Here is a 57,671-nt window from a genome sequence, read left to right as displayed (position 1 = left end):
AACATGGGTTGTTAATATATTGAAAAATATAAGGTTATTATAAAAACATTGAATGTTTGAAGGTTTATACTATTAACATAAGTAATATTCAAATACAGGCTAGCAGTGAAAACCGCCTCAGTGTAAGAGCAATAATATCACTATTATGACATAAGTCACCCTCTATTAACCACTTTTTTCTACTTTAGAGGGGATACGGGATTTTCTGACTAAACACAATTTTATAGTGTATTTAAATCACCCGTGTATTTTAAATACAATCAGAGATGAAAGTTGACATAAGACATCTTATAAAAAGTATTACTCCATTCAGAGTATTTAAATAGTTTTATTCAACCTATTAGATGAGGTATTTAAAAACCTTCACAAAATGAAGTAAAGGTTTTTAAATTAGGTTGCAACTTAGAGATAGAGATTTAATGTAACGCCAGGTTTCAGGTCTGCCATTTTGACTCCAGAGTTCCAAGTCATTAAATCATTCAGCTTGATCCCGTGGCGTTTTGCAATACTGTAATAAGAATCACCCTTGCGAACTTTGTACACTGTGCTTTTACGACTATTAGCGACTGGTGCGGCACCTGAAACTTTGAGCATTTGGCCTGGTTTAATCACGCTAGCTGTTTTAAGGCCATTTAGCTTCTGAATGTTTTTCGCTGTCGTATTGAATTTTTGAGCAATACTGGCGATAGATTCACCTTTGCGGACTTTATACGTGGTGACCTTGGCACGATTTTGGCGAGCCGTTGAAATCGCTGTTGGTTGTGTTATTGCTTTAATTTGTTGATTTTGCACAGTGGCAAGGCGAATTGTTTCTAAAACCTCTTGGTCTGTTAGTGAGGTTTTAAATTGCTCTGCTTTTGCAGTAGGCAACATAATATAGTGTGGCCCTGTGGGAGATGTAATCCCTCGGGTATAACCAGAGTTGTAGGTTTTGACGGATTCAACTGTTAACCCTGCCAGCTCAGCCGCTTGGGATAAGGTAATTTGTTGACCGACATCCACTTGTGTTAGTGCTCTATTTTTATTGCTTGTCGGTAAATTAACTTGATACTGCTCTGGATTTTTTAATACTTTACTTAGTGCTAAAATTTTAGGGACATACTGTTTAGTTTCTTTCGGTAATGATAGTGACCAAAAGTCAGTTGGAAGGCCAGCTGCTTCGTTCTTTTTAATCGCGTTTTGTACACAACCTTCACCGCAGTTATAAGCCGCTAAAGTGAGTGCCCAATCATGGCCGAACATCACATTTAGGTTCTCGAGTAAATCAAATGCAGCATTGGTAGATGAAAGAACATCTCTGCGCTCATCAACCCATTGAGTTTGTTTTAACCCATAAGAGCGGGCTGTGATTGGCACTATTTGCCACAAGCCAGCGGCTTGTGCTGGGGAGGTCGCTTTGGGATTAAATGAACTTTCAATAATTGGGATTAAAGCGAGTTCCATCGGGAGGTTACGTTCATTAATTTCGTCTACGATGAGGTACATATAAGGCTCAGCCCTTAATGCCACATCGTAGACAAAACTTTGTTTATTCATATAACTGTTGGCCATTTCCCTAATTTGTGGGTTATCAGGGATGTCCATTTTTAATTCATCACTAATATAGCCCCATAAGTCATAATCAACTTTAGATTGTTGTCGACTAGCCGCTTGGTTATGTGAAGCAATGGTTTCAATTGTATGATTTACTGTGGGTTTATTCTGCTTAACTTTTTTCGGGGTAGTTTGGCATCCAGCCAGCAGAACAATGGCGATAAGCGTCGCGATTATCTTCATTTTTTTCTATTGTTCTTCATTTTAATGTTTAAAAGTCGAACAATAATACTTACCCCACCCCGATATGACAATCAATAAACTTCAATATTGGTCTTTTAATTGACGTAACAGGGTAAAAACGGCCCTCAAAGGTGGATTTTGCATATTAATTTGCAATTTTTTCTGTAATTGCTGATTATCACACTGAAGAAAAATATTTATCTTTTTCTCTGTTTTCAATGTGGTAGGTACTGTAGGTTGATGTTTGTCACGCATTTGCGTTATCTTTTGTAAATATTGTGTAATTGCTTCATTTTCAGGCCAAATATGATGCGCAAACTTTAGATTTGATAAAGTATATTCGTGGGCGCAACAAATGAGAGTATCATCGGGCAGGGCAGCAATTTTCTGAATAGATTGATACATTTGTTCTGGCGTACCTTCAAAAATACGGCCGCAGCCTGCGGAAAATAAAGTATCACCGCAGAATAAATAAGGTGCTTGATAGAAACCAATATGGTCAGTGGTATGCCCAGATAAAGAGATAACCTGGAAGTTGAAGTGATTGACGACGACGTTATCGCCATCTGCAACTAATTCAGTAGCGCCTTTATCTGCGGTTTCTTTTGAACCAAATACAGGTAACGTTGTAAATTTGTTTAAAATATCTTCCACACCACCTGTATGATCATTATGGTGATGGGTTAATAAGATGGCGACAGGGGTTAAGTGCCTCTGGGTGATTATTTCGAGCACAGCCTCTGCCTCCGCAGGGTCAACGATGATACACTGTTTTTGGTTATCTGCTAAAACCCAAATATAGTTATCATTTAAAGCGGGGACTCGAATTAACTCCATAATGACCTCGAAAACTGTTTAATAGGGGAATGTCATGAAGCCTGCGCGTATTGATAAAAAAATTCAAATGCCCGTTAGTTGGTCTGATATTCCTTTTGGCGAACAATACCAGCAAGCCCTGGAAAACCAGCTTCGTCCTTGGTGGCCGAAAATGTTTGGTTTTCATCTCCTTAAGTTAGGGCATTTAAGCACTGAAATCCATACCGAAGAATGTCTAATCTCCCATCAATTCAATGTGGGGGAGAACGACCCTCGCTTTAACCTTATTGCGCAGCCCGATGCCTTACCTTTTACAGCAAAGTCGATTGATGCTTGTTTAATCTCACATTGTTTAGCATATAGCCATGATCCACATTGGCTATTGAGAGAGGTTGACCGCGTATTAATCGATGATGGTTGGCTGATTATTACAGGGTTTAATCCATTTAGCCTCGCAGGGTTAGCAAAGTTAGTTCCTGTTTTACGTAAAAGACAGCCTTATTGTAGCCGTTTCTTTCCATCGGTTAGGGTATTTGATTGGCTGAGTCTATTAAATTATGAAGTGTTATATCATCGGAATTGCCACGTAATTCCATGGATGAGCCCGCAGCGGTGGATCAATAAAAGCGGTGGTGGAATTGGTGTGCTTAGTGTCATCGTGGCGAGAAAACGAACATACCCGCTCACGCCAACACCGTTAAAATTCAAACAACCGAAAATGAAAATTGGCACCGCATTAGGGGCAGCAAAAGAGTTAAGTAAACGCACGAAAAAGCCAAGTGCTTAGTCTTTTGCGGGTTGATATCCAGTGTCTTCTTTTGTTGGAGATGATGCAGCTTCGCGTGCTAACTCATCACATTTTTCATTTTCAGGGTGGCCTGCATGGCCTTTCACCCAGCGCCAATCAATCGTGTGGGGTTGGATTGCTTCATCAAGACGTTTCCATAAGTCCACATTAACGACTGGGGATTTATCGGCTTTTCGCCATTGCTTACGTTTCCAGCCATGGATCCATTGAGTAATACCTTGGCGAACATATTGGCTATCTGTGGTTAGGATGATATCACATGGTCTTTTGAGGGACTCAAGGGCAACAATGGCAGCAAGCAGCTCCATGCGATTGTTAGTCGTCATAAAATAGCCGTCACTGAGCGTTTTTTCATGTTGTTGATAACGAAGGACAACACCGTATCCACCTGGTCCTGGATTACCCAAACAGGAACCATCCGTGAAAATTTCTACCTGCTTTGTCATTTCTGGTACACTCTATAATATTCATTCACCTCTAGTTTGACACAAAATACCATTATGAGCACGGCGATAACCCGACAAATTGTCCTCGATACTGAAACAACAGGTATGAATAAGCTTGGTGTTCATTATGAAGGCCATAACATTATTGAAATTGGCGCGGTTGAAGTCATTAACCGACGCTTAACTGGTCGTAATTTCCATGTTTATATCAAACCGAATCGTTTAGTGGATCCTGAAGCTTTTGAGGTTCATGGGATCAGTGATGAATTTTTACAAGATAAACCCGTCTTTGCTGACATTGCTGATGAGTTTCTTGAATTTATTCGAGGGGCAGAATTAGTTATTCACAATGCGCCCTTCGATATCGGTTTTATGGATTATGAGTTCCGTAAACTCAATAGAGGGATCCCACCCACAGCCGATTTTTGTACTATCACGGATAGTTTGGTGTTGGCACGAAAGTTGTTTCCAGGTAAGCGCAATAACTTAGATGCCTTATGTGACCGTTATTTAATTGATAACTCTAAACGTACGTTGCACGGCGCTTTACTCGATGCTGAAATTTTATCGGACGTGTATCTTGCGATGACGGGGGGGCAAACGTCGTTATCATTCTCGATGGATGCCGAATCAGCAAATAATGAGCAAGCATATGAAATTCAACGTATTGAACGACCTTCAAGTGGTTTAACTGTGTTATATGCTTCTGATGAAGAACTTATTGCTCATGAAGCTCGCCTTGATATTGTTGATAAGAAAGGTGGAAAACCTTGCCTTTGGCGGCAGTCTGATGAAGAAGAAACTTTGCATTAGTTTTGAGTGGTTTTTGCTAAGCGTAATAAAGGTGCGGTGATTTATCCTATTATTTGGGCTAAAAACTGTTCAACTGCGCGATTTTTCAAGAAAAAGTATTGACTGCTTAATGAAGTGTTCGTAATATGCATGGCGTTCCCAACAGGGAACATTCGGAGCGGTAGTTCAGTTGGTTAGAATACCTGCCTGTCACGCAGGGGGTCGCGGGTTCGAGTCCCGTCCGTTCCGCCAAACATTGAAGCCCTGAGCATTTGCTCGGGGCTTTTTTTTATCTTTTTTATGCGAATTCTACTTTGCATTTTATCGTAATTTGCCCTTCACATAAATTTTGTTTCATTAATTCATATCGTAACAAATTGGTGTTATACGCATAGAATGCGTTTATTGTTTTTGTATATGACGATTTTGCAACGCATACTGCTAGTAAGGCTCATATTTTTGATTTCGAACAGTAACACATTTTATTTCATTATTAATATAATGACGGTAATTAGGTGCTTTTTTATGCGTTATTGTGACGATTAAAAAATGTTTTTTTTTATATCATTGATGAACTATTTCAGTTTGAAATGTTATTCTAACAATCATTCTCATTTTTATAATGCTTAGAAAAGTTGAAAAGTAAAGAGTACATTTTCCTTTCCCAAAGATAAACTTGGCGTACTCGATCTTAACACTAGATATTGAATTTTTTTTAGGTGAAAAACCTTAATACTCGTATTTGGTGTTAAATCTCCATTCAAATAATACATTCCATGCCAATTTGTAACAAAATGAAAATGCCTATTAAATTAGGTGTCTCTAATATATATTTAAAAAAATAAGTAATTATATCTATAACTTAATTCGCGCATATTAAAAACAAAATAGCAACATTTAAAATTAATCTATTAATCACATAGTTACTTATTAATTTAATACTCTGATTACGTGTTTTTTGTTGTTTTTAGATAGGGAAATGTTGCAGAAAAAATATTTTGATAGTTGTGGGCTATTGGTTTTTTATTTTTTAATAGTTTTAAACATTTTTACACGATTTTGTATCCATTTATATTATTAAGAACAAATTAGTTACGAATAATTAATTTTTGAATTATTTAATCAAGAATATAAATATATTAATAATTAGCTTTTATAGAGTTATACGAATTATTTCACCGTTGGGAAAGTTTTGGAAATGCTTATGGAATCAAATAAGTTAAGTTATTATGCTGGTTTTTTCTTACGAAAATCTAGACGAGAAAAAAATCTAACTGGTAAGCAATTAGCAAAGTTAATGCGTGTAAGTCAGCAACAAATTTCTCGTTATGAAACAGGTAAAACACCGTTAACCTTAGATCAATTACATCAGCTATTATCTCTACTCGATAAAAGTTGGGTTGACCTTATTCTCTTTGTTCAAAATGAAAAAGAGAATGAGAATAATTTAAAAAACGAAATAGAAGAAAAGGAAAGCTATTCATTAGGTCGGTATTTAATGGATTTTGTATCTAGTAAAGAATAATAATTATATTACGTTAATTAAAGAACAGTGGTCAGATTATATTTTATAAAAAACACAAGAAAGTGTTTTTTATACTATGTAATTTTCTATTTGTTATATTTTGAATATTAATTAGAGAGAACAATATGTTTAATAAAAAAATGGCATCTGTATTATTATCTGGGATTATTGCTGCTTCTTTTGCTACTGTTGCAAATGCAGATACGCGTACTGCTCAAGCGACAGCAACATGGCAAGCAACTGCAATTAAAGACACAACAAGTATGTTAGTTGTTACCCCACTTAAAAGTTTGACTTTCAATTACGCTGAAGGACAAAAAAGCTTTAACCAGCAAAACGGTGCATTTGATATTGCTATCCAAGGCCAAGCAGGTGCAACTGATTTTAAATTAACATCAAAAATTATTGCAAATACCTTAGCAAGAACAACTGATGATTCTACATTAGAAGTTGGTGTTAAATGGAATGGTGCAGATTTAGACTCGACTACTGATACAACTTTAATTGATGTCGCACAAGGTATCACTTCAGGTTTAGACAACTTAGCTGCAAATGGCTCTTGGGATGTTTCAGACCGTTCAACAGACCGCGGTGAGTTTACTTTCGTTATTGCTAACGCGAAAGCAGCTGGTGTAGACGCAGAATTTAAAGATTTAGCTGATGGTGTTTGGGATGGTGATGTAAAAATTCAGTTTACAGCAAACTGGGAAGGTAGCTTCACTACTCCATAAGTTAGATCGTTAATTAAATAATAAATTTTATATTACGATAAAGAGAATATAAGGATGTTGATCTTTATCGTTTTCTATTTGAGTTTTTATAATGAATAAAATCACATTTACAGTTATTTTATTATCCATGTTACCGTTAAAAAATAGTTTTGCCGTTAACGTTGGTAATATTACGGAAATTATTTCTTCAGGTGAAGAAACCTTAGCAAAAGAAATTGAAAATACTGTTGATGCGGCAAGATTGGTTAACTTAAGTATTGAAAAGATAGACTCTCCACTTGAGGGTGGAAAGGTTATCCCTATTAACGATCCTAACGAAATACTGTCAACACCAGCGAACATTATACTTCCAGGCAAATCACGAGATATTTTTAAAATTATCTATCAAGGCCCGAAAGACGAACAGGAACGTTACTACCGGTTAAACTGGACAGATGACCCAATTAGTGAAAGCGGAATGACTAAAAGTACCAAGTCAGCGTCTGCAACGACATCCGCAACAATAAGTACAATTTTAGTCGTAGCACCAAGGATTGAAAGTTTTAAATATAATTATGATAAAAATAAAATAGCTAATTTAGGGAATAGCTCTTTTCGGGTTGTTGCATCAGGCCCTTGCTTAACCGAAAAGTTAAAATATGGCGCAGAAGGTATTTGTCGTGAACGTTATTATCTCTTACCTAATTTAGCCGTTAACCTTCAGTTGGTTGATATAAATAATAAAAAAACAAGTATTGGTATTTGGCACAAAGGGGAGTTTATTGTTGTCAAATAATTAGGGTTAGGTCTTAATTATGCGTAAAAGTGTTATCGCGTTATCAATAATGAGCTTTATTTTTTCAAGTACTCTTTCTGCTAAAGATATTAAGCGAATTAAAATTGGTGGGTATGTTATTCCTCCTGCTTTTGTTTTGGCTTTAGAGGAAGGAATGTCGGTGCCTGTGTTTCTACGTTTAAAATCAGATGATGGGAAAAATCAAAGTGAAGATAAAATTGCAGATGCCATCATCATTATAGCTGAAGGGAAGATTAAACTTGCCAATATTCATTTTATCGACACAAATAAAGGCCCCAAAATACAACCTTTGCTGATTGAAAGTTTAGAACAAAAAAAAGATGTTTTCTTTAATGAGCTTAATAATATTGTCGTTGATAAAAATGCAGTGCTGCAATTGAATATTGCTTCGTTTAATTTATCTCTCGATGTTAATAAAGAAGCGATTGCCGCTAATGAAAAAGTCAGACAGTTTGCATTAGGTGATTCTTCCGTTGACACTTTTTCGACGGTTGCGAACTATGATCTCGGTATTTTTGAAAGTCAGGTAAAAAAAGGAAAAAATTCATCAAGCAGCTATTTTAACTTAGACACGTTATTTGCGATTGCAGAGCACCATATAAACGTGAATGCATCAGCATACAGTATTGGTAAATCGAACTCTGATATTGAGCTTTATCGGGCAATGTATGAGCGTGACTTTAATGGTCTACGTTTTGCCATCGGGTTAATGAGTACGTGGAACTTGCAGTCTATTGCGAGTTTAACAACCTTAAATCGCAGTAAAATATATGCGGCATCTATTGGAAATAATGCTTCAAGTGTCGTAGTCAATAAAAAATACTCCCTGACACCAATTTATGTCTTTTTAAATAGTCCAGGCGAAGTGCGAATTTATCGTGATGAAAAATTATTAAATATCCAGAACTTTCCAATGGGAAGTTATGAAGTGGATACCAGTATTTTGCCCTTTGGTATTTATGACGTAATGATTGAAACTGTTGTTGATGGCAAAATTGTGACATCACAGCGTCAAACAATTAATAAGTCATTTAGTTCAAGTGGTGCTGATTTTGACAAGCTTAGCTGGGAAGTTTATGGCGGATATATCGATTTTGATAAAAAACGTTATGTCAGAGGGAAACAAGCAGAACGCCAACCATTAGAAAAAAGTTATTTGTTCGGGGCGTCTGTTGCAAAAAATTTCCCAGTGTTGTCTGGGATAAATTTTCAAATGTCGAACTACGGTTATGACAATTATTTAATTAATGAAAGCAGTATTAACCTTTCATTGAACCAATATGTCTCAATTTCTTGGCAAGGTATGGTGGAGAATCATGGCAGCTTTAGGAATATTGCGACAGTATCAACCAGTGTGCCAGACGGCTATGGCTCTGTTTGGGCTTCGAAAGAAAAAGCGGTTATTAAAGGTGACCTGCCTATTTATGATTCAAATAGCGAATCTTATGGTGCGACGTTGAACCTTGATAAGCTTGTTGACCGAGCAGGGTCATTTACCATTAGCAGTACAACAGATAAACGTATTGGTAGTGATTCAATTAACTATGAATATTCAAATACATTATTTTCAGGCCGCTATGGCACGATTGGATTAAGAACAGGCGTCCAGCGTTACCATTATGATGACCAAAAAAGCCTGAATGAAAAATTTATCAGTCTTGATTTTTCATTACCGTTATCAACATGGTTAAGTACAGGTCTATCTTCAAGTAATGGCAATATGAAAGCCAATATTTACGCGAATAAACGTTTCGAAGATTCTGTTATTACCGATATCGGGGGATCTGTTTCTAAATTAGTGCGCGATAAAAATAATGGAGAGTCTGATTTCTCAACGATGGGTTATGCCTCCTACGAAACGAAATATAACTCAGGGATGCTAACTGTTAATCGACCTGATAATCAAAGATTGAATGGTAACTTTACATCTCGTGGTTCGTTAGCCTATAGCGATGGCACCATTATGCCCAGCGGGCAACAAGGGAAGTCGGGCGTCATCATTAATTCGGATATTTATGGGGCAGGGAGTATGACCGCTCGAGTTAATGGGCAAAGTTACCCAATTAGTGGAAAAAATACGTTTATCCCTTTATCACCTTATTCAGACTATGACATTCAATTAATGAATGATAAGAAGTCTAAAGACAGTTTTGACATTGTGTCTGGGCGAAATAAGTCTGTCACTTTATACCCTGGGAATATTGCTATCTATAAACCAGAAGTTAGGCAGTTAGTAACGGTATTTGGCCGTTTGAAATCCCCTAATGGTGAATTTATTAAATATGCGTCTATTCGTAATCATATTGGTCGTACGAAAACGGATCACAATGGTGAGTTTTCAATGGATGTTGATGTGCGATATCCCGTTATTTCTCTTTTACAAGAGGATGAGCAAACTATATGCGAAGCTGATTTAAATTTAGAAGGTGCTCGAGGCGCGTTGTGGCTAGGCGATGTGACTTGCGACCCGCAGCGTACAGTCGCATTAAGGCAATGAGAATTTTATGATGATTAAACCGATTTCTTTTCTGTCTCTTAGTAGCATGATATTCAGTGCTTTATTCAGTTCAACGGTGGGTGCCGTTGCACTGAGTAATTCCATTGTTTTTGTTGAGAATGGTGTGGATGATGAATATTTTGTCACACCGAGGTCGTTAGACCCCCGCTTTACTGGCGCAAATAAATTTTCTCGTTATTCAGCAAAAAACCAAGAAAGTTTAGGGTATATGGGCTACACCAATACTTCGATTCGAGCAAATCAGAATGTGGATATTTGGTTTGAAAATTCCCCTATTGATGGCCCATTTATCGGCAACCGTTGTATGCGTAATTATTGCAACCGAGATACAGGTTATTGGCCTGCACAATACGTTGGTCGAAATGGTGCATATAAAATTGTGCAGGACAATACATTGGGAGAAGGGGCATACGCGCGAGGTATTTTTAGCGAATCAACCTATCAATATTTTAGACAGATGGCTGTTGGGGCGGTTGAAACCTACAGTTATCGTGCATGCATGACCGACTTGGATTATGACCCAGCGAAAGGGGAAAGTTGCCAAAGTGTTGGCGGGCGAATTATTGCATCCCATGAATTTACGATTACTAAATCTGCCCATATTAAGCTCAGCTCTACTGGGGCAATGCAAGAGGTTTACATTGACAGCAATGGGAACCCAAGCTTAGGCCCTGGCGAACAATTTTGCCGAATTGGCGTTGTCGCTAATGTCAATGGCTTGATTTGCCAAGTTGTAAAACACGAGACATCAGGGGATGTTTTTGCCAATGTTATATTGAGTTTAAAAGTTAACTCAACGCTGATCCCATTTACTGTTGCGGGCGCATCAATAAAAATTGGGCCTGATGATGGCTCGAATATTTGGCGTAATTATAATTCAACATATGCTGCCAATACGTATTTTAAAAGTTCGAATCAGTATGTTTCTATCTTTTTTTCCAATACGTTCTTTAATCAGTTAATAACGAATAATGTGGATTTTACCAATAGCCAAGACTTTTTTACCTTTTCGTTTACTAACCCTGCAGCGGCGCCGCAGTCAGGGTATTATGAATTTACGCCATCAAACCAGCTAGTGATAAAACCACGCGATTATAGTATCAGTATTGTGCCTGCGGATTATATTCCAAACCCGTCAAAGACAGGAAAGATTGGCCCAGAAGAACCGCCGATTGAGTTTAACTATATTGTGACGACCAGTGGGCCTCGGCAGGCTGACTCTATTACCGCAAGAGTAGAAGGCCCAACGGTAAATGTGAATGGTCAAAACTTTTGTCTGTTCAGTTCAGACGATGATAAATTCCGCGTGCCATTCTCGGCTTATTTATCATTTAAAAATGCTTCAGGTACAGAGGAATCTTATCGTTCAAGTTGTGATGGCACAGAAATATCGATGAATGACGCCTTATGGGCAGAAACGCCGTGGGATATCCCTAACCAAGATTTAGGCTCCTTCTATCGAACCTATCTAGATTTACGTTTTCCGATGAATGACTCTAATTCGTTGTTTACTTTGGATGGCATTGATTGGTTAGGAACGGTATCGGCCAGTGGAACCGTTGTTGTGAAAGCGATTTGGACGGGGCCTGATGTGCATCTATAAGCATGAATTGATGGTGTTATTGAAAAATAGTATGAGAAGAATAAACACAAAAAAAATTTTCGGCTTTGTATTATTTGGGGCGATATTTTCATTCTTTGGTCAGGCGCATGCACTGTATTTGAGCTCAGATATTTCAGCACTTGAGCCGAATAAAAGTTTTTTTTCGAAGGCCTACATCAATGATACAAAAAAGGTGAATTTATATACATTTAGTGCCTATCAAATAGATAAACCAGATATTCAAGAGCAGGGAAAGCCAATAGAAGATGGCGAAATTATTTTTACGCCCTTAAAGAAAATCTTATTACCTGGCGAGCAAGAGTATTTTAAAATTTTTTATCGAGGTAAAGAAGATAATCAAGAACGGTATTATAAAATTGTAATTAGTGAAACATCACTTGATGTCGAAAACGATCTCGCACAAAAACAACAATCGTTATTTTATCCAACAGTGAGTTTAGAAACTTACTTTGTCGTTAGACCGAAAAATATTAATTTCCAATATGCTATGGATGCTAATGAGGGAGTGTTAAAAAATACAGGGAATACTTATTTCAGGGTATTGGTTCACGAAAGCTGTGAGGTAAAAGATGATGAGCAGCCATTGGTTCTCAATCTGTTACCACAACAAGAGTTTCGCCATAATATTCTAAAGAAAAAAAGCCGTAAGTATATTGTTATATTTGATAAATACCATTCTATAGGCAACTGCGATTAGCCTGTTTAAAGTTTCATATTATATGATTAGCCAGTAATGCTTATTGTTACTGGTTTTTTTTTAATTCAGGTTACACATTGTTTTTTGATAATAGCTAACATATTTCATTTTAATGCTCAGCATGAAAATTATGTGAGAATTAATTTTTATCTAATCATTAGGTTCTCATTTGAATTTAATATCGTGTGCTTTTCTTTATCTGATAATTCAGGAGGAAAATAATTATGGCATTAAATAGTGAATTAAAAAATTATTTAGAATCTACGATTAATACCGTAAATTTACCTGAAACCCCTTATTTTAAAGCATTATGTGCAGGTGAATTATCTCAAGAGCAATTTGTAGAAACGCAAAATGAGTTCGCGACAATGGTTTTTTTCTTTAGTCGCCCAATGGCACAAATTATCGCAAACGTTCCTGATGCAATACCGCGTATTGCCATTGTCGAAAATCTTTGGGAAGAACATGGGCAAGGAATTAAAGAAAATGTTCATGGTAATACGATCTTAACATTAATCTCTCGTCTTGGTGGTGATACTGCCAAAATCAATATTCACCAGCCGCCATTGAATGCGCGTATTTTTAACGAAACAATCCGTAGTGTTTCTTCGTTCTCAGATTACCGCTTTGCATCAGCGGTATATGCAGGTATTGAGCGTACATTTGTTGATGCATCAACTCTCATTTATGAAGCAATCAAGAACCATGGTTGGCTTGAGGAGAGCCAAATTACTCACTATGGATTACATAAAGAAATTGATATTGAACATGCTGAAGATTTTTTGAAAGTGGTCAATGAAAATTGGCTTGAACCAGAGGCTCAAGATTTAATTAAAGAGGGGATTAAATTTGGGAGTCATTTACTGACAAACGCTTATACAAGCTTCTATTACAGTTTATCGTAATCCGATAGCTATTTTCTGAAATTTTATTTTCAAATAAGGTGCGAATTATCGCACCTTATTTGCTATTTTTGTTATTGGAAGGCGTGTTTTTACGTAAACTCAAACAAAAATATTCGGGCATATTGAGGCACTTTTTTGCTTAAAACTTTGTCAATTATCACTAATGTGGCAGCTAAATGTGCTAGATGCATAAATCACCTTGATCCCAGACAGTGAACTCAGGTTTAATAAGGTTAGTCACTTGCGCAAAAATGTAAGCCTTAAGGGATATTTTGCGCAATGGAATGGATTCAGCTTTGCGGCAGTTCAATTTATTAGCGATCTGCTGCCATGAACATAGCAAATATTGCGGTATGGGTAGAATTGGGTTACTTTCAATCGCTCTATTCGTGAAATGCTCAATTTCTTGTTGATACGCTATGGCCCTTAGAAAAAGGAACATGGGGTGATGTATCGGTAAATTGGTGTTTTTCGTTATAGCGAAATCAAAGTAGCACTATCCGTATTGCGTTGTAAAAATTGGTTTAAGTACGTTTTTATCCTACCTGGAGTATACTGATGACGACTCGTAAAACCCTTGCTAATGCTATCCGCTTTCTAAGTATGGATGCGGTTCAAAAAGCAAAATCAGGGCATCCTGGCGCGCCAATGGGCATGGCTGATATTGCTGAAGTACTGTGGCGTGACCATATGAATCATAACCCAGCAAACCCACACTGGGCGGATCGTGACCGTTTTGTGCTGTCAAACGGCCATGGTTCAATGCTGATTTATAGCTTGCTGCACCTCACTGGTTATGACTTATCTATCGAAGAGTTAAAAAACTTCCGCCAATTACATTCTAAAACACCGGGCCACCCAGAATATGGCTATACTCCAGGTGTTGAAACAACAACGGGTCCTTTAGGTCAAGGTATCGCAAACGCAGTCGGCTTTGCGATTGCAGAGCGCACATTAGCGGCGCAATTCAACCGTCCTGGCCATGATGTTGTTGATCACCACACTTATGTCTTCATGGGTGATGGTTGTATGATGGAAGGTATCTCGCACGAAGCATGTTCTTTAGCGGGTACACTGAAATTAAATAAACTGATCGCATTCTATGATGACAACGGCATCTCTATTGATGGTGAAGTTGAAGGTTGGTTTACTGATGATACCGCTGCGCGCTTTGAATCTTATGGCTGGCATGTTATTCGTGACATCGATGGTCACGATGCATCGCAAATCAATGCTGCCGTCAATGAAGCGAAAAAAGCAGATAAACCAACGCTGATTATGTGCAAAACCATCATTGGTTTTGGCTCACCAAATAAAGCGGGTTCTGAATCTGTTCACGGTGCGCCATTAGGTGATGCTGAAATTGCAGCAACACGTGAAGCACTGGGCTGGAAATTCGGTCCTTTCGAAATTCCACAAGATATCTATGACGCTTGGGATGCGCGTAAAGCAGGCGAAGCGAAACAAAAAGCGTGGGATGAGAAATTTGCAGCTTATGCGGCGAACTTCCCTGAACTAGCGGCTGAATTTACCCGTCGTATGAACGGTGAATTACCTGCAAACTTTGATGCAGAAGCGAAAAAATTCGTTGAAACACTGCAACAAAACCCTGCTAATATTGCTAGCCGTAAAGCATCACAAAATGCATTGGAAGCTTTCGGTAAAGTATTACCTGAGTTTATGGGCGGTTCTGCTGACTTAGCACCAAGTAACTTAACCATGTGGTCAGGCTCTAAAGCACTGAACGTAGACCCTGCGGGTAACTACATCCATTACGGTGTACGTGAATTTGGTATGTCTGCTATCATGAATGGTATCGCATTACATGGCGGTTTCATTCCTTACGGTGCAACCTTCCTGATGTTCGTTGAATACGCGCGTAATGCTGTGCGTATGGCTGCGCTGATGAAAATTCGTAGCATTTTTGTTTACACTCACGACTCTATCGGTCTGGGTGAAGATGGCCCAACTCACCAACCTGTTGAGCAACTGGCAAGCCTGCGTGTGACGCCAAACGTCAGCACATGGCGTCCGTGCGACCAAGTTGAGTCTGCGGTTGCATGGAAATATGCAGTTGAGCGTAAAGATGGCCCAAGTGCACTGATTTTCTCTCGTCAGAACTTAGAGCAGCAACCTCGCACCGCTGAGCAATTAGCGAATATCGAGAAAGGGGCTTACATTCTGAAAGATAGCGCAGGCACCCCTGAGCTTATCTTTATCGCAACAGGTTCTGAAGTTGAGTTGGCAGTGAAAGCCGCAGACCAACTAACTGCCGAAGGCCGCAAAGTTCGCGTTGTTTCAATGCCATCTACGGATGCATTTGATAAACAAGATGCTGCGTACCGTGAAGCTGTTTTACCTGCAAATGTTAGCGCTCGTGTGGCTATCGAAGCGGGTATCGCGGACTACTGGTTCAAATACACTGGCTTAAACGGGGCTATCATCGGTATGCATACCTTCGGTGAATCCGCGCCAGCGGAAGAACTGTACAAAGAGTTCGGCATCACCGTAGAAAAAGCAGTTGAAGCAGCGAAATCTCTTCTGAAATAAGTAAGTTAATGATGGGGTATTCATGCGTTGAATGCCCTGTATGTGCTTATTTTGCTGAACAACGCCTAGCTAATCGTTAGGCGTTGTTTTTTTGTGCACTAATCAATGATTTTCTATTGCGTTCTGTTACTTTATCCCTTAATCTAACCTTAGATTAGCTGAACCGTTTCAGTGAAATGAAATTCAATGAAAAAATTTTTAAAAAGTGTAGGTTACAGCACACTTTTAACCTTTAACTGCTAAAATGAGCAGTAGAGTTGGTGTGAGTCAGTTATCCTTAGCAACCGTGTGATTTTGCTCATATACAAGGTGTGGAATGGCAATCAGGGTGGCAATAAATGGCTTTGGTCGAATAGGTCGAAGCGTTTTAAGAGCGTTATATGAATCGAGCCGTCGGGCAGAGATCGTCGTTGTTGCAATTAACGAACTTGCTGAACCAGAAGGTATCGCGCATTTGCTGAAGTATGATTCCAGCCATGGGCGTTTTGCGTGGGATGTGAGACTTAATGGCTCACTCTTGCAAGTCGGCGATGATAATATCCGCTTATTTCACCAAACCGATATCCGTGATTTGCCGTGGAAAGAACTCGGTATTGATATTGTCCTTGATTGCAGTGGGGCATATGGCTCCCGTGATGATGGCTTAATGCACATCGCGGCAGGCGCCAAAAAAGTGCTGTTCTCTCACCCAGGTACTGATGACCTTGATGCCACTGTTGTCTATGGCGTTAACCACGAAAGCTTAACGGCTTCAGACAATATCGTGTCAAACGCATCTTGCACCACTAACTGCATTATCCCGATTATTAAATTGCTTGATGAGGCATTTACGATTGAGTCAGGAACCGTTACGACGATCCACGCATCAATGAATGACCAACCCGTTATCGATGCCTATCATAAAGATTTACGAAGAACGCGCGCTGCCAGCCAATCTATTATTCCAGTTGATACGAAATTAGCGGCGGGAATTACGCGAATTTTTCCGAAGTTCAAAGATCATTTTGAAGCCATCTCTGTCCGTGTACCGACAACCAATGTGACAGCGATTGATTTGAGTGTTACCGTACATGACGATGTCTGTGTTGAAAAAGTGAACCAACTACTGCGAAGCGCCGCACAGGGGCATTTTCGTGGTATAGTGGACTACACAGAACTGCCGTTAGTCTCGATGGATTTTAATCATGATCCACACAGTGCTATTATTGATGGTACGCAAACGCGAGTTAGCGGAAAACATTTAATAAAAACCCTAGTTTGGTGTGATAACGAATGGGGGTTTGCTAACCGGATGCTAGATACAACGCTAGCGATGGCAGCAACAGGTTTAAACTAATTGGCTACTGACAGACAGCAGGGCATGATAACCTTTTCGCCTCTGCCCAGTAGTTGATGGAAACTTTATAGAGAATCAACAAGAGGATTCACCATGTCTGTAATTAAGATGACCGATTTAGACTTAGCGGGTAAACGCGTTTTTATTCGTTCTGACTTAAACGTTCCTGTCAAAGATGGCAAAGTTACTTCTGATGCACGTATCCGTGCTTCATTACCAACAATCGAAGCTGCTCTGAAGCAAGGCGCTAAAGTCATGGTCACTTCTCACCTCGGTCGCCCGACTGAAGGCGAGTACAACGAAGAGTTTTCACTGCAACCTGTTGTTGACTATCTGGCAGATAAAATCGATTACCCTGTTCGTTTAGTCAAAGACTATTTAAATGGCATTGATATTGCCGCTGGTGAGTTAGTCGTTCTGGAAAACGTTCGCTTTAATAAAGGCGAGAAAAAAGACGACGAAACACTGTCAAAACAATACGCTGCATTATGTGATGTGTATGTGATGGATGCATTTGGTACGGCTCACCGTGCTCAAGCGTCAACTCATGGCGTGGCAAAATTCTCACCCGTTGCATGTGCAGGTCCATTATTAAGCAATGAGTTAGAAGCATTAGGTAAAGCACTGGGTAACCCAGCGCGCCCAATGGTGGCGATTGTTGGAGGTTCTAAAGTCTCCACAAAACTGACCGTGTTAGATTCACTGTCTAAAATCGCTGACCAACTAATTGTGGGTGGGGGTATTGCAAATACCTTTATCGCAGCAGAAGGCAACAATGTTGGTCGTTCATTATATGAAGATGACTTAATTCCTGAAGCGAAAAAATTACTGGCTAACTGCCAAATTCCAGTACCGACAGATGTTCGCGTTGCTACTGAGTTCTCTGAAACCGCAGAAGCGACACTGAAATCAAGTACTGAAATCAAAGACGACGAGCAAATTCTGGACTTAGGCGATGAATCAGCGCAGCGTCTGGCTGAAATTCTAAAAAATGCCAAAACCATTCTGTGGAATGGCCCAGTTGGTGTATTTGAATTCCCTAACTTCCGTAAAGGAACTGAGATCGTTGCAAAAGCCATCGCAGACAGTGATGCATTCTCCATCGCGGGTGGTGGTGATACATTAGCGGCTATCGATTTATTCGGTATCGCAGACAAAATTTCATATATCTCTACGGGTGGCGGTGCTTTCCTTGAGTTCGTTGAAGGTAAAAAGCTCCCTGCCGTTGTGATGCTAGAAGAACGTGCTAAAGCGTAATTAATTGTTCATACACAACAGGCAGCGTAGGCTGCCTGTTTACCACAGGACCTTTTCACATGTCTAAAATTTTTGATTTTGTTAAACCGGGTGTTATCACGGGTGATGATGTACAGAAAGTTTTCGCAGTTGCCAAAGAAAATAACTTTGCATTGCCAGCGGTGAACTGTGTTGGTACGGATTCAATTAACGCCGTACTCGAAGCGGCCGCGAAGGTGCGTGCGCCTGTTATTGTTCAGTTTTCAAACGGCGGTGCAGCATTTATCGCAGGTAAAGGTTTGAAGGCAGAAGGTCAACAAGCAGCGGTTTTAGGCGCGATCTCTGGTGCTTATCATGTGCATCAAATGGCTGAGCACTATGGTGTGCCAGTTATTCTGCATACTGACCACTGTGCGAAAAAATTACTGCCATGGATCGACGGCTTGTTAGATGCAGGTGAAAAACACTATGCGAAAACAGGTAAACCACTGTTCTCTTCTCACATGATTGACCTGTCAGAAGAAACGCTGGAAGAAAATATCGAAATCTGTGCTAAATACTTAGCGCGTATGGCTAAAATCGATATGACGTTGGAAATCGAATTAGGCTGTACAGGTGGTGAAGAAGATGGTGTTGATAACACAGGTATGGACAGCTCTGAACTGTATACTCAACCAGAAGATGTTGCATACGCATACGAGAAACTCAATGCAGTAAGCCCACGTTTCACTATCGCAGCATCTTTCGGTAACGTTCACGGTGTTTATAAGCCAGGTAACGTTCAATTAACGCCAAAAATTCTGCGCAACTCACAAGACTACGTTTCAGAAAAATATAACCTGCCACACAACAGCTTAGACTTCGTATTCCACGGTGGTTCTGGCTCAAGTGCTGCTGAAATCAAAGAAGCAGTTAGCTACGGTGTTATCAAAATGAACATCGATACTGATACTCAGTGGGCAACTTGGGATGGTATTTTACAGTACTACAAAAAGAACGAAGGCTATCTGCAAGGTCAGTTAGGTAACCCAGAAGGTGCAGATAAACCTAACAAAAAATACTACGACCCGCGTGTATGGCTGCGTAAAGCACAAGATTCAATGGTTGTTCGTTTAGAACAAGCTTTCAAAGAACTGAACTGTGTTGATGTTCTGTAATTAATACAGACTCAGTTTTGAATTGAAAATCCCCCAGTAAGGTGACTTGCTGGGGGATTTTTTATGGTTTTTCACTGGCCTGTGAAAGTAATTTTAAAAATAATGCTTCACTTTGTGCCAGTGGTTTGCTTGATTCGGTTATCGCACAAATACGGTTTTGGAAAACAGGGGAATTAGCTACTTCAACGAGGGCATGACGTGCATTAATATGAGAGGCATAGTTTTCTGGCAAAATTCCAACATAGTGTCCAGAAGCGATAAATGCTGCAACAGCTTCTAAACCTGCTGCATCAGGGCCCTTATTAAACTCTCCAGAAGCTAGAACACTTTCAGTGAACGGATGTGGGCGATAAACCAATGCCAAATTATGCTTATTTTTAGCACTACTTTCTGAAGTATACAGTTTATGCTTTTCAATAAATAAAAATTGATAGTTGAAGCGGCTATTTTCATGAAATTGACCACGTATACCAATTTGAATTGTCCGATCACTCAAAGCTCGATTTAATTGATTATGATTGAGCACAATGAGTTCTAGCTTTACATGTGGTGCCGCTTCAGTGAATTTAGCAATAGCAGAAGAAAGGTGACATTGTGGGTTAGTCAGTATATGTTCAACAACACCAATAACCAGCACGCCTGATAAGATCCCTTGTAGTTCATCGACTTCTGTTTTTATATTATCGAGTGCCTTAAGTGCAGTGTTGGCTTTTTTAATCACTAATAGCCCTGATTCTGTCAGCTTAAAGCCGGATGGTCCTCGTTCACAAAGTTGAACACTTAGTTTTTCTTCGATTTCACGTATATGCCGACTGATAGATGCTTTGGACATGTTGAGTTTTTTTTCAGCAATCGAAAAACCGCCAGCTTCGGCAACAGAAATAAAAACACGTAATGATTTTAAATCTTTTTCTGTTAGTTTTTTATTATGCATATTTTTACCTATTGCGTGAATTCAATCACTTATTGCTAATCTATCTCAATTTTTAACTAGATACAAATAGCCTAAATTTACTGTTTTATTTTAATGATTAAAATTATTTTTATTAATTTTAAAAGGTTTCATTTTATGAAACCAAGGGGTCAAAAATATCACTTTTATTATTAAAAAACATGTATATCTTAAAGTTGTAGTTGTTAATAAATTATTACTAAGGTGGCGCCAAAATAATAATTAATCCAAATATATATAAATACAAAAGGATTCTAATTTATGGTCACAGATGAAATGTTAACAATAAAATTAGATATGATTACATTTACAGCATTAGGTGCTTTGTTGTTAATTGCTAGTAATATAATCATAAAGAAGTTTCCATTTTTTATGAAGTATTCAATACCTAGTCCTGTTATTGGTGGGTTTTTATTTTCTATCATGATGTGGTTAGCGTATCAATTTAATATTGTAGAATTAGGATTTGATAATACATTATATGATTTAGCTATGTATGTATTTTTTGTCACTATCGGACTCATGACAGGAGTCAAATTATTAATCAGTGGTGGGAAAATATTACTTATTTATATGGTTATTTGCTGGGGGCTAGCATTTGCCCAAAACGGTGTCAGCATTGGGTTATCCTACATATTAGATATAGAGCCTTTGGTTGCAATGATGGCAGGACAAGCCTCAATGCAGGGAGGGCACGGGATGGCGGCTTCATTAGCACCACTCGTTGAGTCATTTGGTTATGACCAAGCGCTTAATGTTGGGTTGGCTGCATCAACATTTGGCTTAATTGCAGGTTCGATATTAGGCGGGCCAGTCGGTAATTGGCTAATCCAAAGAAATAAATTGAAAATTGAAACAGACCATGTTGATTTAAATAATTTAGCTGCAGTTGATGCCCAGGAAGATAAAATTAGCGCACAGAAATGTATTGTCGCTGGTGCAGCCATTTTAACTATTCTTGCAATAGGAATGCCAACTGCTAAATGGATAAGTGAAATTACAGGGTTTACAATACCAGGGCATATTTTTAGTTTATTTGTAGGTGTTGTTTTTCATTCAATTAATGAAAGAAAACCGATTATAAAAATATCAAAAAATACGGTAGCTCTAACTTCAACTATTTCATTAGAAATGTTTTTAGTGATGGCAATGATGAAATTAAAATTATGGGAGCTTTATGAGCTAGCTCTGCCATTAACGATCATATTAATATCTCAGGTTATTGCTACCATTCTTGTTGCTGTATTTATCGTATATCGTGCATTGGGTAAAAATTATGATGCGGCAGTGATGTCTGCTGGTTTTATTGGTCATGGATTAGGTGCAACACCAAATGGCTTAGTTGTTATGGATGCTATCTGTAATAAATATGGCCTATTTTCAAGGAAAGCATTCATTATTATTCCTATTGCAGGAACAGTATTAACTGACATTGTCGGTGTCCCTCTATTTGTATTTTTAGCCAATACATTTGGCGGCTAATAAAAATAAAGAATAAATTTAAAGTTTAATAAGGAAAAAGTAGATGAAAAAATTAACGACAGCGCCACATGTTGGCCATAAAACATTTTTATATTCTGAACTTGCGACCGATTTAAATAATATCGAAGCCGATATTGCGATACTTGGAATGCCATTTAGCTCTGCCTATAGCGCTCATGCTTTTACAAATGATCAATCAAGAGCACCACAATATTTACGTGATATGAGTGACCGAATTGTTCGGCATCCAGATCATTATGACTTTGATATTGATGGCCCACTCTTGCAGGGACGTAAAGATATTAAATTCGTTGATTGCGGTGACGTTATCCCTGATTTATCTCAACCACTGGGTGAACATCATGAAAGAGCCGCAGAAGCAATCAGGCAATTATTAAGGGTGAATGCGTTGCCGATTATTTTAGGTGGTGACCACGGTATAACTACGCCGATTTTACAGGGATTTGATGAAGTTGGCCCAGTCACTTTAGTTCATATTGATGCTCATTTAGATTGGCGTGAAGAAGTTAATGGTGTGAATACAGGTTTGTCTAGTCCAATTCGTCGTGCATCGGAAATGAAACATATCGGTGAAATTTTTCAGATAGGTTTACGTGCTCAAGGGAGTGGACGTCCCGCAGATTATCAAGCAGCTAAAGATCATGGTGCTCATGTTATTCCTGCCTATGAACTGCATGAAGTAGGAATGCAGGCAATTTTAGACCGTATCCCAGATAACTCAAATTACTATATCAGTATTGATGCAGATGGTATCGACCCAAGCATTATGCCAGGTGTAGATGGCCCTGCACCAGGTGGAGTAACTTACTTACAAGCGCGTAGCTTAATTCACGGTTTAGTGAAAAAAGGTCGGGTTGTGGGTATGGATATCGTTGAAATCACGCCTGCAAAAGATATCCCCTCTAAACTAACAGGCGTTACTGCTGGGCGCTTTGTGGTGAATTTAATAGGGGCATCTATTCGAGCAGGGTATTTTGATAAAAAATAACGGAGTTAATTAATGCTGAACTAACAATAAAGTGGGAGATATTTCCCACTTTATTGATTATCTGTTGGCGTCCCCTGATGAAACCTCAGTTGCCATTTATTTGCTGAATTCTTTAACCATATCGATGAACGATTGGTTTGCCTTATTTTTTCCCCTTGTTGTAATTCATAACTCATATAAGCCATCAATACCGTGTGCTCACTCAATAATGTGCAGTGATAGCCTTCTGAATAAATCGTTTTTGGGGCCTCATCAATCAAAGAGGCTAAGGTATCGGGTTTATCTGTTGTGCCACCAGAACGGCCAAATTCAAAAAAATCAGGGTGTAGGATATCTTGAAGAAAATCGATATTTTGTCGATTAGCGGAAAAATGCAGTTTTTTTTCTAACTCAATCAGGATATTAAATAACGTTTCCACGATTAGCGTTGCTCCAGTTGTTGTGCTAATTTTTCAGCAAGTTCCGTGAGGGTATCTGAGGCATTGCGATGAAAGTGCATCGCAATTTCCATTTCTTGAGCAGCAGGGAAACCTTCCTCTTCCGTTAAAATGCGGTGCTGTGGCAACTTAGCACGCTGGGGCAGTAAACTGATCCCTAAGCCATCCGTAATGGCGCTTTGAATGCCTGCCAGGCTTGAACAAGTATAAGTGATGTGCCAAGGGCGTTGCTCGTTATCTAATAACTTAAACATATCATTGCGATACAAGCCATTTTCAGGGAAAACGATAAGCGGGACAGAATCACTATTGAGTGATTGACGTTGATTGCTTGTTAGCCAGCATAACGGTTCAGGCCAGCTGTAATCACTCTTAAATTCCCCTTTTTTCTGTTTAACGATGATTAAGTCTAATTCCCCATGTTGATAGCGCTGATGTAGCTGGCGGCTTAAACCGCTTGTGACTTCTAAGCGCACATTGGGGTTTGCTTGCATAAAGGCGGCAAGGGTAGGGGTAACTTGCCCTGATGCCAGATCTTCAGGAAAACCAAGACGAAGCGTGTGGATCACCGCACTGCCCGTGATCTTCATAAAAAATGTGTCGTTTAATGCTAAGATTTTTTTCGCATAGCTCAGTAGGATTTCACCTGTTTCGGTCAACGTTAAGATGCGGTGGCCTCGAACAAACAATGGCTGCCCCACTAGAGTTTCTAAGCGTTGAATTTGCTGACTCAATGTAGATTGCGTTGAATTTAAATGCTGTGAAGCCACAGTGAAATTCCCTGTTTCGGCAACGGCGACAAAGGTGTTCAATAGGACTAAATTGAGCAATGGATTCATTTATTTAATACCTATCATTTGGTTATTTAATTTCTAAATAGCATACTTTTTGAGTAGATTAAATAGATGAGAAGGAGATAAATCATGAAAACAACATTGTTACGTGTTAAGTGGTTGGTTTATTTACTGGGTATTCTTTCAATTTCATTGATCTTTATGGTGAAAGGAATGGCAACATCACAATCTAATATACTGGTTAGCGCGGCTGAGCAAGGCAATTTATACCAAGTTCAAACGCTAATTGAGCAAGGAGCTAACATCGAGCAACGGGATTTGCGCCAACGTACTCCATTAATGGCAGCTACTCATGAAAACCGTGTGGATGTGGCGCGCTACTTAATTGAGCATGGCGCAGATGTGAATGCGAAGGATAATATGCAAGATTCACCGTACCTTTATGCAGGAGCGCGTGGGCTGCAAGATATTTTATTATTAACCCTGAAAAATGGGGCTGATTTAAACAGTACCAACCGTTATGGCGGTACGGCGTTGATCCCTGCGTCAGAACGTGGCCATATCGACACGGTTAAAACCTTGATTGATGCGGGTGTGGACGTAAACCATATTAATCGCCTCGGGTGGACGGCATTGATTGAAGCGATTATTTTGGGGGATGGTAGCGATAAGTACGTGCAAATTGTCACGCTGTTGATTGAAGGCGGGGCGGATGTCAACTTAGCGGATGGCTCAGGGATATCGCCTTTAACGTTAGCAAAAAGTAAAGGCTACCGTAACTTGATTGAAATCCTTGAAAAAGCAGGAGCGAAATAATGTCGGATAGGCAATTTTTACAGCAGGCGGTTTCGCTTGCTGAAGAAAATGTGCAGGCGGGTGGTCGCCCATTTGGTGCTGTTGTTGTTAGAGAAGGTAAAGTAGTGGCAACAGGGGTAAATCAAATGCTTGAATTACACGACCCCACCGCGCACGCGGAATTAATGGCATTACGTCAAGCGGGGAAGGCATTGAACCGCGTTAAACTGGATGATTGTATTGTTTATGCCAGTGGGCAACCCTGCCCAATGTGCCTTGCTGCAATGCGCATGGCGGGGGTTTCTCGCGTGGTATATGGTTATTCAAACCAAGATGCAGAGCCCTTTGGCTTATCAACCGCGGAAATTGCCAAGGCGTTACGTGTGGCACCTGAGCAACAATTGGGTTTTAAATTTGAGCAATTGAGGCCAAATGATGCACCGCGCTCAGCGCTGTACCAAATGTGGTGGGAACAGCAAAAATAATGGGTAAAACAGCGTCGTACTCCCTCGCGTTAGTGGTCACTATTGTGTTAGTTGGGCTGAATTTACGGCCCTTTATGACAGGTCCTGGCCCTGTCATCGACAATATTATTCACACGACAGGAATGAGCTACCAAAGCATTTCGCTTCTGACGTTATTGCCCATGTTATTGATGGGGATTGGTGCATTGGTTGTCCCCGCATTAAACCAACGAATAGGCGAGCGAAGTGGAATTGCTTTGGCGATGTTATTGCTATTTTTCGGTTCTTTTTTCCGTTATTTTGCCGAAAATGGTCACATATTATTGTTTACAGCGTTTTTGTGTGGTGCCGGTGCCGCTTATATTCAAGCGGTTTTTCCTGGTTTTATTAAAGCGCATTTTCCACAAAAAATGGCCATGATGACGGGGCTCTATTCTGCAACGTTAATGGCGGGCGGTGCGATAGGCGCACAGTTAACCCCTATTTTAGAAAGTGTAACAGGCCATTGGCAAAGTGCGTTGGCATGGCTAGCACTCCCTGCGCTGATCGCGTTAATTGCTATCCTATTAAATATTCGCACGATGAATAAAACTAGCGTTGGTCACGTTTCCGTATTCGCTTTCTTTAAAAAGCCACGGGCCTGGTTATTAATGGCGGGGTTTGGGTTAATCAATGCGGGTTATGGAACAGTTGTCACGTGGTTAGCGCCTTTTTTCCAAGAACAGGGAATGAGTGCTGCACAAAGTGGCTCTTTTGTTGCCATGCTGACGGTGTTTCAGGCCTTATCAGCTCTGATGATCCCTGTACTCGCTTCTCACAATATCGATCGTCGTTTCTGGCTTATTGCGACGCTAAGTTGCCAAGCCATCGGGTTTATTGGGTTAATGTTGTTTGCCCGTGATGTGCCTTTCTTATGGATAGCACTATTAGGCGTTGGGTTAGGGGGCTGTTTTGCGCTTAGCATAATTACAGCACTGGATCATATTCCCCATCCAGTTAGCGCGGGGGCATTAACGGCATTAATGCAAGCGGGCGGGTTTATTATCGCTGCATTTGGCCCACTACTCGCGGCATGGTTACACCAGTTAAGCCAAAGTTTCACTTGGGTGTGGGGAATGCATGTTATTTTTGTGCTAGTGACATTGCTGCTTTATTTACGTTTAAACCCGAAAGGATATAGCCAACTATTTGCTTTAAAATAAAAAATTCCCGTTATTTTATTACGAACGATGGTTATCGTTGTTTTGGTGTTTTTTGCCCAGATAGCGACATAGTTGTTTATTCAATATGAACGACTATGCCGCAACGTATTGGAAAAACATTCACTCAAACCCACTCAACATAGGAAGAACACTGTGTTGGGGCGTTTCTTCGTGTTCGCCGAGGGGGTTCTGATTAACCGCGATTTTGGCATTTCATGGATGCTTCGTTATCTCACCAAATCAACTCAAAAAATAATAGCCTATGGATATAGTGAAATTAACCTAAAGTTATCTTACTCTATTTTTATATAATGAGTTAGCTATTGAAATAATAAAATTAATTTTAATTATTAATAATCATATTATTTTTAATTAACGTTATATTTTTTATATTATTTTTATTTTATTTTTTATTTTTTAATATGTATTCAAAAGGTATCTGGTTTTTCATGGCCTTATTTGTTTTTATTAGTTTTATCGAATCATGTTTATGGTAAGGTGATGAATTATGGAAAATTTTGATTCAATAGATATCTCTCATCAGGTTTTAAAAGAATTATTAAAATATCGCCGTTGCTTTTCTCAATCAAATGAGTGTGATGAATATGAGGAAAGAAAGGTATCTGAAATTCAAATTCCAAGGATCCGTGCATTTATTGAAAAAAGGCAGCCTATTGAATTTATTTTACCTGCTTTTCCGACTAAATCACCCAACCCTAAGAAGGTATTAGGAAAGATACCAGATATGGCAGAAAAGTTATCGCTTGTTTTTTTGAATTCGCTTTGCCAGAAAATAAAAGATATTTACTCATTAGGTGCTAAGATTATTATCTGTTCTGATGGGCATGTGTTTAGTGATCTTATTTGTGTTGATGATAATGACATTACGCTTTATCAAAAAGAACTTAATAAATTATTATCTAAACTAGATGGGGAGAGTCTATATTTATATTCCCTTAGTAGTGTTAAAGAATTAACTCAATATTCTCAAGATTATACCCAATTAAGGTCGTTATTAATTGAAAATTACGCAACCTCTATTGATGAGATAAAAGGAGAACTCAAGCAGACGAATTGTGGTATTCAATTATATCAAGCTATTACGCGTTTTTTATATGAAGATAGCTTTCTTCCCGATTACACGGGGTCGAAAGCAGCTCTGCAAAGGAATGCTAAACAGCGTGCTGTAGGCGTTATTCAACGTAGTCGAGCATGGGGGAATTTGTTATCAACAAAGTTCCCATCTGCGATCCGTCTTTCCATTCATCCGCAACCCGCGGATAGTATTAAAATGGGTATTCATTTAATGCCAACCAGAGATAATTGGTTAACACCATGGCACGGTGTTGCCGTTAATATAAATGGCCGATTTATATTAATGAAAAATGAAACAGCAAAGAAAATGAACGGAAAACTTGTTGAGGTTAACGGTTCACCCAGCCATTACGTAATTGAATCTATTTAATCGAATTTTATTTGTATTAATAAAAATAAATATATAGGTAAATAATAACGTGAGGTTTTATGAATATAAGCTCAATAAATTGTCATGTTAAATTAATTAATCCTTTTGGGGTGTTATTAACACCATGTTTTTTACATCAAAACATTACAGCATTGCCAATAAGCCTATTACGTCACTTAGCTCGTCAATATTCACTGGTTATACTGCGGGGGTTTCAGTCAGGTTTTACAGATGAAAATAAACTGATTGAATATTCAGAATGTTGGGGGGATATCATGAAATGGTCTTTTGGAAGTGTATTAGATATTCAGGAGCGCTCGAACCCTTCAGACCATGTTTTAGATAATGGCTACATACCGTTGCATTGGGATGGGATGTATCGAGAAACTATTCCAGAATTCCAAATTTTTCATTGCATACATGCCCCAGTGATATCTCAAGGGGGGCGAACAACATTTGTTAATACAGAAAAGCTCCTTAATGAATCCAGTTTTGAAGAGGTTCAATTATGGAAAGACACCATTATTAGCTATAAAACAAAACAGGTTACCCACTATGGGGGCGAGGTTGTGTCACCCCTTGTTTGCTTACACCCAAATAACAATAAGTGGGTGATGCGCTACAACGAACCTATGAAAATTGATGATGATAAATATGCAGATCATCACTCTTTAACAATTAAAGGAATGTCTAGAGAAAACCAAACCCTGTTTGAAAAAGAACTAAATAGCAGGTTATATGATCCCCGGTATTATTATGCGCATAGCTGGAAAGAAGGGGATGTGGCTATTTGTGATAACTTCACGTTATTACATGGTCGAGAGGCTTTTATTTCTAAAGCACCTCGCCAACTTCAGCGGGTTCATATTCATGGTGTACCTGTTTGTAAAAATGCTCATTTTTATTCTTTTACAGATTAAAAAATTATTCGGTAATCACTTATGCCACAGATAATATTAGCGGCGATTGCGACGCCAGGACACGTATACCCGCTTTTAACTTTAGCGAAAGGGCTTATTGGCCAAGGAAATGAAATTACTATTTTTACGGGGTCTTTTTTTCGGCAACAAGTGGAGGCGAGCGGGGCAAACTTTGTTTGTTTTGACAGTATGGTCGATATAGACCATCGTGATTTAGAACATCATTTTCCTGAACGGGGCTTATATCCCGCAGGTAATACCCAAATGGCACAAGGCTTAATACAATTTTTTGCACAACCTATTCCAGTCTTATCAAAGCAATTAATGCAATTAATTCAAGAAAAACAAGCTAACTTATTAGTTATCGATAATACCTTTTATGCTGCTTTACCATTGTTGCAACAAGCGCTTGTTAAGCGCATACCTGTTGTGGCTATTGGGGTAACGCCATTAGCTTGGCCCTCTGTCGATAGTGTGTTTTGGGGCGCTAGAATACCCCCTGAAATATTACCGGCAGAAATTACACGAGAGCAGCTAATTAATGAAGAAATACATTTATTAATTGAAAGTGTTAGAGAGAAATTTTCTCAGATGGTGACAGCAGCAGGCGGGTTACCATTGAAAACAGATCAAAATGAAGCATTGATATGCGGTGTAGATTGTTATTTGCAGCTTGCAACATCAGTATTTGAATTTTTTGATACAAGTTTACCGAGTCACGTTAAATTTATTGGGTCATTAGCGATAAAAGCGAGAGAAGATCATATACAAATTAATTGGAAAAACGAAAACCAGCCTTTAATTATCGTGACACAAGGCACATTAGCGAATGTTGATTTTAACCAATTACTCAGGCCAACGCTGAGGGCATTAGCAAACTTACCTGTACGTGTATTAGCTATTACAGGGGGGCGTAAGGTTGATTTGTCAGAGGTTCCACTTCCCGATAACGCTTATCTTGTTGATTGTATTAATTTTGAAGACTGGCTACCCAAAGCATCAATCTTAATTACTAATGGAGGGTATGGTTCTGTGACATCTGCCATACGCCATGGTGTTCCAATGATAATGGCTGGGATAGGCGATGGTAAATTAGAAGCGATAGCCCGAGTCCTTAGGTCTCGTTGTGGAATTAGTTTGCAAACAGATATGCCGAGTGATGAACAAATATTAAATGTGGTCACTGAGATGTTATCAACGCCATTATGGCATCAACAAGCAAAAATTATGCAAGAGGCGAATCAGCAGTATAATACTTTAGAATTAGCACTACATTATATCAATAAGCTTTTATATTAATAATTAAGTGACTATAAAAACTCATTCATAATGTTAGAGAGATAACTTAATTTTATAAAACGACAAACTAAGTTATCTCTATTAGTTATTAGCTAATAAAATTTATCTATATTTGCTATAGTTTCATTATTCTCTTGTTCAAGAAAATAGTTTAAATCACATTGCAGGATATTGGCGAATATACAAAGTCGACGAATGGTAAAATTTTGTACGCCGCGCTCGTAACGGGATATTTGCTGTTGACTTAAACCCGATTTTTGACCTAAATTGTCGCCGGTTAAACCCATTTGTAAACGACGTCTGCGCATTTTTTGCCCAATATAAGAATTTGAAATATCTGTATGGTATTTTGTCATAATGTAGCTCTAATCAAATAATAATGAATCAAATTAGTGTGAAACTATTGGTGTAAACTAAATAATTATTTAAGGTTTGTTAATTCGATATTGTTATTGGAGTGAATGTAATCATCGCCATTAAATAAAACCATTCCCGCAATAAAAACACTAAGCCCAATAATTGATATCATAATACTGAATAAGGCGGATAAATTTTTGTTAATATAAAAAAGTGATTGTTCTTTTAGTGAAAATGCTGAGTCAGAAAAAGATAAAAATAATATTATAATACCCCAATGTAATACCGATAAAAGAAAAGGGTATTCAACATTGTTGTGGATCACAATAGGGAATATAGCAATGATCATCGCTAATGAATAACCATTGCCATTTTTTTTGTATTTAATAAAAGATTGGAAAATAACGTAAATACTCCCTGTTATCAGTAGAGACATAAAAACCAAGTTAATATGGCTACCTTTCATAATCCAAAGAAAAATTTCATTATGTGAATGTGGAACGATGTATTGTTCTGGACTTAAAAAGGGTAATGGTGTTCTGCCATAACTATCCTTAGGGATTAACGAAGGATCCCATATATCATCGGGTTGCTCCAAAAAGAGAGTAATCGAAAATCGTAGCATTTGTTTTAAATGAAACTGATTAATCACCTCAGTATTGATAAACTGAGGGCATAATTTAATGAGGTAAATACCAATAAACATAGCTACAGCCATGATAAAGTAGCTAGCAATCACTCTAAGCTGATTTTTTTTATAGAAAAAACAAATGAATATGAAAATTGCCACAATAAAACTTAACCATGTCGTGACGGACTGAAGTGTTACGAGAGTTAAAGTAAATAAAAAAATTGAGCAGCCTAAGGCAATCGCCCTCATTTTCTCATATTTAGGATTTGCTAAGGCAAATTGCGGCAAGATAAGTGTCATCATCGCGAGTAAGCATGATGCAGTTACACTCACTGACAATATATTAATTTGTTGCGATAAGCCATTTGACCGCATATCGCTTGCAAAATAGAAAATATCCGGTTGAGTAAAAAATTGGTAGCCCGTCAAAAATGCTTGAATGGCTGAAAATACAATATTGCAATAAATACAAAATGATTGTACCCGCCACCTATCTTTTATTTGTAGCCCAGTGATATAAAATAATACACCAATGGTAATACCGGACCAGTACCAAAAAATTAAATCACTATCTATTTCTGTTGAATAAGCTAAACCCAGTGCTAAAAAAATTAATGCAATAAAAAAACAAATCGCAGGTACGGTAATAACAATTCTATTTTTGCGATAAAAAACAGTAAATGAAACAGTTGAAATCAACATGGCAATAGCAAGCCAACTAATGATGTTTTGCGGGAGTGATTGGCGTAAACTCCCTAAACTATCAATATAAATTAGGCTGGCTAAATGCCAAATAATAAATATACCAATAAATAATGAGCGAGATATCATAATCATAGTGCATTACCACGGTATTAAATAAAGGTAGCGATTAACCAAGCATTGCCTTTGTAGTCTCCAGGTTCAGCGTCTGAACCTGAAAGCTGACTTTCAATGCGAATATTTTTGACCTTATCAATAGTGGTTTCAATTTCTTTCCCACTTTGGTTGGTTTGCTCATCATAAAGCGTGACTTCAGAGTAAATTGTATTATTGCCTGATTTTAGTGGAACGCGTTTTTCTGGGTCGGTGTCAGTTGCGTAATCTAATTTTAATTTCACTTTTACAGGCTGAACTCGTTCACAGGTATAGGTGACTGTGCGTGTTTCCTTACTATTAAACTCAAAGGCATCCAGTGTTTTATGGTCAATATTTAAATTATCAATATTAGAACGGCAATTTGATGGGTAATTAACCACCGATGTTGCGAGGTCTAATTTTACACTGGCTTTATCTGCTGGTACGTAAAGAGTTGGCGTGCCATAGTCTTGGAATAAACGGGTATAGCCTGCAATCATCGCATCAGGAATCACAATTTTGCCATCGACGGGGATTTCTTTAACGTAAACCCTCACTTCAAACGGAAAATGCACAGTAAAGAAAGAGGTCGCTAATGGTCCCATTTCTTCATTTGAGCACCCACGCCCAGGAATATTTCGCCACCCGCTAGTAATGCCGTTATCAGAATAAAGCGTAAAAAAAGTATTTGAGTTGATTTTATAGGCCGTTAGTCCTTTAAGTGAAAACCCCGCTTCTGGCATATATGCAAATACGCGGTGATAAGCATAACTCCAAGCAAGTCCTGAACTGTAGTTTCCTTCGAGGAAATTAACTGTGCATTTAACTTGGCCAAAAGGTTGTGACGTTGTTTCATTAATAACAATCCCTGTACTATTTGGTGGCGCAATTAAATAATATTTATTGTTATCTGTGCCAATAGTTGGGGTTGTTGCCACAACCGAATTGTTCGAAATTAAACTCATTTTATAGCCACCACCAGTGCCTGCATAGCGGGTTGCTTGTGCTTGTAGGCTGCTTAAACACAGTGGTAGCAATAACAGTAATTGTGAATAAATTTTTAACTTTTTCATAAGTTTTCTCAATATTACAGGTAATCAACCATTACAGATAAAGCCGCGGTAAATGGCCCTGCGGTAAGGTTTTCTAGGGCTTGATTAGTCACAAGTTGCGACTGAATAACGATTTTCCCTGTATCACCACTGATGGTAGGGGCGATCCTTTCCCATTTATTCAAGTTCAGCGCCGTGCTTTTATTTTCTTCTGAAAAACGAATACCCAGCCCATTAATTGAGGTGGCCAGCACCGTTTCGTTATTGACAGTTAGGGTATTGCCTTCTCTCGGAGAAAGATAAACCTGTAAATTTTTACGAAGCTCACATTGCTTAATCAAAATGCCAAACGATTGTTTTTCTTCGGTTAACCTATCGAGTGCAACTTCTCTAAAATTGATAAATAGTTCTTTCTCGCTATTTTCCGCGGTTAACACACAAGGCGGTCGCACTAACTTGGCAGACAGTGACAGCAAGATATCGGCTTGGGTACCAAAGGAAATAAATAGCCCGACTAAAGGAAATATAAAACGTGTCAGTTTCATTCTAATTCTCCCTATTGATAATCAAGGTTGAACGTCACGGTTGAAGAAAAGCCGCCTGTTGTTAAACGCGCATTAAAGGGTTTTTGTGCATACACACCAAATGAAAGAGTATTAATTGACCCTTTTCCTGATTCAGTGACAGTACTGACGTCTATTTTTGTATTTAGGTCGAGCTCTTTGCCATTGCTATCCGTAAGCGCTAATAACACATTGGATTCACCCGTTGTTTTTAGGTAGTTAATACCATTATGGGCTTCTGTATTTTGGGTATTTAAGGTGATTTTGATGGTTTTATTTAATGCCATCGCTGAACAATCCACGATATCCAATTTAAAGGGCTGCATTTCAGAGCGCCCTAGTGTTTCGAGGGATGAAAAGCGTAACCCAGACAGGTAGACTTTTTTCTGCGCATCATCATCACTGAGGCGACAACCTAAAGGCACTAATACACCTTCAAAATAAACCGTTAGGCTGTTGGCAAAACTGCTATTCGCCGTTAGGAATAAAAGGCTAAATAATAATATTGAGTACTTAGTCATAATTTATTTCCAGACGTTGTGCTGTGTTATTGGCAGGGATAGATAACAAAAATGTGTTATTGTGCAAGGGTTGCGCTAACACATGCTTTTCTGCACCCAACTTCAAAGTAAAAGGGACCCAAGCGTGTCGTTTTGCTAATTGATTACAATGGGAAAAATTCATTTCTAATTGATAAGTTTGTGCTAGTAACGTGGTTTCATTTAATTTTAATGAAATCTTAGGTAGACAAGGAGCAGTGACAATACGTGCGTTGACATAGACTGTGCCCGTAGTGACTGGTGCAGTGGACTGCGCAAAAATAGGTGCCGCAAAAGCCCATAGCGCTAAGTAACGTAATTTCATCGTTATGCTCCTTTCTATTTTGACGCATTATTCAGTCACACTGCACTGTGATACTTGGCACTTGAATGCCAGTGATGGCTTTCCGCCGTAATCATTAATGTATGTCAGGTAAGGTGTTGAAAATTTGGCTGATTTAATAATTTGATTCGATTTTGGTGGCACCATGATAGCCTCAAAATCACTCTCTTCAGATTGCTTTTGGCTGTTTCCAATGCCTATAACGGTTAAATAAAAAGGTGTTGGATTATTTAATGTATAGCCCGTTGCTGCAGGCGTTAGCGTGACGTGTTTTGCCCAATCTGTTTTACTTTGCGCCACAATACTTTCTGGGCGATAAAACAGTTTTACGCGGCTTTGTAACGCAATTTGCAACACACCAGCCTCTGATGATTTAGGTGGAATTTCGCGCAAGTTGTAATAAAACAGGGATTCTCTGTCTTGCGGCAATTTCACAATATCAGGTGCAGTACTTAAACGAACTAAACTGGTGGATTTTGGCTCCATACGCTGAATGGGCGGCGTGGCAATAATTGGGCCTGTTTCGAGCTTTTGCTCAGACGCATTTTCTAACCATGACTGCGCCAAGTAAGGCAGTTCAGGGTTGTCATTGCGGATGGTTATGTTGATAGAGGGTTGATTACCATCGAAAATAATACGAGTACGATCAAGCGTGACGGCGGCTTGAGCGGTACTCAAGACGCTTACCGTGAGCGTAAAGGCTGTGGTTAAAAGTAAAAAGTGGCGGTTCAATTTCATTTCAATTCTCTTATTAACGACAAATGATAGTAGGGTAAACGTCCTGAGGGCTAATCACGTCAGGAACCTGTGCACTGCACTGAAGTTTGTTTCCCCAATAGATATTTAATAATTCCTTGGCGCGGATACCGACAATCCACGTAATGCCCTGTTCACCGACAATGCCTAGCTCAATATTGCTGCTATTGCGCACGCTGGCACCAAATGGTGGATAGCTGTTATCGGTAAGTTTTAAACGTGCAAAAGTTTTTTCACCTTGAATAACATTCAGGCTGCGATAGCCAATGGCTCCACGGGTTAACGTGGCATCAGTGACGGTCTCTAACGCTTCGACGTCTTTTGGTAACTTACTGGTATTAATTGATGCGCTAGTTTTCCGATAACTGCTTACATTCGGTAATACAGCAAGGCCGAAGTGGTTGGTTTTGTATACCCCACCACTGAGTGGTACGTTAGCGGCGCCTGGAGTTTCTACTACGAGGCGTGTGCCCCCATAGGCTGCTTGGTGCATAGCAATCCCTTCTTTAATTAAGGTAATGCCGCCATTAATTGAGCCACCCACGCTGTGGTATTCATTCGGCACATAGCTGGCATTCCCTGAAATCGAGGCATAAGGGAGGTTTTGGCTTAAATACCCGCTAAAGCTAGTTTGATCATCTTGATTATTTCCAGTTTGGTAACCCACATTCAGGTTATAGCTGCGTTGTTCGCTATATCCGCTGTAGCCCACATTGTGGGTTGAGCTGTGCTTGCCATTTTGATCCCGTGTGTAGCCTTCAGAAAAGCTAAAGCTACTGCCTTGGGATAATGGGATCGTAAAATATAAGCTGATCGCATCATCTTGATAGCCTGCTCTTTTTGAACGGGTTGCAGATGCGGTGAGGTTAACGTTTTTCAGCCCTAGCGCCGCCCAATTTAATAGGGTACTCAGGTATAAGCTGTACTGTTCCTCAGTTTCACTATTCCAATATGTGTTGTATTGGTAGTTGCCACCCAAAGAGAAATCGTCAAAATATTTGTTGATATTCACTTGGTAGCTTTCTTTTTGCGCTTGGGATTCATTGCCAGTACGGCGTTCGTCCAAGGTTTGTTGCAATGAACGGTAAGTTTCATCAGAGAAACGGTACCCTGCGAACGTAATGTCGGTTCTGGCTTCGTCAAACGATTTTGAATAACTGAGACGGTAGCTTCGTCCTGTTAAGGTTTTATCAATCAACTGCGCATGCGACTGGGTGGCATCAAATGAAAGGCTACCGAATGTAAATAAGTCACGGCCAAAACCTGCTGAAAAAGCTTGGTAATTTTTTGATAAAACTGAACCACCATAGATAGACCACAGGTTATTTAACCCATAGGATAATTCGCCTGATGCGGTTAAATCACCTTCGAGTTCTCGGCCATTAAAGCGCGGTTTCCCCGCAGCAAATTTATAACGAATTTGCCCTGGCCGAGTTAGGTAAGGTAACGCTGCAGTGGTGATACTAAATTGTTGTTCTTCACCGTTTTCTTCACGCACGGTGACATCGAGCGTTCCACGAATGGAGCTATCCAGAGTTTGAATACGAAATGGTCCCGCAGGCACCGTTGTTTCTAACACAATGCGGTTATGGCTTTTGACAATAACGGTGGCATTAGTCTGGGCAATACCAATAATTTCAGGGGCATAACCTGTTAACTTTGGCGGCATCATGTTTTCATCGGTTTCAAGAGAAATACCGGTGTACTGCCAGGAGTCAAAAATAGCAGAGTAAAAGTAGTTTTCACCTAGAGTTAAAATAGATGCTATTGATTTAATTGAACGATATGCGAATAAGCGGCTAAACGAAGCATCGCTATATTGGTTCTCAAAGCTCCCCGTGGATTTACGGTAATTGGCTTGGTAATCACCCCGTAAGCGCCATGCACCAAAATTAAGGCCTGTTGTTCCATTGGCTGAAATATATGACTCTCGAGAGCCTGAGTTTCTACGCGTTAAAGAACCTGTGAGGTTGTAATCTAATAAAAAGCCATTAACACCTTCCTCCCAACGGGAAGGAGGAACCCAACTTGGATCAGTGTATTCTAAATAGCTTTGTGGAATTAAAATTGAGAGCGTTAATGTGGATAAATCAACATTCAGCGTTGCCCCCTCAAGTGCGGACAAATCCAAGCATTTTCCATTATCACGATATTGAACTAATTTGATTGCATCAGGCGTTAATCCTAAGCGATCCAAAATATTGAAAGGAATACAAACCGTATCGAATAAATTATTTTCTTGAGATTGCGGTGCGATTACTGTGATATCTTGTGCACTTCCCATACTCTCATTATTGACTTTGAGTGTTAAATGGTAAGTGCCAGGCATAATAAATCCGGCCTGAGAAAACTGGCTAAAATCGATATTCTGTGTGTCTTCGGTATCTAACATATCCGTATTAAACTCGACAGCATAGGCTATTGAAGAAATAGAAGATAAAAAAGACGTCACAATAATGTAGGAATAAATATTAAGTCTAACCATGATTTTTTCATCGAATTAATTATGTGTTTATTTATTAATCGTAAGTAACGTTGAATTTAATAGTGGTAAAATAATCCCCAGGCGTAATTTCATTATTACTTGTGCCTAATTCTGTTTCATATTTCAAATAGCTTTCTTTACTTTTATGATCAAAATAAATGTAGTTATTAGATATAGAATAAAGTTTATTTGGCATTAATAAGTTGTCATTACTATCGTAAATATATAGAACAACACCAGGCTTAGGTCCTGAAAGCTTTATTGCATTGCTATATATATCTTGCGGGGCAAAGAAGCGAATTTTAATGCCTTTGTGGTTATTATTGTCATATTCGCTAATACAGTTATTCAATTTTATATAAAATGGCTTACGCGTTATTTTTCTATCTTCTATTTCATTAATACTAAAGTTAGATATATAGTCGTAATTGATATACTGATACTGGCTATCTGTTTCAATAGAGCAGGGGGCAGCAACAATATAGCCTTGCATTACCGCCTCACCACGAAGCCCATCTTGTACATGTCCTAAATTAGAATCTATTGCATAAGAATTAATAGAGCTCAATAATAAGGTGGTTAATATATAAATATTTTTTTTCATAATGAACCTTTTTATAGGGAGGAATAAAATCCTCCCTTAAAAAATTACTCGTATGTGATTTTAAAATCAGCAATAGAGCTAAATTCACCTTCAGTGACTGCAACAGCACCATCAACACGTTTAGCTAATGCAGTAAATTCTAAAACGTTTTCACCTTGTTTATTACGAATTTGGTTCATCACAGATTTAGCTTCATCAAATTTAAAGTCTTTAATCTGAACACCGATGTTTGTTGCAGAACCTGTAGTACCTAAGAATTCTTTGTTAGTACCCACATAGTTTTTACCACCAAAGGTAATTTTGATATCTTTAACTGCAACCCAGTTATCATCTTTATCTTTACTGAATTCATCGAAATTACAGTCTTTGATTTTAATCGCGATATCTTTTTCAGCTGCATTACCTGCTTCTAAAGATGCGCGAGAAAGTTGACCAAAAGGAACTTCTTGTTTAGTGCTTTCAGATTCAATATTACATGGCGCATTAACAACTTGGCCGCTGAAATGTAATTCGCCTGAGTTGCCACTTGCTAATACAGAGGTAGACAGTGTTGACGCAGCAAATAAAACAGCAACAGATAATTTATTTAATTTCATACTAAAATCCTTAAGAGAAAAATTAACAATTTCCATAATGAAGCCTCTTTACTAGCGGGCATTATAGGAATTGATTTACTTACCCATCATTGGGATGTAACTGGTTATATATAAAAGAAAAATTGGGCCTTTTATAAACCTGTATCCATTCGTACTTTCATATCAGGAAATGATATTTGAATATCAGTCTATTCGACGAGAGCTATATTACCCTTACCGAGTGTATAGCGAAATAAAATTCTTAATTTTTAATCTAATATGAACGTTTATTCTCTGTTGTTATTGTGTTTTAATGAGTTTTAATATTTTTATGCTTCATTAATATTGAAGTAAATAATTAATTTTTGTGATTTTAAGGTGTTTTAATATGTTTCAATGTATGAATTTTTTAAAATACAAAAAAAATGCATCAGATATTAGAATATCTGATGCATTTTGTTGTTTTTTTGAGGGTTACTAACAGTGATTAGATTGTACAAATAAACATTGGCGAGTAATTTTCTTCAAAAATATAATTTTTATCGTTTAACCGTTTTACTCTAGTGAAGTAAATTTGGTTAAGCTGCGGGAGGCCTCGTATATAAACGTCATCGCCAGCCTGGTCGCTCGGGTCAATGTAAATATTTTTTACCTGAGAAAAAAAATGACTGCCTTGCCGTTTATACTCAATAAGCAGTTTTCGGGAGATAATGTATTTTTTATTATTAAATTTAACTTCTCCCGTCATGATAAAAGAATGCAGGTGATCATTATCCGCACTTGGAATGACACTCAGTAGGTAATAGCCGCTTAAGCTAGGGCGATCGTCTGAAATGTCAATTTTCAAAGTTGCGCGACAATCAGGTATAATAGGTGTGCTAATTTTAATGTAAGTATATAAACTAATTAAAACCAAAATGATGGCCGTGAAGAGTAAAAAAATAAAGCGCGCAGGTTTGTTATTTGACATAAAAATTCTCACAACTTATTGTTGCATCACCTTTTGCAGTATTTGGGCAGTAAGATAAAAATAAATAGTCATCATTGAAATTTTTATTTTTAGTGACAATACCCACATTATAGTAAAAAATAGTAGCGGGTTTCTTGCAATCAATATTTAAACTTTTTAGCCTATCTTTTAGTACAGCAAAACTCATTGAGCGAGTATCTGCCTTATGGTAACTGTTTATATAACGAATTGAGCACTGATCAATTTGACCGACTTCTGGGTATTCAGTACGGCTAGCAAAAAAGTAGCTTTTAAACAAATAAAGCAAACAAAAGATAATAACGGCAATCAGTGTTATTTCTAGGTAGCGATTATTTAAAATATAAGCTTTTTTAACGGGGGTTTTGGCATTTATTTCGTTTTCTTCATCTATTTCTAAAGAAGACTCAGTCGATGGAGATAAGAGGGAGGGGATTTCTGAAATAGTTTCTTCAGGCTGTTCGTCGCTTATTTCAAAGGTTAAATTAGCTGAAAATTTTATTCCTACTTTTGGAATAGTTGAAATAATTTCTTCATCAAAAAAAGATGATAAATGGCGGCGCAAAACAGAAATACTGCTATTTAAATTATTGTCAGAAACAACTTGGTTATGTTCTTCCCATACACGACGTAATAAAGTTTCCCTATCTAAAACTTCTCCGTTATTTTGTGCTAATACTAAAAGTAAACGATTTAACGTTGTCGTCAGCTTAATTGCGTCGTCAACGTGACTCGTATACAACAGCCCCTGATTGCTGTCATAGGTAACATGCTGATTAATTAAATATTTCATTTTAGGATGGGTTTTATTTATAGTGGAATACAACTGTATGGTGTCAGTTTATACCCGTAATTCGGGATATGTCAATTAAACTGAATTAGAGTAATTTATTATATTATTTAAAGTGGAAAAAATAGAGTAAATTACCGGTTAAAATAAGTTAAATTTAATGGGGTTAAATGGCAACGTTAATATTTAATTAAATAAAAAAGCCCCGGTTAGGGGGCTTTGATGTATTAGATTATCCGTTAAGCTGTTGGCTCAAGGATTTGATGCATAACAGGGTGGAATTTACGTTTAAAGTAAACTAACCCATGCCCTGTGTCATTTACAATGATTTGTTTCATTTCAACCATGTAGACAGAGTGCGTACCAATGTCCTGAACTTGCGTGATTTCGCCTTCAAGATTAGCGAGGGCATTTTTCAGTAATGGTTGCTGTAAAATACCGTTATCCCACACATTCCAGTTAAAACGCTCTTCCATTGTGGAACCTTTCATTCCCGCAAAATGGCACGCTAATTCTTCTTGGTCATGGCTTAGCACATTCACACACAGGCGGCCATTCTTTTGAAATACCGCATTCATTGCACTGTTGCGGTTGACACATACCATCAAAGTTGGTGGCGTATCCGTAACTGAACAGACTGCAGTTGCTGTAATTCCACAGCGACCTTCAGTACCATCCGTGGTGACTATGTTCACTGCTGCACCGAGACTAGCCATCGCATCTCTGAAACGCAGGCGATGTTCATTTTCTAAAGACATATTGACCTCCTGCTACTGATTACTTCAGCAGCGAATCTAACTGATTAATATCATTATTGTTATACAGGTGTGGACGTTTCCATCCGTGTTGATCGTAATCTGATAAGCAGCGATCAACCATATCTGTCATGGCTTTCATGTTGCCAGAACCTTGTGCATGACGCAGACATTGCAGACGAATTTCGTCTTGGCTTCCTGCGTAGTTAATTTCATACAGTTCATGGCGACCACCAAACTCACTACCAATTGCATCCCACATGAGTTTGAGGATCTTAATACGTTCGACGTGATCCATTCCGTTTGAACCGCGTACATATTTAGCTAAGTACCTATCAATTTCTGGATTATTCATATCACGAACGCTGGATGGCAAGTAGATCAGCCCACTCGTTACGTTACTTTCAATGATATTTTTAATTTTGGTGTAGGCCATAGGTGCCATAACACGGTATGTCTGGATAGCTTGGGTATCTGGTAGGAATGCCCCGCCTTCCCAAGCTTTCGCTTCTGATGTCATTGCATCAGTCAATGACCAGAACAGGTTACGCCACGCGACCACTTCACCTAAATCAGCCTGTACACCACGGAAATCAATAACACCTGTACATTCTAAACTTTTTTGTAACAATCCGGTAATGAAGTCTAATTTAACGGCCAAGCGGACACAAGCTTGTAATGGGAATAAACGTGCGAACCCACCTTGTACAGCCCAATTACGAGCACGGTCAAAGTCACGGTAAATCAAGACGTTTTCCCATGGAATTAACACATGATCCATCACTAAGATGGCATCATTTTCATCGAAACGGCTGGAAAGTGGGTAATCAAATGGTGCGCCAGTTGCGCCAGCCACTAATTCATAAGAGGCGCGAGAGATTAATTTCACACCGTCGGCATCCATTGGTGCAACAAACATCAGTGCAAAGTCAGGGTTATCGCCCATCACTTGCGCAGAACCAAAACCGATAAAGTTATAGTGTGTTAAGGCTGAGTTGGTCGCAACCACTTTTGCACCGCTGACGATAATCCCTGCATCAGTTTCTTTTTCGAGTTTAATATAAACATCTTTCACTTCATCTGCGGGCTTATGGCGATCAATTGGTGGGTTAACAATCGCATGGTTAAAGTATAAGCCGCTTTCTTGAATGCGTTTGTACCAGTTGCGCGCGTTATCCGCAAATTGGCCGTAATATTCAGGGTTTGCGCCTAAACAGCTGGCGAATGCCGCCTTATAGTCTGGAGTGCGTCCCATCCATCCGTAGCTCTGGCGTGACCAATCTGCGATTGCATCACGTTGTTGGCGTAATTCGTCTGCACTTTTCGCGAAACGGAAGAACTTGTGCGTGTATCCACCATTACCTGTGTCGGTGTTCCAGCAAAGCTGGTCATGAGTCGTTTTATCATGGAGCGCATCATATAACTGTCCTATAGAAGCCGCTGAATTACGAAAAGCAGGGTGAGTGGTGACATCTTTTACGCGTTCGCCATAAATATAAATTTCACGGCCATCTTGTAGGCTTTTTAGGTATTCTTGGCTATTAAAAGGGCGTTTAGCATCTGAGCGAAAATCTTCTGGTTTCATGTCTACCTCGTTATCTCACAATGAGGGCTTGCATTGATAGGGGACAAAGGTGCAAGCGAATATGTTAATTTTATGTTTGTTTTGTGTTTATTAATTGAATCGCTTTCTGAGACAATTTTAAAGAGACTTTAGAAAGGTTTACTGGTACTTTTCGTTGGTATGGGAAGTTTATAAAAGAAATGTGATCCTATCGATATTTTAATGTTAATGTAATCATTATTTTTAATTAAAATAATCTAAACATCATAATATTGAGGTTTATTTATATATTAACAATAAGTTATTTTACTTTATTCACATGTCTAATTTTTGTCCTTTAATTTCACTTTTTGTTATTCTGGACAACCTTGTTTAAGTAAGTTAAAACAAAATTGATAAGAGATAAAAATGTTTTTAAAATGTAAAATAAAATTTATTGCCGCTGAATTGTTCAACGGCAATGAAACTTTTCAAGTGAAAGGGAAATATTTGATCGCTTAATGGATATTTTGTTCACGCCAAGTGCTCGGCGAGCTGCCGACGAGTCGGTTAAAAAAGCGAGCGAAGTAGGCTGGGTCTTTAAACCCGAGTTGGTAGGCAATTTCAGAAACAGGGCTGTCCGAAAAAATAAGCAAACGCTTGGCCTCACGTAGAATACGGTCAAAAATGAGTCTTTTTGGCGGCCGATTAGCAAATCGGCGGCACATATCTTTGAGGCGCGATTCTGTTACGCCAAGTTTTTGTGCATATTCAGGTACGGCAAGGTGCTCATGATAATGTAAGTCAATTAATTGGTTAAACCGTTGGAATAGGCGATGCTCCCCTCGAACACCGCTAGTCGGGTGCCCATCTAATGGGATTGACCGTAGTAGAAAAGTAAAAAGTGCTTGCGCCAAAGAGGATAAAGCCTGATGTTTCCCTACATTGTTATTTGCTGATTCACGCGCCATCAATGCCCAGTAATGATTGAAAGTATCAATATCATCGAGCTTATCGGCAACAGATAAGCAAATAGCAGGAATATCCACTAAATCAGGATGAGCAGGATAAAGAGACTCAAGCAGTGGCATGATAAGATCTTGTCGCACAGTCAGTACATGCCCGTCCGTGTCTTCTTGAGTAAAAAAGGCATGGGCGACAGAAGGGGGAGTTAAAATAAACAACGGTGCCTGGACAGAATAGCGTAATTCGTCAAGCTGCAAGGTAATGTGGCCAGTGACCAAATAATGCAACTGGAAGAAACCATCATGGCGATGCGCCTGCATATCACGACCAAAAAAGGCAGCCATGTTGCCGAAGGTTTGGTAGTGGACGTCGTTGGTGCCTTGGGTTTCGTCGTAATCAGTACTAATATCTATATTTGTAATCATGCCCTTCATATTTCGACCTGTAGCGTTGTTGGCTACACTCCGCTACTCGGGTCACATACTTATGTATGCTCCCCGAGATATCGTCGTTTGCCGCCTAGCTACAAGCCGAACTATTTTGGGCATTCCAAAATTTTCGGCTTGTAGCAGTTTGGATACAAATATATTACTGACACCCTTTAATAATTATTATGCAGCATAAATTATTAAAACATTCAAAACATTCAAAACATTCGAATCATTAAAATTTTAAGGTGTTGCCCTTGGCCTTGAGTTTTTCATTGGGATAGCAATGACTAACAGCGCGCCGACCACCAGCAGGCCAGCCACAAAATACAAACCTGAGTTAAAACTACCCGTTTGGTCTTTTAACCAACCAATCAATAGTGGGCTGACGGCAGAACCTATATTACCCGTTGCGTTGATAACCGCAATACCGATGGCGCGAGCACGTAAACTGATCGATTGGTCTGGCGTTGTCCAGAATACCGCCATCGCGGTGAATGAACCCGTTGATGCCATAATGATACCAATCAGCTGAATAATTGGGTGGCTAGTCATTGCAGCGAGAACCCAACCCGCGGCAGCAAATAAATACGGTAGGGCGGTGTGCATCTTCCGTTCTTGCAATCTATCTGAACGGCGGCTCCAGTAAATCATCCCCAAAATCGTACAGAATTGTGGGATAGCGGTAAGTAGCCCAATCATGGCATTACTACTGCCTTGGTTGAAGCTCTGCATGATTTGTGGCGTCCAGATATTAATCGCGCTTAACGTGTTGGTTAAACAGAAATAAGCGACGGTATACATCAAGATAACAGGGGTGAAAATCTCTTTCCACAAACTGGTATTTTGCAGGGCACTGTGGCTTTTTGACCCTTGTGGCTGCACGAGTTCCAGCTGGTCTTTATCCATCATTTCTTGCAGTGTGTCTTTATCTTCTTGCGTCAGCCATTTGGCTTTCTTCGGTGAATCATCAAGGTAGAACCAAACTAACACACCTAAAATCACGGAAGGGAAGCCTTCAAGCAGGAACAACCATTGCCAGCCTTTTAGGTCTAAAATGCCATCCATCCCTAAAATATAACCAGAAGCTAGGGATCCGAACGCCATGGTGACTGGCATCGCAATCATAAATAAGGCATTAGCACGAGCACGGAAATAGGCTGGAAACCAATAAGTTAGATACACCAGAATCCCTGGCAAGAAGCCCGCTTCAGCGATACCCACTAACATTCGCAGAACGTACAAACTTGTTGGCCCTGTGGCAAACATGGTTGCCGTTGAAGCAATCCCCCAAAGTACCATGATGGTGGCTATCCAGCGACGCGCACCAACAATCCCCAACATAATATTACTTGGAATACCAAAAATAACGTAGGTGGCATAGAACAAGGTGGCAGCTAAACCAAACATGGTTGAGGTCAGGCCGATGTCTTTCCCCATGGTGAGACCCGCAAAGCCAATGTTAATACGGTCTAGGAAAGAGAAAACAAACAGCACGAATAAAAAGACGATCAGCCGTTTGAATAATTTATTAATGACCCGCTGCTGCGGCTCAGTTAAATTTTTATGTTGTTCAGCAGGGTTAGTGCTTGCAAGTTGTTGATTACTCATTGTAGGGCCCTCAATTCTTTCTTCTGAAAATTATTATAGGTACAAGGGACGATGAGGCAGTCATGGTGGTGTCTGCCCTTTATTGCGATTTTAATATTTCACTCGTTTAGATAAGCCGTTTGTCTGTAGGGTAAAAAGTTATCTAAATAAGCAGGTTTAGTTAGTAAACACTAGGTGTGCTGGATGTCACTTCCGAGACCGTTTTGCCAAATTTTGCGGCAAGGGCTTCGGCGGTACGTGCTAGCAGCGTAGTATCAACGCCGACAGCGACAAACAGTGCGCCGAGTTTCAGATAATGTTCAGCAACCTCAGGGGCTGCCATTAAGATGCCAGGGGCGAGACCCGCAGCACGAATTTGTACAATCGCTTTTTCTATCACGGCTTTGACTTCAGGGTGGTTAGGATTTCCCGAAAAGCCCATGTCTGCACTGAGATCAGCTGGACCGATAAATACACCATCGACGCCTTCTACTTTTAAGATCTCTGGCAGGTTATTCATTGCTTCGCGGGTTTCGACCTGCACGATCACGCACATTTCATCGTTGGCACGAGTGAGGTAATCAGGGACTCGATTCCAGCGAGATGCACGTGCTAGTGCACTGCCAACACCGCGGATCCCTGCGGGTGGGTAGCGTGTTGCGCGTACTGCTTGCTTCGCTTGTTCGGCATTTTGTACCATTGGCAGCAACAAAGTTTGTGCGCCAATATCTAACAGTTGTTTAATGATCACAGGATCATTCCATGGTGGACGCACAACGGGTTGCGATGAATAAGGGGCGATCGCTTGCAATTGCGATAATGTTGTCTGTACATTATTTGGTGCATGCTCTCCGTCGATCAGTAGCCAGTCAAAGCCAGCACCCGCTAACAACTCGGCACTATACGGGCTGCATAAACCCAGCCATAAACCAATTTGAGGTTGGCCACTTTTTAGCGCTTTTTTGAATTTATTTTCTAAGATGTCCATTATAATTTCCTTATACAAAACGGCAGCTTATAGAACCCATGTTGCCGTAATCGACGTGGAACACATCGCCTTTACGTGCGGGAACTGGGCGGGTAAAGGACCCGCCAAGAATGATCTGGCCGGGTTCAAGTTGAACATTATGTGGCGCCAATTTATTGGCTAACCATGCAACGCCATTGGCAGGGTGATTCAGCACTGCTGCCGCAACGCCAGATTCTTCAATGACACCATTGCGATAAAGCAGGGCGCTGATCCAACGCATATCTAAATCGCGTGGTTTAATTGGGCGTCCGCCTAAAATGACCGCGGCGTTTGCGGCGTTATCTGAGATAGTATCGAACACTTTACGTGGGCGATTAGTTTCAGGATCATTGTTATGGCAACGGGCATCGATCAGCTCAAGCGCGGGGATCACGTAGTCTGTGGCGTTATAAACATCAAAAATAGTGCAGTTTGGCCCACGCAGTGGTTTTGCTAAAACGAACGCGAGTTCAACTTCAATGCGCGGTACAATAAAGCGGTCGGTTGGGATGTCACAGCCGTCATCAAAAAACATATCATCAAGTAGCGCACCGTAATCTGGCTCATCAATTTGTGAGCTGGCCTGCATCGCTTTTGATGTCAGCCCAATTTTATGGCCTTTGAGCACGCGCCCTTCAGCGATTTTTAACCCAACCCATTCTTTTTGAACGGCATAAGCATCGTCGATCGTCATTTCAGGGTGATCTAAAGAAATCTGGCGGATCTGCTCACCGCTTTTTTCCGCTTGATTTAGACGCTGCGCTATTTGCAAGATTATGTCTTTCTGTAACATCTTATTTTCCTTTTGTACCTCAGCTCGTCATGCTTCGAGTGAGAACTGCATTAACTGCCTTGTTCTCACTCGAATTATTTAGAGCTAACAATTTGGATTTAAAATCATCCGTTCAAGTTATACTTCGAGCTTAGGTTTTATCTGCAATTTATTGAAAAATAGTCTGCTAATTAACTAGTTAGAAAGACCGCCAAAGCAGAGGTATTTCACTTCCAGATAATCTTCAATGCCGTAGCGCGAACCTTCACGCCCCAGTCCAGACTGTTTAATGCCACCAAATGGGGCGACTTCATTCGAAATAATGCCTTCGTTGATACCCACCATGCCGCTTTCTAATGCTTCAGCAACGCGATAGATACGGCCGATATCCCGTGAATAGAAATAAGATGCCAAGCCAAATTCAGTATCATTGGCAAGAGCGATAGCGTCTTCTTCATCACGGAATTTAAATAGTGGTGCTAGCGGGCCAAAGGTTTCTTCTTTGGCGACTTTCATGGATTTTGTTACGCCAGTGATAACAGTAGGTTCAAAGAACAAGCCACCTAAACTTGCTGCTTTACCGCCAGCAACCACTTTTGCCCCATGAGAAACAGCATCTGCAATGTGCTCAGTTACCTTATCAACCGCAGCTTGGTTAATGAGAGGGCCTTGTTGGGAGTCGGCTTGTGTTGCAGGGCCAATTTTGAGTGCATTAACCGCTTTGGCTAAGCGAGCTGCAAACTCATCATAGACACCCTCTTGCACTAAAATGCGGTTTGCACATACGCAAGTTTGGCCGCTATTACGGAATTTCGCGGCTAAAGCACCTTGAACTGCGGCGTCTAGATCAGCGTCATCAAATACGATAAACGGTGCGTTACCACCAAGTTCTAATGACATTTTTTTCACGGTGTTGGCACACTGTTCCATCAATAATTTACCAACACGGGTTGAGCCAGTGAATGTCAGCTTACGCACAATTGGGCTTGATGTCATAACGCCACCAATAGCCTGCGCGTCAGTCCCTGGAACAATATTAAATACCCCAGCAGGAATACCAGCCTCTTCACCAAGAACCGCTAGAGCGAGGGCTGACAGTGGCGTTTCAGCCGCAGGTTTCAGCACCATCGTACAGCCTGCCGCAAGGGCTGGGCCCACTTTGCGCGTGATCATCGCATTCGGGAAGTTCCATGGTGTGATGGCTGCGACAACGCCCACAGGTTGTTTGATGGTTACAAGGCGGCGACCTGGTAATGGGGACGGAATGCTTTCACCGTAAACACGCTTACCTTCTTCAGCAAACCACTCAATAAAGCTAGCACCGTAAGCAATTTCACCCATCGATTCTGTCATCGATTTGCCTTGCTCTGCGCTTAGCAGTTGCGCTAACTCTTTTTGGTTATCCATCATTAAACGGAACCATTTATTTAAGATTTGGCTACGCTCTTTGGCAGTTTTTGCCCGCCAAGCTGGCAAGGCTTTTTCGGCCGCTTCGATAGCGCGTTGGGTTTCTACTGCGCCCACATTGCTGACTTTGGCAATCACCGTGTTATCCGCAGGGTTGGTCACATCAAATACGCTTTTATCTTGGGCATCAACCCATTGACCGTTGATATAAGCCTGTTGGCGGAATAATGTAGAATTGGTGTTTATGCTCATTTTTCGTTTTTCTCCGAAGACACGGATTGAATTTGTGGTCGGATGTTTTTAGCCGATAAACGTTGGCTCGTAAAACTTAATCCAGCACAAATCGCCATCACAAGTGCCATAGCAAAAGGGGATTCATCCTGTAAGACAGAAACTGCAACGCTCGCCAGTGCCGCCAACGCAAATTGAATTGAAATCGCAAGTGCGCTTGCACTGCCAGCAATTTTGCCGCGATGTTGCAGTAACAGTGACAAACTGTTGGTGCCGATAGCGTTGACCATCGATAGGAACAGCACCACAAGAATAACAATTATGGGGAGATTTTGTTGGTAAAAAAGTAGCAAAAGCAGACCAAATGCTAATTGAAAGCCACTTTGCATGGTGAGTATGCGTGTTAAACTGTAAATTTTTAGCAGTTTCACATTTAGCAATAACATCACAATCATCCCCAAAATATTGCAGCCGAACAACAAACCATAATGCTGTTCAGATACCCCAAAATAGTTGATGTACACAAACGGTGAACCACTGATAAAGGCAAACATTCCTGCAAAAGAGAAGGCCATGGTGCCGATAATACTCAGTGCTTCTCGGTCTGTGAGCACCTGCGTGTAGTTTTTAAACGCCACACAAAGTAAATTCTCTGACGAGCGCTGGTGGACTAACGTTTCGGGCAACAGAAGGAAAATTGTACTCACCGAAACTAGACCAACTAACGCCAACAGATAAAAAATTGCCTGCCACTGAAAATGAATCAACAAAAAACCGCCCAGTAGGGGCGCTAGCAAAGGCGCAATCATGGTGACTAAGGTCATCAATGACAGCACTTTGGGTAATTCATTTGCAGGGTAAACATCCCGCGCGATTGCCCTTGCCATGACAATTGCAGCACCGCTACCAAACGCTTGTAATGCTCTGAAAATAATCAAGGTATTGGCATTAGTCGCTTGAGCACATAACAAGCTTGCCACGGTAAAAATAGCCAGCCCGCTTAACAACATTTTTCGGCGACCCAGTAGGTCACTGAGTGGGCCATAAAACAGCATGCCCACACAGAAACCCGCAAAGAATGCTCCAAGGGTATACTGCATTTGTCCTTGTGTTGCCTGTAGAGCTGTCCCCATTTGAGGCAGGGCAGGAAGATACATATCGATAGACAATGGCCCAAATGCCACCAATGATCCTAATAATGGGATCAGCCAGTGTGGGATGTGTTTATCGAAATTTTTGACCATCGTGCCCTCGCTTTCTTCGCTCAACGATTACGCTTTGAATAAAGCGTGAACGTTGTTTTGTTTGTAGTTCAATATGGGGTCAAGCTCTTCCATGGTAAATGACAGCGCTAATAGGCGCTTTGCCGTTAAATCTGCAAAATGCGCCTTGATTAGGTCGAAAAGCATTTCCCCTGTTTTTTGCCTGTCTTCGAGGGAACGACCTGCACCAATTTTTAGCGTCATATGCACGAAAGCATAGTCATGTTTACCATCCGCCATTTGCCATGTATCTAACCAAATTGCACGGCTACGAATGCCGCCCAATGGAAAAATACCTGTACCCGCAAGGGCTTCATTTACTTTGGCAAATAATTCGGGAAGCTTAGCCTCTTCACGGATATTTTCGGTACATTCTGCATAAAAATGTGGCATAACAATTCCTTACGCAGTTTCAGTTTGCTTGTCAGTGATATAGCTTGGTAGTGGGAAAACCGCATTGAGCTGCCCTGTACCTGAGCTGGCGAATAAATCGGTTAAGATTTCTACGTTCTCTGAATATTTGTCCCAACCTAACATGCCAAGCAACATAACTGTGTCATGCATATGGCCTTCGCCGTAGCAGTAGTCCGCGTATTCAGGCAGCATTTTGCAGAACTCTTGAAAACGGCCTTCACGCCATAATTTGACGACACGCTTGTCCATTTGCTCATCAAATTCACGGGTGTAGCTATTCATGCCATCTTCCGCTTTTTGGTCATCGATAAAGCGGTGTGATAACGAGCCACTGGCTAATACCGCCACCGTACCATCGTATTTTTCAATGGCAGTGAGGACGGCTTCGCCTAACTTGCGGCTGTCTTCAAAGCTATGTGACGTACAAAATGCAGAGATTGAAATGACTTTGAAGTGGCGATCGCTATTCATATAGCGCATTGGAACTAAGGTTGCATATTCGAGAGTTAAGCTTGGAATTTCATGTGCTTGAGCACGAACACCGAGCTTACGCGCCTCTTCACCTATCATCTGGCCTAAGGCAGAGTTGCCATCATATTCATATTCCATATCGCGAATGAAATGTGGAAGTTCATTACTAGTATAAATACCTTTGAAATGATCGGCACAGTTGATGTGATACGCGCTGTTGACTAACCAGTGAGTGTCAAAAACAATAATGGTATCCACGCCTAATTCACGGCAGCGACGGCTAATTTCTTTATGGCCATCGATAGCGGCTTGGCGGCACCCATGGTTTTTACCTGGTAGTTCAGATAGGTACATGGATGGGACGTGTGTTATTTTTGCAGCTAGTGCCAACTTACCCATTTTCTTCCCCTTATTCGTCATACTTCACGTTGTAGCGTTGTTGACCGCTCGCGCTAACCCTAGTCACATACTTATGTATGCTCCTAGGGATTAGCTTGTTTGTCGCCTAGCTACACCGCGAATTATTTAGAATAAGTAGCTGAATTAATTATCATTGATTCAAAATTACTTAGAATAAAAAATGGTGTAGCTTGCTACGGAATAATTTTGCTTTTTATTACACACCCCAGCGTGGGATGTTGTGGTCTCCATAGGAGATACACACGTTCTTCATTTCGGCGAACACTTCAAAGCTGTACTCGCCACCTTCACGGCCAACACCAGAGGCTTTTACACCGCCGAATGGTTGGCGCAGGTCACGGACGTTTTGGGTGTTAACAAACACCATACCTGCCTCGATGCTGCGAGATAAACGCAGAATTTTGCTGACATCTTGCGTCCAAATATACGAAGCCAGGCCGTACTCCACATCGTTCGCCATACGTAGACCATCTTCTTCAGTCTTGAATGGGATCAAACAAGCTACGGGCCCGAAGATCTCTTCTTGTGCAACGCGCATACGGTTATCCACATCAGCCAGAACGGTTGGGCGCAAGAAATGACCATTTTTCAGGTGATCAGGTAGATCAGTTGGTTTATCTGGGCCACCCGCTAACAGAGTTGCGCCTTCTTCCATGCCGATGCGGATATAACCAGACACTTTGTTCCAGTGCTGTTGGCTGATCAATGCACCGACTTGTGTTTTCGGATCGTTCGGGTCACCAACGATCAGACGGTTTGCGCGTTCAGCAAAACGTTTTACAAACTCAGGATAAATGCTTTCTTGAATGAAAATACGTGAGCCCGCGGTGCAACGTTCACCATTAATAGAGAAAATAGTAAACAGCGCCGCATCCATTGCGCGCTCAATATCAGCATCTTCAAAAATCAGGACTGGAGATTTACCCCCTAATTCCATTGAATATTTTTTCAGCCCTGCGTTTTGCATAATGGCACGGCCTGTTGCTGTACCACCGGTGAATGAAACTGCGCGCACATCGTGATGTTTCACCAGTGCATCACCTGCCGTTGCACCATAACCTTGTACTACGTTCAGGACGCCTGCAGGAATTCCTGCTTCAAGCGCTAACTCCCCTAAACGGTTTGCAGATAGCGGAGACAGTTCAGACATTTTCAGCACGGCAGTATTACCCAGTGCTAAACAGGGTGCCGTTTTCCATGTTGCCGTCATAAACGGTACGTTCCACGGAGAGATTAATCCACACACACCGACGGGTTGTATCAGGGTGTAGTTCATCATTTTGTCGTCAACGGGATAGGTGCGGCCGTTCATTTGTTGGCAAATTTCAGCAAAGAATTCAAAGTTGTGTGAAGCGCGTGGGATCAACACATTTTTGGTTTGGTGAATTGGCAAACCCGTATCTTTGGTTTCCATTTCTGCAATTTGCGGTACGTTTTCGTCGATCAATTCACCTAAACGGCGCATTAAGCGAGCACGTTCTTTCATTGGCGTGTTAGCCCATTTTGGAAACGCGTCTTTCGCGGCGGCAACGGCTTGGTTGATTTCGTCTTGACCGCCAGAGGCGACTTCAGCGAGTACTTCACCCGTAGCTGGGTTCGTCGTTTGGAAATACTCTTTGCTGGCAACGTTCTTACCGTTGATCCAATGATTAATCTTAGTCATTACACTCGTTCCTCATAGTCTTTTTCGCTGATAATGGTGTTAACCAGTCGGCCAACGCCTTCAACTTCAACAATGACTTCGTCACCTGGTACCACATCTGACAGCCCTTTCGGCGTGCCTGTGGCGATCATGTCGCCTGGTTGCAGTGTCATAAAGTCACTGAGGTAAGCAATTAAAAATGGAATATCGAAAATTAAATCAGCCGTGGTGCCTTTTTGGCGTAATTCCCCATTCACATAGGTATAAAGCGCAAGGTTATGCGGGTCTTTCACTGCATCTTTATCAACAATCCAAGGGCCAATAGGTGTCAATGTATCGCGGCTCTTAACACGCAGATTGGGGCGATAGTAATTTTCCAAATAGTCGCGGATCGCGTAGTCATTACACACGGTATAACCCGCGACATAATCCATCGCATCTTCTCTTGAAACCTTGTGAGCCGTTTTGCCAATCACCACCACTAACTCAGACTCATAATGCATATATTCAACATTGTCTGGGCGTACAGAAACTTGACGGTGGCCTGTTAAGCTACTTTCTGCTTTTAAGAAAATTAATGGTTCTTCAGGTGGCTTAAATTCTAACTCTGCGGCATGGTCAGCGTAGTTCAAACCAAGGGCGAATAGGGTACCTTGCGCAGGGGGTAACCACGTCACATCAGATGAATCCCCAGCAACAACATTCCCGTTTGGTAATGTGATGGCTTCGTTATCGCCAACAGTGACGGCATATTCTGTCCCTTTAAAAAGGATTTTTGCGCGTTTAGTGATAGTAGACATTATTTTCCTCCTGCCGCGACAACCGTGTTTTTCAGACTTGGGAAGCCTTCTGCTTGAACCACCACTTCATCACCTGGTTTGATAGTGATGCGTTGTTGTGGGGTTCCCATCAGGATCACATCGCCTTGTTTTAAGGTGGCGAAATCACTGAGGGCAGCAACTAGCTCACTGGCATCACGGATTAAATCTTTTGTTGACCAACGGTCGACTTCTTTGCCATTCACTTGAGTGATGATATCAACAGGGGCATTTAGTGACGTTTTCACCATCTCACCAATTGGGCAGAAAGTATCACGGCATTTTGCTTTGATAGCAGGGCGGTAGAAGGTGTCTTCCGGCAGGCTCACTTCATTCGCGAGAGCAAATCCAGCAATAAATTTCATTGCATTCGCTTTGCTGACTTTGCGTGCATCTTGGCCAATCACCAGTGCAAGGGTTGCTCCACTTTGCACTTCTTCGCCCGCAGGGTGCAAAATTTGCTCGCCAGAATTGATGCGCGTATTGCGCGGCTTAATAAACCACACTGGGGTTTTGGGTGGGGTTTTATAAGGGGCTTGCTGGAATGCCTCGAGCCAATGGCTAAGTTGGCTTTGATGATTGAGGGCAACGGCAAATACTGTGCCTTTCATTGACAACTCCTTAATGAAAAGAATTCAACTTTCGAGTAATTATTAACATATTAATAAAGTATAATTTTGAAATTAGCAATACCTTTATGGAAATGTTAATTTTAATTGTGATCGCATTAACAAAATGCAACTGCCAATATGTAAGTTATTGTTATTAAATATTTTATTATTTTTTCAACTTTTTTTTAATTACAATTATTTAACTTTAATGGTAATTAAAAAATTATTTACTCATTAATATTTTAGGGTTTTTCTTTGAGATTGTTATTTGAGCGTGCTACTCTTTAACAGAGGTGAGCGAGGTGTATTGAAGTCAGGGTGAAATAGTGTGTTTTTATTAACAACAAGCCCAAAAGCATAACTTCAAAGCACCTAAATAGGGATTAAATAACATTAATTAAGTGATGAGTTTTAAGCTTATGCATGAATCATTGACAATTGCATTATTGCAAGCGAGAGAAACCGCAATGGGGTTCTTTCGGCCCATTTTAAAGTCGTATAATTTGACTGAACAGCAATGGCGTATCATTCGCGTTTTAGCTGATAACCGTTCAATTGATTTTCATGAGTTATCGGTTCAAACCTGTATTCTCCGTCCAAGCCTAACGGGGATCTTAACCCGTATGGAGCGCGAAGGTTTAATTTTTCGCTTAAAACCACTGAATGACCAACGTAAACTCTACGTTTCGCTAACGCCAACAGGGCAAGAGCTGTACGATAAAGCTCGTCAGGAAGTCGAAGAAGGCTATCAAAAAATCGAACTGGCATTTTCTCCAGAGAAAATGCAACAACTGACCGCCTTGTTGGATGAGCTTATCGCTTTAGAGAGCCCAGATTATAGTAGTATCGTTGCTGATAAGAAAAAGAGCGCCTAATTTTCGTCATATTTCGAGCTCTAGCTGTGTTGGCTTCTTTCGGCTATTTGGGTCACATACTGGTGTATGCTCCCCAAACTATCCTCAATTGCCGCCTTGCTAGAGTTCGAACTATTTAGAAAATTAGTTTGCCTTCGTCATATTTCGCACTGTGACGTTGTTGCTGGCACTTGGTTAGTTGGGCCATATGTTGGTGTATGCCCCCCAAACTATCCTCAATTGCCGCCTTGCTAGAGTTCGAACTATTTAGAAAATTAGTTTGTCTTCGCCATATTTCGCACTGTGACGTTGTTGATGGCACTTGGTTAGTTGGGTCATATGTTGGTGTATGCTCCCCAAACTATCTTTAATTACCGCCTTGCTAGAGTTCGAACTATTTAGAAAATTAGTTTGTATCTAGGAAATTAGTTTGCCTTCGTCATATTTCGCACTGTGACGTTGTTGCTGGCACTTGGTTAGTTGGGTCATATGTTGGTGTATGTTCATCAAACTATCTTCAATTACCGCCTTCCTGCAATTCGAATTATTTAGAGTATAGCTATTACTTAAATGATTTATTTTCCCTGTAGATTCACTGAAGTCGAGCTTCACTTATACTTATTAGATAAGCTCTAAATCCCTTACTGTCATATCCTTTTTGGCATTGTGAAATTACCTGTAGAGTGACTTGTGACAAATTCTTCAACGAAATCATTCTCAATAAAATCAATCAATTGATTTCTAGCATTTGACATTGATTTTTACGGTTAAGGAGGGGTTAAACGAAATAATTTAATGAAAAAATACAAAAAACCGTATTAAACATGAAAATATTCAATTTTAGTTATGGTGGTTCTTTTTTATCTAAAAACAGATAATGATAATGAGTTACATTACGTAAAATTTACTATTAATGACGTAAACTCAAATAAAATGACAAATAATCAGGTTTTATGGTGTTTATTATTCTCATCGTTATTCATGATTTCGCCTTATGGCTATACAGAAAATCAACTGCTACCCTCGACACAAGAAAGCATTCAATTTGAACAGAAACAACGATTGGAGTCGGAGCTAAGCCAACGTAATTTATTGGAAAAACAAACTACCATCCCCATTGAGGGTGCTTTGCCTCCTCCTTCCCAAGATGAAATATGTTTCCCTATCAGCGAGATCCAATTTGTTGGTGCAACACGGCTTAGTAGCACAATACAAACCCAATTAACTTCACCTTACTTAAAACGCTGCCTCACGCTGGGTGAAATATACGAGCTCACCAAGCATGTGACTAATTATTATATGGAACAGGGGTTTATTACCTCTCAAGCCATCATTCCTGAGCAAGATTTATCCTCACATCAATTGCGCTTACAAGTCATTGAAGGGCATATTGAAACTATTGAGATTGAAAATTCCCCTGAGCGCT

At 40.0% G+C, this 57,671-nt stretch carries 54 protein-coding genes and 1 tRNA gene (1 of these 55 cut by a window edge); 24 read left to right on the top strand and 31 right to left on the bottom strand.

Annotated elements, in window-relative coordinates; all coding sequences use genetic code 11:
* Nucleotides 1-402: 402 nt before the first annotated feature.
* Both mltD and gloB read right to left on the bottom strand, forming a co-directional pair.
* A complete protein-coding gene (gene mltD / locus AABS66_RS10630) occupies nt 403-1,776 on the bottom strand; it encodes a murein transglycosylase D (RefSeq protein WP_206084622.1) in 1,374 nt (457 codons plus the stop codon).
* 81 nt (nt 1,777-1,857) lie between these two features.
* Nucleotides 1,858-2,613 (bottom strand): hydroxyacylglutathione hydrolase, encoded by a 756-nt coding sequence (gloB, locus tag AABS66_RS10625; protein ID WP_206084624.1) that lies wholly within the window; start codon nt 2,611-2,613, stop codon nt 1,858-1,860.
* Between the two features lie 34 nt (nt 2,614-2,647).
* On the opposite strand from gloB, the gene AABS66_RS10620 reads away from it, so the two are divergent.
* On the top strand, nt 2,648-3,379 hold the full coding sequence (locus AABS66_RS10620) for a class I SAM-dependent methyltransferase (RefSeq protein WP_272539004.1): 732 nt from the start codon (nt 2,648-2,650) through the stop codon (nt 3,377-3,379).
* On the opposite strand, the gene rnhA is transcribed toward AABS66_RS10620, so the two are convergent.
* Nucleotides 3,376-3,846 (bottom strand): ribonuclease HI, encoded by a 471-nt coding sequence (rnhA, locus tag AABS66_RS10615; protein ID WP_206084630.1) that lies wholly within the window; start codon nt 3,844-3,846, stop codon nt 3,376-3,378. The two genes, AABS66_RS10620 and rnhA, sit on opposite strands and share 4 nt — an antisense overlap.
* 54 nt (nt 3,847-3,900) lie before the next feature.
* On the opposite strand from rnhA, the gene dnaQ reads away from it, so the two are divergent.
* From dnaQ to fbaA, 13 genes are all read left to right on the top strand, one after another.
* A complete protein-coding gene (dnaQ, locus tag AABS66_RS10610) occupies nt 3,901-4,659 on the top strand; it encodes a DNA polymerase III subunit epsilon (RefSeq protein ID WP_206084632.1) in 759 nt (252 codons plus the stop codon).
* 154 nt (nt 4,660-4,813) lie between these two features.
* Nucleotides 4,814-4,890 (top strand) — tRNA-Asp (locus tag AABS66_RS10605).
* A gap of 952 nt (nt 4,891-5,842) precedes the next feature.
* Nucleotides 5,843-6,163 (top strand): helix-turn-helix domain-containing protein, encoded by a 321-nt coding sequence (locus AABS66_RS10600; RefSeq protein ID WP_206084634.1) that lies wholly within the window; start codon nt 5,843-5,845, stop codon nt 6,161-6,163.
* A gap of 125 nt (nt 6,164-6,288) precedes the next feature.
* Nucleotides 6,289-6,894 carry a common pilus major fimbrillin subunit EcpA gene (gene ecpA / locus AABS66_RS10595; RefSeq protein WP_206084636.1) on the top strand — a complete coding sequence of 202 codons (606 nt, stop codon included), beginning with the start codon at nt 6,289-6,291 and terminating at the stop codon, nt 6,892-6,894.
* A gap of 91 nt (nt 6,895-6,985) precedes the next feature.
* The gene (locus tag AABS66_RS10590) at nt 6,986-7,669 is read left to right on the top strand and encodes a hypothetical protein (RefSeq protein WP_206084638.1); all 684 of its coding nucleotides are present in this window, start codon (nt 6,986-6,988) and stop codon (nt 7,667-7,669) included.
* A gap of 19 nt (nt 7,670-7,688) precedes the next feature.
* Entirely contained in the window at nt 7,689-10,187 is a 2,499-nt protein-coding gene (locus tag AABS66_RS10585) for a TcfC E-set like domain-containing protein (protein ID WP_430224909.1), read from the top strand.
* A gap of 7 nt (nt 10,188-10,194) precedes the next feature.
* A complete protein-coding gene (locus AABS66_RS10580) occupies nt 10,195-11,811 on the top strand; it encodes a fimbrial protein (protein WP_430224908.1) in 1,617 nt (538 codons plus the stop codon).
* Nucleotides 11,812-11,842: 31 nt separating this feature from the next.
* The gene (locus AABS66_RS10575; protein WP_206084646.1) at nt 11,843-12,529 is read left to right on the top strand and encodes a fimbrial protein; all 687 of its coding nucleotides are present in this window, start codon (nt 11,843-11,845) and stop codon (nt 12,527-12,529) included.
* A 224-nt stretch (nt 12,530-12,753) separates the two neighbouring features.
* Nucleotides 12,754-13,434: a TenA family transcriptional regulator gene (locus tag AABS66_RS10570; protein WP_206084647.1), complete on the top strand. Its 681-nt coding sequence runs from the start codon at nt 12,754-12,756 to the stop codon at nt 13,432-13,434.
* A 558-nt stretch (nt 13,435-13,992) separates the two neighbouring features.
* Nucleotides 13,993-15,984: a transketolase gene (gene tkt / locus AABS66_RS10565; RefSeq protein ID WP_206084648.1), complete on the top strand. Its 1,992-nt coding sequence runs from the start codon at nt 13,993-13,995 to the stop codon at nt 15,982-15,984.
* Nucleotides 15,985-16,300: 316 nt separating this feature from the next.
* Nucleotides 16,301-17,320 carry an erythrose-4-phosphate dehydrogenase gene (gene epd / locus AABS66_RS10560; RefSeq protein ID WP_206084649.1) on the top strand — a complete coding sequence of 340 codons (1,020 nt, stop codon included), beginning with the start codon at nt 16,301-16,303 and terminating at the stop codon, nt 17,318-17,320.
* A 93-nt stretch (nt 17,321-17,413) separates the two neighbouring features.
* On the top strand, nt 17,414-18,577 hold the full coding sequence (gene pgk / locus AABS66_RS10555; RefSeq protein ID WP_206084650.1) for a phosphoglycerate kinase: 1,164 nt from the start codon (nt 17,414-17,416) through the stop codon (nt 18,575-18,577).
* Nucleotides 18,578-18,636: 59 nt separating this feature from the next.
* A complete protein-coding gene (gene fbaA, locus AABS66_RS10550; RefSeq protein WP_206084651.1) occupies nt 18,637-19,713 on the top strand; it encodes a class II fructose-bisphosphate aldolase in 1,077 nt (358 codons plus the stop codon).
* Nucleotides 19,714-19,774: 61 nt separating this feature from the next.
* On the opposite strand, the gene AABS66_RS10545 is transcribed toward fbaA, so the two are convergent.
* On the bottom strand, nt 19,775-20,647 hold the full coding sequence (locus AABS66_RS10545; RefSeq protein ID WP_206084652.1) for a LysR family transcriptional regulator: 873 nt from the start codon (nt 20,645-20,647) through the stop codon (nt 19,775-19,777).
* A gap of 279 nt (nt 20,648-20,926) precedes the next feature.
* Here AABS66_RS10545 and AABS66_RS10540 point away from each other — a divergent pair, with 279 nt between their 5' ends.
* Both AABS66_RS10540 and AABS66_RS10535 read left to right on the top strand, forming a co-directional pair.
* On the top strand, nt 20,927-22,147 hold the full coding sequence (locus AABS66_RS10540) for a sodium/glutamate symporter (RefSeq protein ID WP_430224907.1): 1,221 nt from the start codon (nt 20,927-20,929) through the stop codon (nt 22,145-22,147).
* A gap of 43 nt (nt 22,148-22,190) precedes the next feature.
* Nucleotides 22,191-23,156, top strand: coding sequence for an agmatinase (locus tag AABS66_RS10535; protein WP_206084654.1), 966 nt, complete (start codon nt 22,191-22,193; stop codon nt 23,154-23,156).
* Between the two features lie 50 nt (nt 23,157-23,206).
* Here AABS66_RS10535 and AABS66_RS10530 read toward each other — a convergent pair whose 3' ends face one another.
* Both AABS66_RS10530 and AABS66_RS10525 read right to left on the bottom strand, forming a co-directional pair.
* Nucleotides 23,207-23,575, bottom strand: coding sequence for a DUF4440 domain-containing protein (locus tag AABS66_RS10530; protein WP_206084655.1), 369 nt, complete (start codon nt 23,573-23,575; stop codon nt 23,207-23,209).
* 2 nt (nt 23,576-23,577) lie between these two features.
* Nucleotides 23,578-24,432, bottom strand: coding sequence for a LysR substrate-binding domain-containing protein (locus AABS66_RS10525; RefSeq protein ID WP_206084656.1), 855 nt, complete (start codon nt 24,430-24,432; stop codon nt 23,578-23,580).
* A gap of 84 nt (nt 24,433-24,516) precedes the next feature.
* On the opposite strand from AABS66_RS10525, the gene AABS66_RS10520 reads away from it, so the two are divergent.
* The 6 genes from AABS66_RS10520 to AABS66_RS10495 all read left to right on the top strand — a co-directional run bounded on the left by AABS66_RS10520 (nt 24,517) and on the right by AABS66_RS10495 (nt 30,532).
* Nucleotides 24,517-25,203, top strand: a complete 687-nt coding sequence (locus AABS66_RS10520; protein WP_206084657.1) for an ankyrin repeat domain-containing protein — start codon at nt 24,517-24,519, stop codon at nt 25,201-25,203.
* A complete protein-coding gene (locus tag AABS66_RS10515) occupies nt 25,203-25,667 on the top strand; it encodes a nucleoside deaminase (RefSeq protein ID WP_206084658.1) in 465 nt (154 codons plus the stop codon). Before AABS66_RS10520 ends, AABS66_RS10515 begins: the two co-directional genes overlap by 1 nt.
* Entirely contained in the window at nt 25,667-26,848 is a 1,182-nt protein-coding gene (locus AABS66_RS10510; protein ID WP_375083993.1) for a cyanate transporter, read from the top strand. Before AABS66_RS10515 ends, AABS66_RS10510 begins: the two co-directional genes overlap by 1 nt.
* A gap of 508 nt (nt 26,849-27,356) precedes the next feature.
* Nucleotides 27,357-28,313, top strand: coding sequence for an L-tyrosine/L-tryptophan isonitrile synthase family protein (locus AABS66_RS10505; RefSeq protein WP_430224906.1), 957 nt, complete (start codon nt 27,357-27,359; stop codon nt 28,311-28,313).
* A 59-nt stretch (nt 28,314-28,372) separates the two neighbouring features.
* Nucleotides 28,373-29,233 (top strand): TauD/TfdA dioxygenase family protein, encoded by an 861-nt coding sequence (locus AABS66_RS10500; RefSeq protein ID WP_430224905.1) that lies wholly within the window; start codon nt 28,373-28,375, stop codon nt 29,231-29,233.
* 21 nt (nt 29,234-29,254) lie between these two features.
* A complete protein-coding gene (locus tag AABS66_RS10495) occupies nt 29,255-30,532 on the top strand; it encodes a glycosyltransferase (protein ID WP_430224904.1) in 1,278 nt (425 codons plus the stop codon).
* Between the two features lie 92 nt (nt 30,533-30,624).
* On the opposite strand, the gene AABS66_RS10490 is transcribed toward AABS66_RS10495, so the two are convergent.
* From AABS66_RS10490 to AABS66_RS10370, 25 genes are all read right to left on the bottom strand, one after another.
* Nucleotides 30,625-30,888 (bottom strand): helix-turn-helix domain-containing protein, encoded by a 264-nt coding sequence (locus AABS66_RS10490; RefSeq protein WP_272539016.1) that lies wholly within the window; start codon nt 30,886-30,888, stop codon nt 30,625-30,627.
* A 65-nt stretch (nt 30,889-30,953) separates the two neighbouring features.
* Nucleotides 30,954-32,222 carry an O-antigen ligase domain-containing protein gene (locus AABS66_RS10485; RefSeq protein ID WP_430224903.1) on the bottom strand — a complete coding sequence of 423 codons (1,269 nt, stop codon included), beginning with the start codon at nt 32,220-32,222 and terminating at the stop codon, nt 30,954-30,956.
* Between the two features lie 152 nt (nt 32,223-32,374).
* A complete protein-coding gene (locus AABS66_RS10480; RefSeq protein ID WP_430224902.1) occupies nt 32,375-33,430 on the bottom strand; it encodes an adhesin in 1,056 nt (351 codons plus the stop codon).
* A gap of 14 nt (nt 33,431-33,444) precedes the next feature.
* Nucleotides 33,445-33,954 carry a fimbrial protein gene (locus tag AABS66_RS10475; protein WP_206084666.1) on the bottom strand — a complete coding sequence of 170 codons (510 nt, stop codon included), beginning with the start codon at nt 33,952-33,954 and terminating at the stop codon, nt 33,445-33,447.
* 11 nt (nt 33,955-33,965) lie between these two features.
* On the bottom strand, nt 33,966-34,493 hold the full coding sequence (locus tag AABS66_RS10470) for a fimbrial protein (protein WP_206084667.1): 528 nt from the start codon (nt 34,491-34,493) through the stop codon (nt 33,966-33,968).
* A complete protein-coding gene (locus AABS66_RS10465) occupies nt 34,486-34,836 on the bottom strand; it encodes a hypothetical protein (RefSeq protein ID WP_430224901.1) in 351 nt (116 codons plus the stop codon). Before AABS66_RS10465 ends, AABS66_RS10470 begins: the two co-directional genes overlap by 8 nt.
* A 27-nt stretch (nt 34,837-34,863) precedes the next feature.
* Entirely contained in the window at nt 34,864-35,592 is a 729-nt protein-coding gene (locus AABS66_RS10460) for a fimbrial biogenesis chaperone (protein ID WP_206084669.1), read from the bottom strand.
* Nucleotides 35,593-35,605: 13 nt separating this feature from the next.
* Complete coding sequence (locus tag AABS66_RS10455; protein ID WP_206084670.1) at nt 35,606-38,095, bottom strand: fimbria/pilus outer membrane usher protein; 2,490 nt, start codon at nt 38,093-38,095, stop codon at nt 35,606-35,608.
* Between the two features lie 34 nt (nt 38,096-38,129).
* Nucleotides 38,130-38,699: a fimbrial protein gene (locus AABS66_RS10450; RefSeq protein WP_206084671.1), complete on the bottom strand. Its 570-nt coding sequence runs from the start codon at nt 38,697-38,699 to the stop codon at nt 38,130-38,132.
* A gap of 44 nt (nt 38,700-38,743) precedes the next feature.
* Nucleotides 38,744-39,295, bottom strand: a complete 552-nt coding sequence (locus AABS66_RS10445; protein WP_206084672.1) for a fimbrial protein — start codon at nt 39,293-39,295, stop codon at nt 38,744-38,746.
* A gap of 466 nt (nt 39,296-39,761) precedes the next feature.
* Complete coding sequence (locus tag AABS66_RS10440; protein WP_430224900.1) at nt 39,762-40,244, bottom strand: hypothetical protein; 483 nt, start codon at nt 40,242-40,244, stop codon at nt 39,762-39,764.
* On the bottom strand, nt 40,234-41,055 hold the full coding sequence (locus AABS66_RS10435) for a winged helix-turn-helix domain-containing protein (protein WP_430224899.1): 822 nt from the start codon (nt 41,053-41,055) through the stop codon (nt 40,234-40,236). The genes AABS66_RS10440 and AABS66_RS10435 overlap by 11 nt, the downstream gene beginning before the upstream one ends.
* Before the next feature lie 236 nt (nt 41,056-41,291).
* On the bottom strand, nt 41,292-41,810 hold the full coding sequence (hpaC, locus tag AABS66_RS10430; RefSeq protein ID WP_272539023.1) for a 4-hydroxyphenylacetate 3-monooxygenase, reductase component: 519 nt from the start codon (nt 41,808-41,810) through the stop codon (nt 41,292-41,294).
* Nucleotides 41,811-41,829: 19 nt separating this feature from the next.
* Complete coding sequence (gene hpaB, locus AABS66_RS10425; protein ID WP_206084676.1) at nt 41,830-43,392, bottom strand: 4-hydroxyphenylacetate 3-monooxygenase, oxygenase component; 1,563 nt, start codon at nt 43,390-43,392, stop codon at nt 41,830-41,832.
* A 476-nt stretch (nt 43,393-43,868) separates the two neighbouring features.
* A complete protein-coding gene (gene hpaA / locus AABS66_RS10420) occupies nt 43,869-44,750 on the bottom strand; it encodes a 4-hydroxyphenylacetate catabolism regulatory protein HpaA (RefSeq protein WP_349415752.1) in 882 nt (293 codons plus the stop codon).
* Nucleotides 44,751-44,987: 237 nt separating this feature from the next.
* Nucleotides 44,988-46,355, bottom strand: a complete 1,368-nt coding sequence (hpaX, locus tag AABS66_RS10415) for a 4-hydroxyphenylacetate permease (protein ID WP_272516356.1) — start codon at nt 46,353-46,355, stop codon at nt 44,988-44,990.
* A gap of 160 nt (nt 46,356-46,515) precedes the next feature.
* Complete coding sequence (hpaI, locus tag AABS66_RS10410; protein ID WP_206084679.1) at nt 46,516-47,322, bottom strand: 4-hydroxy-2-oxoheptanedioate aldolase; 807 nt, start codon at nt 47,320-47,322, stop codon at nt 46,516-46,518.
* A gap of 10 nt (nt 47,323-47,332) precedes the next feature.
* A complete protein-coding gene (gene hpaH / locus AABS66_RS10405; protein ID WP_206084680.1) occupies nt 47,333-48,136 on the bottom strand; it encodes a 2-oxo-hept-4-ene-1,7-dioate hydratase in 804 nt (267 codons plus the stop codon).
* A gap of 174 nt (nt 48,137-48,310) precedes the next feature.
* Nucleotides 48,311-49,774: an NAD-dependent succinate-semialdehyde dehydrogenase gene (locus tag AABS66_RS10400; protein ID WP_272574231.1), complete on the bottom strand. Its 1,464-nt coding sequence runs from the start codon at nt 49,772-49,774 to the stop codon at nt 48,311-48,313.
* Nucleotides 49,771-50,997, bottom strand: a complete 1,227-nt coding sequence (locus AABS66_RS10395; protein ID WP_272574232.1) for a Bcr/CflA family multidrug efflux MFS transporter — start codon at nt 50,995-50,997, stop codon at nt 49,771-49,773. The genes AABS66_RS10400 and AABS66_RS10395 overlap by 4 nt, the downstream gene beginning before the upstream one ends.
* Nucleotides 50,998-51,024: 27 nt before the next feature.
* Nucleotides 51,025-51,408 (bottom strand): 5-carboxymethyl-2-hydroxymuconate Delta-isomerase, encoded by a 384-nt coding sequence (locus AABS66_RS10390; RefSeq protein WP_272539027.1) that lies wholly within the window; start codon nt 51,406-51,408, stop codon nt 51,025-51,027.
* Nucleotides 51,409-51,417: 9 nt separating this feature from the next.
* Nucleotides 51,418-52,299 (bottom strand): 3,4-dihydroxyphenylacetate 2,3-dioxygenase, encoded by an 882-nt coding sequence (hpaD, locus tag AABS66_RS10385; RefSeq protein WP_206084683.1) that lies wholly within the window; start codon nt 52,297-52,299, stop codon nt 51,418-51,420.
* 217 nt (nt 52,300-52,516) lie between these two features.
* Nucleotides 52,517-53,983 carry a 5-carboxymethyl-2-hydroxymuconate semialdehyde dehydrogenase gene (gene hpaE, locus AABS66_RS10380; protein WP_206084684.1) on the bottom strand — a complete coding sequence of 489 codons (1,467 nt, stop codon included), beginning with the start codon at nt 53,981-53,983 and terminating at the stop codon, nt 52,517-52,519.
* Complete coding sequence (locus AABS66_RS10375; protein ID WP_206084685.1) at nt 53,983-54,762, bottom strand: fumarylacetoacetate hydrolase family protein; 780 nt, start codon at nt 54,760-54,762, stop codon at nt 53,983-53,985. Before AABS66_RS10375 ends, hpaE begins: the two co-directional genes overlap by 1 nt.
* Nucleotides 54,762-55,391, bottom strand: coding sequence for a fumarylacetoacetate hydrolase family protein (locus tag AABS66_RS10370; protein WP_206084686.1), 630 nt, complete (start codon nt 55,389-55,391; stop codon nt 54,762-54,764). Before AABS66_RS10370 ends, AABS66_RS10375 begins: the two co-directional genes overlap by 1 nt.
* Before the next feature lie 419 nt (nt 55,392-55,810).
* On the opposite strand from AABS66_RS10370, the gene hpaR reads away from it, so the two are divergent.
* A complete protein-coding gene (gene hpaR, locus AABS66_RS10365) occupies nt 55,811-56,266 on the top strand; it encodes a homoprotocatechuate degradation operon regulator HpaR (RefSeq protein ID WP_206084687.1) in 456 nt (151 codons plus the stop codon).
* Between the two features lie 912 nt (nt 56,267-57,178).
* Nucleotides 57,179-57,671, top strand: partial view of a ShlB/FhaC/HecB family hemolysin secretion/activation protein gene (locus tag AABS66_RS10360; protein ID WP_430224898.1) — the 5' portion only. Its footprint extends 1,181 nt past the window's final position; 493 of the gene's 1,674 nt are visible here — the first part of the coding sequence; its start codon is at nt 57,179-57,181; its stop codon lies off the right edge, out of view.

This window comes from Providencia sp. SP181, assembly GCF_050446505.1.
Classification (GTDB): domain Bacteria; phylum Pseudomonadota; class Gammaproteobacteria; order Enterobacterales; family Enterobacteriaceae; genus Providencia; species Providencia vermicola.
The sequence above is the reverse complement of the archived record's forward strand: the minus strand, read 5'-3'. Positions and strand labels throughout refer to the sequence as shown.

What these genes read in the sequence shown, in the direction of transcription:
- mltD (WP_206084622.1), bottom strand. Translation starts at nt 1,776, where the DNA reads ATGAAGATAATCGCGACGCTTATCGCCATTGTTCTGCTGGCTGGATGC.
- gloB (WP_206084624.1), bottom strand. Translation starts at nt 2,613, where the DNA reads ATGGAGTTAATTCGAGTCCCCGCTTTAAATGATAACTATATTTGGGTT.
- AABS66_RS10620 (WP_272539004.1), top strand. Translation starts at nt 2,648, where the DNA reads ATGAAGCCTGCGCGTATTGATAAAAAAATTCAAATGCCCGTTAGTTGG.
- rnhA (WP_206084630.1), bottom strand. Translation starts at nt 3,846, where the DNA reads ATGACAAAGCAGGTAGAAATTTTCACGGATGGTTCCTGTTTGGGTAAT.
- dnaQ (WP_206084632.1), top strand. Translation starts at nt 3,901, where the DNA reads ATGAGCACGGCGATAACCCGACAAATTGTCCTCGATACTGAAACAACA.
- AABS66_RS10600 (WP_206084634.1), top strand. Translation starts at nt 5,843, where the DNA reads ATGGAATCAAATAAGTTAAGTTATTATGCTGGTTTTTTCTTACGAAAA.
- ecpA (WP_206084636.1), top strand. Translation starts at nt 6,289, where the DNA reads ATGTTTAATAAAAAAATGGCATCTGTATTATTATCTGGGATTATTGCT.
- AABS66_RS10590 (WP_206084638.1), top strand. Translation starts at nt 6,986, where the DNA reads ATGAATAAAATCACATTTACAGTTATTTTATTATCCATGTTACCGTTA.
- AABS66_RS10585 (WP_430224909.1), top strand. Translation starts at nt 7,689, where the DNA reads ATGCGTAAAAGTGTTATCGCGTTATCAATAATGAGCTTTATTTTTTCA.
- AABS66_RS10580 (WP_430224908.1), top strand. Translation starts at nt 10,195, where the DNA reads ATGATGATTAAACCGATTTCTTTTCTGTCTCTTAGTAGCATGATATTC.
- AABS66_RS10575 (WP_206084646.1), top strand. Translation starts at nt 11,843, where the DNA reads ATGAGAAGAATAAACACAAAAAAAATTTTCGGCTTTGTATTATTTGGG.
- AABS66_RS10570 (WP_206084647.1), top strand. Translation starts at nt 12,754, where the DNA reads ATGGCATTAAATAGTGAATTAAAAAATTATTTAGAATCTACGATTAAT.
- tkt (WP_206084648.1), top strand. Translation starts at nt 13,993, where the DNA reads ATGACGACTCGTAAAACCCTTGCTAATGCTATCCGCTTTCTAAGTATG.
- epd (WP_206084649.1), top strand. Translation starts at nt 16,301, where the DNA reads ATGGCAATCAGGGTGGCAATAAATGGCTTTGGTCGAATAGGTCGAAGC.
- pgk (WP_206084650.1), top strand. Translation starts at nt 17,414, where the DNA reads ATGTCTGTAATTAAGATGACCGATTTAGACTTAGCGGGTAAACGCGTT.
- fbaA (WP_206084651.1), top strand. Translation starts at nt 18,637, where the DNA reads ATGTCTAAAATTTTTGATTTTGTTAAACCGGGTGTTATCACGGGTGAT.
- AABS66_RS10545 (WP_206084652.1), bottom strand. Translation starts at nt 20,647, where the DNA reads ATGCATAATAAAAAACTAACAGAAAAAGATTTAAAATCATTACGTGTT.
- AABS66_RS10540 (WP_430224907.1), top strand. Translation starts at nt 20,927, where the DNA reads ATGGTCACAGATGAAATGTTAACAATAAAATTAGATATGATTACATTT.
- AABS66_RS10535 (WP_206084654.1), top strand. Translation starts at nt 22,191, where the DNA reads ATGAAAAAATTAACGACAGCGCCACATGTTGGCCATAAAACATTTTTA.
- AABS66_RS10525 (WP_206084656.1), bottom strand. Translation starts at nt 24,432, where the DNA reads ATGAATCCATTGCTCAATTTAGTCCTATTGAACACCTTTGTCGCCGTT.
- AABS66_RS10520 (WP_206084657.1), top strand. Translation starts at nt 24,517, where the DNA reads ATGAAAACAACATTGTTACGTGTTAAGTGGTTGGTTTATTTACTGGGT.
- AABS66_RS10515 (WP_206084658.1), top strand. Translation starts at nt 25,203, where the DNA reads ATGTCGGATAGGCAATTTTTACAGCAGGCGGTTTCGCTTGCTGAAGAA.
- AABS66_RS10510 (WP_375083993.1), top strand. Translation starts at nt 25,667, where the DNA reads ATGGGTAAAACAGCGTCGTACTCCCTCGCGTTAGTGGTCACTATTGTG.
- AABS66_RS10505 (WP_430224906.1), top strand. Translation starts at nt 27,357, where the DNA reads ATGGAAAATTTTGATTCAATAGATATCTCTCATCAGGTTTTAAAAGAA.
- AABS66_RS10500 (WP_430224905.1), top strand. Translation starts at nt 28,373, where the DNA reads ATGAATATAAGCTCAATAAATTGTCATGTTAAATTAATTAATCCTTTT.
- AABS66_RS10495 (WP_430224904.1), top strand. Translation starts at nt 29,255, where the DNA reads ATGCCACAGATAATATTAGCGGCGATTGCGACGCCAGGACACGTATAC.
- AABS66_RS10490 (WP_272539016.1), bottom strand. Translation starts at nt 30,888, where the DNA reads ATGACAAAATACCATACAGATATTTCAAATTCTTATATTGGGCAAAAA.
- AABS66_RS10485 (WP_430224903.1), bottom strand. Translation starts at nt 32,222, where the DNA reads ATGTTGATTTCAACTGTTTCATTTACTGTTTTTTATCGCAAAAATAGA.
- AABS66_RS10480 (WP_430224902.1), bottom strand. Translation starts at nt 33,430, where the DNA reads ATGAAAAAGTTAAAAATTTATTCACAATTACTGTTATTGCTACCACTG.
- AABS66_RS10475 (WP_206084666.1), bottom strand. Translation starts at nt 33,954, where the DNA reads ATGAAACTGACACGTTTTATATTTCCTTTAGTCGGGCTATTTATTTCC.
- AABS66_RS10470 (WP_206084667.1), bottom strand. Translation starts at nt 34,493, where the DNA reads ATGACTAAGTACTCAATATTATTATTTAGCCTTTTATTCCTAACGGCG.
- AABS66_RS10465 (WP_430224901.1), bottom strand. Translation starts at nt 34,836, where the DNA reads ATGAAATTACGTTACTTAGCGCTATGGGCTTTTGCGGCACCTATTTTT.
- AABS66_RS10460 (WP_206084669.1), bottom strand. Translation starts at nt 35,592, where the DNA reads ATGAAATTGAACCGCCACTTTTTACTTTTAACCACAGCCTTTACGCTC.
- AABS66_RS10455 (WP_206084670.1), bottom strand. Translation starts at nt 38,095, where the DNA reads ATGGTTAGACTTAATATTTATTCCTACATTATTGTGACGTCTTTTTTA.
- AABS66_RS10450 (WP_206084671.1), bottom strand. Translation starts at nt 38,699, where the DNA reads ATGAAAAAAAATATTTATATATTAACCACCTTATTATTGAGCTCTATT.
- AABS66_RS10445 (WP_206084672.1), bottom strand. Translation starts at nt 39,295, where the DNA reads ATGAAATTAAATAAATTATCTGTTGCTGTTTTATTTGCTGCGTCAACA.
- AABS66_RS10440 (WP_430224900.1), bottom strand. Translation starts at nt 40,244, where the DNA reads ATGTCAAATAACAAACCTGCGCGCTTTATTTTTTTACTCTTCACGGCC.
- AABS66_RS10435 (WP_430224899.1), bottom strand. Translation starts at nt 41,055, where the DNA reads ATGAAATATTTAATTAATCAGCATGTTACCTATGACAGCAATCAGGGG.
- hpaC (WP_272539023.1), bottom strand. Translation starts at nt 41,810, where the DNA reads ATGTCTTTAGAAAATGAACATCGCCTGCGTTTCAGAGATGCGATGGCT.
- hpaB (WP_206084676.1), bottom strand. Translation starts at nt 43,392, where the DNA reads ATGAAACCAGAAGATTTTCGCTCAGATGCTAAACGCCCTTTTAATAGC.
- hpaA (WP_349415752.1), bottom strand. Translation starts at nt 44,750, where the DNA reads ATGAAGGGCATGATTACAAATATAGATATTAGTACTGATTACGACGAA.
- hpaX (WP_272516356.1), bottom strand. Translation starts at nt 46,355, where the DNA reads ATGAGTAATCAACAACTTGCAAGCACTAACCCTGCTGAACAACATAAA.
- hpaI (WP_206084679.1), bottom strand. Translation starts at nt 47,322, where the DNA reads ATGGACATCTTAGAAAATAAATTCAAAAAAGCGCTAAAAAGTGGCCAA.
- hpaH (WP_206084680.1), bottom strand. Translation starts at nt 48,136, where the DNA reads ATGTTACAGAAAGACATAATCTTGCAAATAGCGCAGCGTCTAAATCAA.
- AABS66_RS10400 (WP_272574231.1), bottom strand. Translation starts at nt 49,774, where the DNA reads ATGAGCATAAACACCAATTCTACATTATTCCGCCAACAGGCTTATATC.
- AABS66_RS10395 (WP_272574232.1), bottom strand. Translation starts at nt 50,997, where the DNA reads ATGGTCAAAAATTTCGATAAACACATCCCACACTGGCTGATCCCATTA.
- AABS66_RS10390 (WP_272539027.1), bottom strand. Translation starts at nt 51,408, where the DNA reads ATGCCACATTTTTATGCAGAATGTACCGAAAATATCCGTGAAGAGGCT.
- hpaD (WP_206084683.1), bottom strand. Translation starts at nt 52,299, where the DNA reads ATGGGTAAGTTGGCACTAGCTGCAAAAATAACACACGTCCCATCCATG.
- hpaE (WP_206084684.1), bottom strand. Translation starts at nt 53,983, where the DNA reads ATGACTAAGATTAATCATTGGATCAACGGTAAGAACGTTGCCAGCAAA.
- AABS66_RS10375 (WP_206084685.1), bottom strand. Translation starts at nt 54,762, where the DNA reads ATGTCTACTATCACTAAACGCGCAAAAATCCTTTTTAAAGGGACAGAA.
- AABS66_RS10370 (WP_206084686.1), bottom strand. Translation starts at nt 55,391, where the DNA reads ATGAAAGGCACAGTATTTGCCGTTGCCCTCAATCATCAAAGCCAACTT.
- hpaR (WP_206084687.1), top strand. Translation starts at nt 55,811, where the DNA reads ATGCATGAATCATTGACAATTGCATTATTGCAAGCGAGAGAAACCGCA.